General features: G+C 69.5%; 50 protein-coding genes and 1 pseudogene (1 of these 51 cut by a window edge). 11 read left to right on the top strand and 40 right to left on the bottom strand.

All coding sequences use genetic code 11. The features are described 5' to 3' along the window. Positions 1-81: 81 nt before the first annotated feature. The 7 genes and pseudogenes from I8N67_RS01985 to I8N67_RS01950 form a co-directional block, all read right to left on the bottom strand. Complete coding sequence (locus I8N67_RS01985; RefSeq protein WP_200300786.1) at positions 82-438, bottom strand: YciI family protein; 357 nt, start codon at positions 436-438, stop codon at positions 82-84. 159 nt (positions 439-597) lie between these two features. Further along, positions 598-1,176 (bottom strand): annotated as a pseudogene (locus tag I8N67_RS01980) (Uma2 family endonuclease). A 59-nt stretch (positions 1,177-1,235) separates the two neighbouring features. Continuing rightward, a complete protein-coding gene (locus tag I8N67_RS01975) occupies positions 1,236-2,150 on the bottom strand; it encodes a hypothetical protein (protein ID WP_200300771.1) in 915 nt (304 codons plus the stop codon). A gap of 376 nt (positions 2,151-2,526) precedes the next feature. Next, complete coding sequence (locus I8N67_RS43700) at positions 2,527-3,420, bottom strand: WD40 repeat domain-containing protein (protein ID WP_200300770.1); 894 nt, start codon at positions 3,418-3,420, stop codon at positions 2,527-2,529. A gap of 183 nt (positions 3,421-3,603) precedes the next feature. Beyond that, positions 3,604-4,659, bottom strand: a complete 1,056-nt coding sequence (locus I8N67_RS01960) for an LCP family protein (protein WP_372443606.1) — start codon at positions 4,657-4,659, stop codon at positions 3,604-3,606. A gap of 73 nt (positions 4,660-4,732) precedes the next feature. Next, complete coding sequence (locus I8N67_RS01955; RefSeq protein WP_200300769.1) at positions 4,733-6,091, bottom strand: glycoside hydrolase family 10 protein; 1,359 nt, start codon at positions 6,089-6,091, stop codon at positions 4,733-4,735. Positions 6,092-6,188: 97 nt separating this feature from the next. Further along, on the bottom strand, positions 6,189-7,250 hold the full coding sequence (locus I8N67_RS01950; protein ID WP_200300768.1) for a LacI family DNA-binding transcriptional regulator: 1,062 nt from the start codon (positions 7,248-7,250) through the stop codon (positions 6,189-6,191). A 121-nt stretch (positions 7,251-7,371) separates the two neighbouring features. Here I8N67_RS01950 and I8N67_RS01945 point away from each other — a divergent pair, with 121 nt between their 5' ends. The 4 genes from I8N67_RS01945 to I8N67_RS01930 all read left to right on the top strand — a co-directional run bounded on the left by I8N67_RS01945 (position 7,372) and on the right by I8N67_RS01930 (position 12,997). Next, positions 7,372-8,781: an ABC transporter substrate-binding protein gene (locus I8N67_RS01945; protein WP_200300767.1), complete on the top strand. Its 1,410-nt coding sequence runs from the start codon at positions 7,372-7,374 to the stop codon at positions 8,779-8,781. Next, positions 8,778-9,683 carry a carbohydrate ABC transporter permease gene (locus I8N67_RS01940; RefSeq protein ID WP_200300766.1) on the top strand — a complete coding sequence of 302 codons (906 nt, stop codon included), beginning with the start codon at positions 8,778-8,780 and terminating at the stop codon, positions 9,681-9,683. Before I8N67_RS01945 ends, I8N67_RS01940 begins: the two co-directional genes overlap by 4 nt. Before the next feature lie 4 nt (positions 9,684-9,687). Continuing rightward, positions 9,688-10,593, top strand: a complete 906-nt coding sequence (locus I8N67_RS01935) for a carbohydrate ABC transporter permease (RefSeq protein ID WP_200300765.1) — start codon at positions 9,688-9,690, stop codon at positions 10,591-10,593. A gap of 82 nt (positions 10,594-10,675) precedes the next feature. Beyond that, complete coding sequence (locus tag I8N67_RS01930; RefSeq protein WP_200300764.1) at positions 10,676-12,997, top strand: beta-xylosidase/alpha-l-arabinosidase; 2,322 nt, start codon at positions 10,676-10,678, stop codon at positions 12,995-12,997. A gap of 3 nt (positions 12,998-13,000) precedes the next feature. Here the strand turns inward: I8N67_RS01930 and I8N67_RS01925 are convergent, their stop codons facing one another. The 7 genes from I8N67_RS01925 to tsaB form a co-directional block, all read right to left on the bottom strand. After that, the gene (locus I8N67_RS01925; protein ID WP_200300763.1) at positions 13,001-13,252 is read right to left on the bottom strand and encodes a DUF397 domain-containing protein; all 252 of its coding nucleotides are present in this window, start codon (positions 13,250-13,252) and stop codon (positions 13,001-13,003) included. After that, positions 13,249-14,097: a helix-turn-helix domain-containing protein gene (locus tag I8N67_RS01920; RefSeq protein WP_200300762.1), complete on the bottom strand. Its 849-nt coding sequence runs from the start codon at positions 14,095-14,097 to the stop codon at positions 13,249-13,251. Before I8N67_RS01920 ends, I8N67_RS01925 begins: the two co-directional genes overlap by 4 nt. An 87-nt stretch (positions 14,098-14,184) precedes the next feature. Beyond that, the gene (locus I8N67_RS01915) at positions 14,185-14,571 is read right to left on the bottom strand and encodes a hypothetical protein (protein WP_234044763.1); all 387 of its coding nucleotides are present in this window, start codon (positions 14,569-14,571) and stop codon (positions 14,185-14,187) included. A gap of 11 nt (positions 14,572-14,582) precedes the next feature. Then, a complete protein-coding gene (locus I8N67_RS01910; protein ID WP_200300761.1) occupies positions 14,583-14,846 on the bottom strand; it encodes a hypothetical protein in 264 nt (87 codons plus the stop codon). Further along, entirely contained in the window at positions 14,843-15,940 is a 1,098-nt protein-coding gene (gene tsaD, locus I8N67_RS01905) for a tRNA (adenosine(37)-N6)-threonylcarbamoyltransferase complex transferase subunit TsaD (protein WP_200300760.1), read from the bottom strand. The genes I8N67_RS01910 and tsaD overlap by 4 nt, the downstream gene beginning before the upstream one ends. Next, positions 15,933-16,412, bottom strand: coding sequence for a ribosomal protein S18-alanine N-acetyltransferase (rimI, locus tag I8N67_RS01900; RefSeq protein WP_200300784.1), 480 nt, complete (start codon positions 16,410-16,412; stop codon positions 15,933-15,935). The genes tsaD and rimI overlap by 8 nt, the downstream gene beginning before the upstream one ends. Before the next feature lie 20 nt (positions 16,413-16,432). Next, the gene (tsaB, locus tag I8N67_RS01895) at positions 16,433-17,086 is read right to left on the bottom strand and encodes a tRNA (adenosine(37)-N6)-threonylcarbamoyltransferase complex dimerization subunit type 1 TsaB (protein WP_200300759.1); all 654 of its coding nucleotides are present in this window, start codon (positions 17,084-17,086) and stop codon (positions 16,433-16,435) included. Positions 17,087-17,210: 124 nt separating this feature from the next. Here tsaB and I8N67_RS01890 point away from each other — a divergent pair, with 124 nt between their 5' ends. Further along, complete coding sequence (locus I8N67_RS01890) at positions 17,211-17,771, top strand: L,D-transpeptidase (RefSeq protein ID WP_200300758.1); 561 nt, start codon at positions 17,211-17,213, stop codon at positions 17,769-17,771. A gap of 442 nt (positions 17,772-18,213) precedes the next feature. On the opposite strand, the gene tsaE is transcribed toward I8N67_RS01890, so the two are convergent. From tsaE to I8N67_RS01870, 4 genes are all read right to left on the bottom strand, one after another. Continuing rightward, positions 18,214-18,750: a tRNA (adenosine(37)-N6)-threonylcarbamoyltransferase complex ATPase subunit type 1 TsaE gene (gene tsaE, locus I8N67_RS01885; protein WP_200300757.1), complete on the bottom strand. Its 537-nt coding sequence runs from the start codon at positions 18,748-18,750 to the stop codon at positions 18,214-18,216. Further along, positions 18,716-19,960 (bottom strand): alpha/beta fold hydrolase, encoded by a 1,245-nt coding sequence (locus I8N67_RS01880; protein WP_200300756.1) that lies wholly within the window; start codon positions 19,958-19,960, stop codon positions 18,716-18,718. The genes tsaE and I8N67_RS01880 overlap by 35 nt, the downstream gene beginning before the upstream one ends. Positions 19,961-20,215: 255 nt before the next feature. Then, positions 20,216-21,376 carry an alanine racemase gene (gene alr, locus I8N67_RS01875; protein ID WP_200300755.1) on the bottom strand — a complete coding sequence of 387 codons (1,161 nt, stop codon included), beginning with the start codon at positions 21,374-21,376 and terminating at the stop codon, positions 20,216-20,218. Between the two features lie 164 nt (positions 21,377-21,540). Further along, positions 21,541-22,437 carry a L,D-transpeptidase family protein gene (locus I8N67_RS01870; protein WP_200300754.1) on the bottom strand — a complete coding sequence of 299 codons (897 nt, stop codon included), beginning with the start codon at positions 22,435-22,437 and terminating at the stop codon, positions 21,541-21,543. A 286-nt stretch (positions 22,438-22,723) separates the two neighbouring features. Between I8N67_RS01870 and glmS the strand changes: the two genes are divergently transcribed. From glmS to I8N67_RS01855, 3 genes are all read left to right on the top strand, one after another. Beyond that, positions 22,724-24,571 carry a glutamine--fructose-6-phosphate transaminase (isomerizing) gene (glmS, locus tag I8N67_RS01865; protein WP_200300753.1) on the top strand — a complete coding sequence of 616 codons (1,848 nt, stop codon included), beginning with the start codon at positions 22,724-22,726 and terminating at the stop codon, positions 24,569-24,571. 31 nt (positions 24,572-24,602) lie between these two features. After that, positions 24,603-24,974 carry a holo-ACP synthase gene (locus I8N67_RS01860; RefSeq protein WP_200300752.1) on the top strand — a complete coding sequence of 124 codons (372 nt, stop codon included), beginning with the start codon at positions 24,603-24,605 and terminating at the stop codon, positions 24,972-24,974. 221 nt (positions 24,975-25,195) lie between these two features. Beyond that, positions 25,196-26,638: an NAD(P)H-hydrate dehydratase gene (locus tag I8N67_RS01855; RefSeq protein ID WP_200300751.1), complete on the top strand. Its 1,443-nt coding sequence runs from the start codon at positions 25,196-25,198 to the stop codon at positions 26,636-26,638. A gap of 127 nt (positions 26,639-26,765) precedes the next feature. Here the strand turns inward: I8N67_RS01855 and I8N67_RS01850 are convergent, their stop codons facing one another. Further along, positions 26,766-27,014: a hypothetical protein gene (locus I8N67_RS01850; RefSeq protein ID WP_200300787.1), complete on the bottom strand. Its 249-nt coding sequence runs from the start codon at positions 27,012-27,014 to the stop codon at positions 26,766-26,768. A gap of 241 nt (positions 27,015-27,255) precedes the next feature. Here I8N67_RS01850 and coaA point away from each other — a divergent pair, with 241 nt between their 5' ends. Continuing rightward, the gene (coaA, locus tag I8N67_RS01845) at positions 27,256-28,245 is read left to right on the top strand and encodes a type I pantothenate kinase (protein WP_200300750.1); all 990 of its coding nucleotides are present in this window, start codon (positions 27,256-27,258) and stop codon (positions 28,243-28,245) included. A 45-nt stretch (positions 28,246-28,290) separates the two neighbouring features. After that, on the top strand, positions 28,291-29,211 hold the full coding sequence (locus I8N67_RS01840; RefSeq protein ID WP_200300749.1) for a DUF389 domain-containing protein: 921 nt from the start codon (positions 28,291-28,293) through the stop codon (positions 29,209-29,211). A gap of 86 nt (positions 29,212-29,297) precedes the next feature. Here I8N67_RS01840 and glmM read toward each other — a convergent pair whose 3' ends face one another. The 3 genes from glmM to rplM form a co-directional block, all read right to left on the bottom strand. Then, the gene (gene glmM, locus I8N67_RS01835; protein ID WP_200300748.1) at positions 29,298-30,656 is read right to left on the bottom strand and encodes a phosphoglucosamine mutase; all 1,359 of its coding nucleotides are present in this window, start codon (positions 30,654-30,656) and stop codon (positions 29,298-29,300) included. Positions 30,657-30,921: 265 nt separating this feature from the next. Beyond that, positions 30,922-31,434: a 30S ribosomal protein S9 gene (gene rpsI, locus I8N67_RS01830; protein WP_200300747.1), complete on the bottom strand. Its 513-nt coding sequence runs from the start codon at positions 31,432-31,434 to the stop codon at positions 30,922-30,924. A gap of 43 nt (positions 31,435-31,477) precedes the next feature. Next, the gene (gene rplM, locus I8N67_RS01825; protein WP_200300746.1) at positions 31,478-31,921 is read right to left on the bottom strand and encodes a 50S ribosomal protein L13; all 444 of its coding nucleotides are present in this window, start codon (positions 31,919-31,921) and stop codon (positions 31,478-31,480) included. A 369-nt stretch (positions 31,922-32,290) separates the two neighbouring features. Here rplM and I8N67_RS01820 point away from each other — a divergent pair, with 369 nt between their 5' ends. Continuing rightward, a complete protein-coding gene (locus I8N67_RS01820; RefSeq protein WP_200300745.1) occupies positions 32,291-33,172 on the top strand; it encodes a hypothetical protein in 882 nt (293 codons plus the stop codon). 22 nt (positions 33,173-33,194) lie between these two features. Here I8N67_RS01820 and truA read toward each other — a convergent pair whose 3' ends face one another. From truA to rplE, 18 genes are all read right to left on the bottom strand, one after another. Continuing rightward, a complete protein-coding gene (gene truA / locus I8N67_RS01815) occupies positions 33,195-34,058 on the bottom strand; it encodes a tRNA pseudouridine(38-40) synthase TruA (RefSeq protein ID WP_200300744.1) in 864 nt (287 codons plus the stop codon). 147 nt (positions 34,059-34,205) lie between these two features. Beyond that, positions 34,206-34,709 (bottom strand): 50S ribosomal protein L17, encoded by a 504-nt coding sequence (gene rplQ, locus I8N67_RS01810; protein WP_200300743.1) that lies wholly within the window; start codon positions 34,707-34,709, stop codon positions 34,206-34,208. 208 nt (positions 34,710-34,917) lie between these two features. Further along, the gene (locus tag I8N67_RS01805) at positions 34,918-35,940 is read right to left on the bottom strand and encodes a DNA-directed RNA polymerase subunit alpha (RefSeq protein ID WP_003966937.1); all 1,023 of its coding nucleotides are present in this window, start codon (positions 35,938-35,940) and stop codon (positions 34,918-34,920) included. Positions 35,941-36,073: 133 nt separating this feature from the next. Beyond that, positions 36,074-36,478, bottom strand: a complete 405-nt coding sequence (rpsK, locus tag I8N67_RS01800; RefSeq protein ID WP_003956432.1) for a 30S ribosomal protein S11 — start codon at positions 36,476-36,478, stop codon at positions 36,074-36,076. A gap of 70 nt (positions 36,479-36,548) precedes the next feature. Next, positions 36,549-36,929 (bottom strand): 30S ribosomal protein S13, encoded by a 381-nt coding sequence (gene rpsM / locus I8N67_RS01795; protein WP_200300742.1) that lies wholly within the window; start codon positions 36,927-36,929, stop codon positions 36,549-36,551. A 193-nt stretch (positions 36,930-37,122) separates the two neighbouring features. Continuing rightward, positions 37,123-37,236, bottom strand: a complete 114-nt coding sequence (rpmJ, locus tag I8N67_RS01790) for a 50S ribosomal protein L36 (RefSeq protein ID WP_003998809.1) — start codon at positions 37,234-37,236, stop codon at positions 37,123-37,125. A 72-nt stretch (positions 37,237-37,308) separates the two neighbouring features. Next, positions 37,309-37,530, bottom strand: coding sequence for a translation initiation factor IF-1 (gene infA / locus I8N67_RS01785; RefSeq protein ID WP_003948620.1), 222 nt, complete (start codon positions 37,528-37,530; stop codon positions 37,309-37,311). 180 nt (positions 37,531-37,710) lie between these two features. Then, positions 37,711-38,547, bottom strand: a complete 837-nt coding sequence (gene map / locus I8N67_RS01780; protein ID WP_200300741.1) for a type I methionyl aminopeptidase — start codon at positions 38,545-38,547, stop codon at positions 37,711-37,713. Between the two features lie 117 nt (positions 38,548-38,664). Then, positions 38,665-39,327 carry an adenylate kinase gene (locus I8N67_RS01775; protein ID WP_200300740.1) on the bottom strand — a complete coding sequence of 221 codons (663 nt, stop codon included), beginning with the start codon at positions 39,325-39,327 and terminating at the stop codon, positions 38,665-38,667. Continuing rightward, the gene (secY, locus tag I8N67_RS01770) at positions 39,327-40,640 is read right to left on the bottom strand and encodes a preprotein translocase subunit SecY (RefSeq protein WP_200300739.1); all 1,314 of its coding nucleotides are present in this window, start codon (positions 40,638-40,640) and stop codon (positions 39,327-39,329) included. Before secY ends, I8N67_RS01775 begins: the two co-directional genes overlap by 1 nt. A 243-nt stretch (positions 40,641-40,883) precedes the next feature. Then, positions 40,884-41,339: a 50S ribosomal protein L15 gene (rplO, locus tag I8N67_RS01765; protein ID WP_200300738.1), complete on the bottom strand. Its 456-nt coding sequence runs from the start codon at positions 41,337-41,339 to the stop codon at positions 40,884-40,886. 2 nt (positions 41,340-41,341) lie between these two features. Then, entirely contained in the window at positions 41,342-41,524 is a 183-nt protein-coding gene (rpmD, locus tag I8N67_RS01760; RefSeq protein ID WP_055553514.1) for a 50S ribosomal protein L30, read from the bottom strand. Next, on the bottom strand, positions 41,524-42,129 hold the full coding sequence (gene rpsE, locus I8N67_RS01755) for a 30S ribosomal protein S5 (protein WP_037694140.1): 606 nt from the start codon (positions 42,127-42,129) through the stop codon (positions 41,524-41,526). Before rpsE ends, rpmD begins: the two co-directional genes overlap by 1 nt. 39 nt (positions 42,130-42,168) lie before the next feature. Continuing rightward, entirely contained in the window at positions 42,169-42,552 is a 384-nt protein-coding gene (rplR, locus tag I8N67_RS01750) for a 50S ribosomal protein L18 (protein WP_200300737.1), read from the bottom strand. Positions 42,553-42,555: 3 nt separating this feature from the next. Next, a complete protein-coding gene (rplF, locus tag I8N67_RS01745) occupies positions 42,556-43,095 on the bottom strand; it encodes a 50S ribosomal protein L6 (RefSeq protein ID WP_200300736.1) in 540 nt (179 codons plus the stop codon). Positions 43,096-43,119: 24 nt separating this feature from the next. Then, the gene (rpsH, locus tag I8N67_RS01740) at positions 43,120-43,518 is read right to left on the bottom strand and encodes a 30S ribosomal protein S8 (protein WP_057607912.1); all 399 of its coding nucleotides are present in this window, start codon (positions 43,516-43,518) and stop codon (positions 43,120-43,122) included. Between the two features lie 212 nt (positions 43,519-43,730). After that, positions 43,731-43,916, bottom strand: coding sequence for a type Z 30S ribosomal protein S14 (locus tag I8N67_RS01735; RefSeq protein WP_003948630.1), 186 nt, complete (start codon positions 43,914-43,916; stop codon positions 43,731-43,733). Positions 43,917-43,921: 5 nt separating this feature from the next. Next, positions 43,922-44,304, bottom strand: the 3' portion of a protein-coding gene (gene rplE, locus I8N67_RS01730; protein ID WP_005481216.1) for a 50S ribosomal protein L5. It continues 175 nt past the right edge of the window; the window shows 383 of its 558 coding nt (coding positions 176-558); the start codon falls outside the window, past its right edge; its stop codon occupies positions 43,922-43,924.

Genomic DNA, 44,304 nt, shown 5'->3' with positions numbered 1-44,304 from the left:
CCGTGTCGGGGTCGGTGGTGGGCTGTGGCTTCACAGCCCACCATTCGACACCCCTACGGCCTCGCGGCCAAGAACCGAGCCTCAGCCCTCGGCGATCTCCCGCACCTCGCACGTGACCGTCCAGTGCTCCTCGTGCACCTTCAGGAACCGCTTGGACCACTCGATCGCCTCGGCCATGTCCTTGCACTGCATCAGCGCGTAGCCGCCGACGACCTCCTTGGACTCGGTGAACGGCCCGTCGGTGACCGACAGTTCGCCGCCCTCCCAGCGCACCCTCTTCCCCTGCGCGCTCGGCGTCAGCCCGGCCGTGTCGAGCATGACCCCCGCCTTGGTGATCTCCTCCAGCAGATCGCCCATCCGCTGCATCAGCTCGGGGCTCGGGCCTTCGGCGGGGGCGGTCTTCTCGTCGATCTGGATCATCGACAGATAGCGCGGCATGGTGACTCCAAGTGCGTCGGCGGCCGGGGTCTCTCCCCGACTCTCACCCATGCGTCGAACGGGTGCACCTCGGATCGACGACCTCGCCAGATTTTTCGAGAAGTCTTCGACGGCTACCGGTTTCCGCGGGTCGCAGCCGCACTGGGCGGTCGGGCGCGGTCAGTCGGCGAAGTGCTTGAGCTTCTCGGTCTCCAGCGTGATGGCGACGGGGTCCGGCAGCTCGACAAGCGCTCCGAAGGCCCGCGTGGTCGCGGAGCGGTAGACGCCCCCTTCGGGGTCGGCGTAGACGGTGACCGAGTCCTGGTCCCGGTCGACGAGTACGTAGACGGCAATGCCCGCAGCGGCGTAGCCGTCCGGCTTCTCGGCACGGTCGCGCCGGTCGGCATCACGGTCATGGGACGTGACCTCGACGACCATGAGGACGCCGTCGGCTTCGGCCCACTCGCCCTTGCCCACGAAGTACTCCTCGGGCGCGAGAGCACCGTCCGGCCTGGCCCGCCCGTTGCGATACTTCTCGACCTTGAGCCTCTGTTACGGGAAGAGGAACAACTCGGGCCGATGCTGCATGCACCGCTTGAGAAGCCAGGCGACAATCTGGCCGTGGTTGCCGTCCGGCATGGGCTTGACCCCGATCTTTCCGTTCAGGAACTCCAGCCGCGCCGACTCCGGCGCATGGCGGGCGAGTTCCTCGAACTCCTCGACGAGCATCTGCGGCCGGTCGGATGTCATGGGGGTCATGGCGTCGCCTCCTCCCCTCCATCCTGCCCCGCTCACGGGCGGTCCGTGTTGCAAGGTCGTCATACGCCTGCCCCTTTCTCCTTACGGCTCCCTGTGCGTCCCGCCGTGCGCAGGGCGGCGCGCAACCGCCCGGCATGGGCCTGCACGTGCTCCGCCGCGAGGCCGGGACGCGCACCCCAGCACCCCTCGCACAAGCCGCCGCGCAGTCCGGTTCCTCCCTCCGGCTCACCGCACGCGGTGCACAGCACCTGATGGCCGACGGACGGCCGAGACCGCGGCCACGCCGGCTCCTGCTGCTCGGGCGGGATCTTGTCGATGAGCCGAGCCCGTACGAAGCCGTACGCGTGCGCCACCCGCTCGGGGAGCCCGGCGGTCAGCGCCTGCACGATCTGCACCTCGCTCGCGCCCCGCGCGAACCACCGCGCCGCGCTCTCCTCCAGTGCCCCGCACTCCGACGCGGAGAGCGTCAGCCGGGGCTCGATACGGCCGAGGCGGGCCAGCACGTCGTACGCCACCGAGCGCGCGATCCGGGAGGGCTCAGCGGCAGCTACGGATGCGGATGCCGATGCGGACGCGTCCACGGGTGGCGCCTCCCCGGCGAGGAAGGCGTCCCACCACGCGTCGTCCCGCCGAGGACGGGAGAAGAAGGTGTGCCACACCCAGCGGGGGCCGCCGTCCACGGTGACGGGACGGCGTACGCGGCGCAGATGGCCGGCGACGGAGAGGTTGTTGAGGGCGGTGCCGATGGCGCACTGGCCGTACGGGAGGTGCTTGGCCAGCGTCTTGATGGAGATGTCCGCCTCGTCGTCCAGCCGGTCGAGGTACACGGCGATGGACGCCTCGCGGACGGGCAGATGGTCGAAGGCGCGTCCGCTACGGGGTTCCTGGTCCGGTGCGGACTTCTTGCCGTACCCCGGATTGGCCTTGGGGTGAGCGGACGGGCGCGGGGCAGCACTAAGCTGGGCGGTAGCCACGGATCGGCCTCTCTTCGATCTCCTGGTCAGACCCCCGCGTGGTGCTCCAACACCCACGGGGGTCGATGCTTTCCCGGCGCACGCTACACGCTCGACACGCACCGCCGCGACTCGATCACAAAAGGTCATCTCGCCTGGCCAGCAGGCGACTTCGGGAGGGTGGGTGGGTGGAATCCCCCCCCACCCAATCCTCACAAAAAGAGGCTCGAATCCCGATGCCCGAAGCTCAAGCGCCGACGTACGCGACGAACTCCGCCCAAACGCGGGCCGGGACGGTCGACTCGGGGGTGTCGCACCAGCTGCTCCGAAGGTCGAGCTTCGAGTCTCGTACGCGGACGGCGCCCGTGCATAACCTGCGGCATTCGGCAACCCGGGGTCAGGGGGAGCCGACATCCCACAGGCGAACGGTGCCATCGTGACTGGCGCTGGCGAGTTTGGTGCCGTTCGCGTTGAAGCTCATAGAGCTGACCGCGCCCATATGTCCGCGCAGCGTCTTCCAGCAACTCGGAACCCCATCGATGCGCCAGAGCTCGATGATTCCGTCCGGCCGCTCGCCGCCGATCGCCTGGTTGATGCCCCGGATCGCCGCGCGCCGGGCCGACTCCGGGATCTCGTCCAGGCCGTCGAGGACGGGCAGGAGCAGGCCGTGAGTCAGGAGCGTGCGGGGGATCTCCTCACGTCCGCTGCAGTAGGGGACCGCCAGGGTCCTGACAAGCCAGTCGTCGAGGGGCTCGCGTACGGGGTCCCAGGTCGAGACGGGAAGAAGGACCGGTACACGTCCGCCCGGCTGCCGTGCCTCCAGCAGGCCCAGCGTCAGGAGCATCGCCAGAACCGTCTTACCTGATCCGGGCTCGCCGATGACGACCAGTCGGCTCTGCGGCAACTGGTCAGAGCCTTGGGCGAGTTGGGCGACCACCCTGTCGAAACGGCCTTCCGGTCTGCCGTCGAGGTGGACCCGCAGTACGCGGCCTCCCGTGGCCGGGTCGCGGAGTTCGCCCGCGACCGGCCTCGTTGTCGTCGCCCACGCGAGCGGCAGGACCTGCGGGTCGCGCAGCCGTCGCGCCGCCGCTTCCTCCAGCCACTGCGCCCTGAGGGTGCGGGCGAGGTCGTCGGCGTACCCGACGGGATCGGGCGGGACCGGTTCCTGGCGGAAGAAGTCGACGAGCGCCAGGCCCAGCGAGGCGACGCCCACGGCGAGGCTCGCGACCGCCGCCGAATCGGCGACCTTGTACTCGCTGATCCGCATCCAGACAGCGAGACCGATGGACACCAGCCCCAGTCCGACAAGGGTCAGGTCACGGACGAGACGCCGCCGTGCGCGTCGCTGAGGTCCCAGAAGCACCGCGCATGATGCGGAGCGGCCCCCGGCCCTGTCTCCCCTGCCTACCCCCGCCCGGGTGACCAGCGGAAGTATTGCTCCGGCCGACCCATCTCACGTGCTACCGCCGAAGCCTCACTTCAGCGACTCCCACAGCTCGCTCGCCTCCGGCTCGTTCGCCACCACCCGGTTGCTGTCGTACGGGGCCGGCGCCACCGGCATCATGACGGTCTTCGTGGCGTCGGCGGACAGGCTCCGCAGGCTTTCGCCGAGGTTCATCAGCTCGTTCAGTGAGTCCAGGCCGGTGTCCGTGGTGAGGCTGCCGGTGATCGCGTCGGCCACCTCGTAGAGCTGGGTCGGGTCGGTCAGCAGGTCGGTCGAGGCGATCTGGGCCAGCAGGGCCTTCACCAGCTTCTGCTGGAGGCCTATGCGGCCGAGGTCGCTGCCGTCGCCTATGCCGTGACGGGTGCGGGCGAGGGCGAGGGCCTGTTCGCCGTCGAGGTGGTGCGTGCCGGCCTTGAGCTTCAGGTGGCTGTCATCGTCGTCGATGTCCTCGTCCGTCGTGACCGTGACGCCGCCCAGCGCGTCGACCAGCTTCGCGAAGCCGGAGAAGTCGATCTCGATGTAGTGGTCCATGCGGACGTCCGTCATCGACTCGACGGTCTTCACGGCGCAGACGGCGCCGCCCACCGAGTACGCGCTGTTGAACATCACGTTGTGGGCCACGGCCGTCGAACCGCCCGACTCCAGCGGGCAGGACGGCCGGGTGACCAGGGTGTCGCGGGGGATGCTGACGACCGTCGCCTCGGTGCGGCCCGCGTCGATGTGGACGACCATCGCGGTGTCGGAGCGGGCGCCGGAGGTCTCGTCCCCGCCGCCGAGTTCGGCGTTCTCCTCGCCGCTGCGGGAGTCGGAGCCGAGGACGAGGATGTTCAGCGCGCCACTCGGCAGCGGCGAGGCGGAGGCCGAAGGCGACTGGGTCGACTGGAGCTTCGCGGGGCGGTCGTCGCCCAGCGCGCTGTTGATGTCGACGCTCTTGATGTTGTCGTTGAGCTGCCAGAACGCCCAGCCCGCGCCGCCCGCGCCGAGTACGAGGACGCCGGCGAGGGCGAACCCGGCGAATTTCAGCCGGCGCCGCCGTCTGCCCGCGCCCCCGTTGTCGTCCTCGCACGCGCTTTCTTCACCAGTCACGCACAGGAACTTACGTCCGAATTATTACGGGCAGAACCTCCGGCCGACATTCCTTCGGCAATTCTCAGACTTCTCAGCCCAGTGTCACCGTCGGCACCGGATTGCTCCCGCTCCAGGTCGCGTTGAAGCCGAAGGTGACCGAACCGCCGTTCGACACTCCGCCGTTCCAGGAGGCGTTCGCACAGCTGACCGTCGTGCCGGTCTGGGTGCAGGACGCGTTCCAGGCCTGACCGAGCTGCTGGCCCGCCGCGAAGGTCCAGCCGACCCGCCAGGAGGAGAGCGAGGCGCCGGAGCAGCTGATCGTGACGTTGCCGGTGAAGCCGGTGTTCCACTGGTTCGCGACGCTGTAGGCCGCCGTGCAGCCGTCCGGGACCGGCGGTTCGGTCACGGTGCCGCCGAGCGCCGTCGCGATGCCGTGGTACGCGGGTTTCGGCGCGTAGTTCTCGTCGTACGGGGTCGCCGCGCCCTCGCCGGGGAAGGTGTCCGGGATCCAGGAGTCGGAGTCGGTGAAGCCCCAGACCGTGACGCCGGTGCACCGGGTCACGGCGACGCAGGCCTTCACCACGGTCTCGTACTCGGTCCGCTGTTGTGCCAACTTGGCTTCCGTGGCGGGCAGTTGCATCCGGATGTCGAGTTCCGTGAGGGCCACGTCCACGCCCAGGTCGGCGAAGCGCTGGATGTTCTGCTGGAGGGTGGCGGGGACCTGGCCCAGGATGAGGTGGGCCTGGAGACCGACGCCGTCGATCGGGACGCCGCGCGCCTTCAGGTCTCTGACCAGGTTGTACAGGGCCGTGCTCTTGGCGTTGACGCCCTCGACGTTGTAGTCGTTGATGTAGAGCTTGGCGGCCGGGTCGGCGGCGCGGGCGGCGGTCAGGGCCTGGGCGATGTAGTCGGCGCCGAGGCCGTTGTACCAGAGGGTCTGGCGGTAGGTGCCGTCCTCGTTGAAGGGTTCGTTCACCACGTCCCAGGCGGCGAGGCGGCCCTTGTAGCGGCCGACTTCGAGCGCGATGTGGTCGTTCATCAGCTGGCCGAGCTGCGCGGACGTCCAGGTGCCGTTGTCGAGCCAGCCGGGGTTCTGGCTGTGCCAGACGAGGGTGTGGCCGCGCAGGTCCTGGTCGTGGGCCTCGGCGAAGTCGACGATTGTGTCGGCCTCGGTCCAGTCGAAGTTGCCGCGGGTGGGTTCGACGGAGCCCCACTTCATGGCGTTGCCGGGGGTGAGCCAGTTGAACTCACGCCCCGCGATGTCGCCGTACGCGCCGGTGAGCTTGGAGCCGGTGACCGCGGTGCCGATCGCCTTGCCCTTGGCCGCCGCGAGGTCGCGCAGCGGTGGGTCGGCAGCGTGGGCAGCCGGGGCCGCGACGAGCAGGGCGCCGACGGCGGCGATGCCGGTCAGCAGGGACGTGAGCGACAAGCCTGTTCTCAGAGATCTCATTGCGGGTGCCTCCGAAAGTTTCGGCCGTGCAACCGATTGGCTTCGGAGGAGTCTGGAGGGCCGCGCCACCCTCGTCAATACATCAGCACCACCCTCCTCAGACCGCCGGCGGCGCTCCCGTGCTGCTGCGCACCACCAGACTCGTCGCCAGCTCCACCCGGGTCGCCGCCGAGGAGCCCTCCTGCCGTCCGAGGTCGAGCACCAGCCGGGCCGCCGCCTCGGCCATCTCCATCAGCGGCTGCCGTACGGTCGTCAGCGGCGGCCCCACCCAGCGGGCCACCGGCAGGTCGTCGAACCCGACCACGCTCAGGTCCTCGGGGATGCGCAGCCCCAGTTCGCGGGCGGCCTCGTAGAGGCCGAGCGCCTGGAGGTCGTTGCCCGCGAAGACGGCCGTCGGGCGGTCGGGGCGGCGCAGCAGCTCCAGGCCCAGCCGGTAGCCGGTCTCGTGGTGGAAGTCGCCGGCCTTGAGCAGGCCCGCGTCGACCGGCAGCCCGGCGGTCTCCAGGGCGGCCCGGAAGCCGTCCACCCGGGCGCGGCTGCACATCATCCGCGAGGGTCCGCTGATGGCGCCGATACGGGTGTGGCCGAGTTCGATGAGGTGACGGGTGGCGGCGAGGCCGCCCTGCCAGTTGGTGGCGCCGATCGAGGGCACGTCGTCGCCCGGGTCGCCCGCCGGGTCCATCACCACGAACGGGATGGACCTGCTGGTCAGCAGCGCGCGCTGGGACTCGTCGAGCCCGGACAGGACGAGCACGACGCCGTGCGGGCGGCGGGCGGCGACCTGGTCGGCCCAGGTGCGGCCGGGGGTGAGCCGGCCCGCGCTCTCGGAGAGCACGACGCTCAGGCCCTCCTCCCGCGCGATGTTCTCGACGCCCCGGATGACCTCCATCGCCCAGGCGCTCTCCAGCTCGTGGAAGACCAGGTCGATCAGCGGTGACCTGCTCGCCTCCGCGCGCCGGCGCCGGTAGCCGTACTCGCGGAGCAGGTCTTCGACCCGGGTGCGGGTGGCGGGCGCCACGTCCGCACGGCCGTTGAGCACCTTCGAAACAGTCGGAGCCGAAACACCGGCCTGACGGGCGATCTCGGCGAGCGTCGCAGTCCGCGTGGACTGCGACGCACGCGCTCTTGTCTGGGTTTCCTCGGGCTTCGCGGGCTTCATGAGCCGGATCGTATCCCTGCGCGACCTCTTGACGAACCCTTTCGACGGCCATACGTTCCCGGAACGTTCGGAGTGTCAACCGAAACATTCGTACGGTCGAACATTCGCGAAGGGTGCTGTCATGGAGTCGAGTAGAGGCCTGTCCACCGGAAACGCCGGGGAGGCCGGGGACGCCGGGAGTTCCGGAAACCCCGGGAACAGCACGGGGGACGGCCGTTCGTTCAGCAGGCGGTGGTTCCTCGGCGCCGGTTCCGCCTCGCTGCTCACCGCGGGACTGGGCACCGGCCTCACCGCCTGCGGCTCAGGCGGCGGCGCGGGCGGCGACGGTAAGACGATCACCGCGTTCGTGTACGGCGACGACGCGGTGAAGGTCCAGCAGGCGGGCGTCGACCGGTTCAACAAGTCGGCCGCGGCGAAGAAGGCCGGCGGCACGGTCAAGCTCACCGAGGTCCCCGGCTCCGACTACTCCCCCAAGCTCCGCACGGCCATGGGCTCGCCCAGCGCCCCGGACGTCTTCTTCAACTGGGGCGGCGGCTCCATCAAGCCGTACGAGGAGGCGGGCAAGCTCGTCGACCTCACCGAGATCATCGAGGGCGACCCGGTCCTCAAGGACGGCTTCCTTCCCTCGGTCCTGGCCGCCGGCGATCTGGGGGGCCGCCACTACGGCATACCGATGCGCGGCATGCAGCCGGTGATCCTCTTCTACAACAAGGCCGTCTTCGCCGAGCACAAGCTCCAACCCCCCACCACCTGGGACCAGTTGCTCGACAACAACACCAAGCTCAAGAAGGCGAAGATCACCCCCTTCGCCCTCGGCGGCACCGACGTCTGGCCCGACCTGATGTGGCTGGAGTACCTCGTCGACCGCGTCGGCGGCCCCGAGGTCTTCAAACGCATCCAGGACGGCGACGCCGAGGGCTGGGGCGACCCGGCGATCCTCAGGGCCGCCGAACTGGTCAAGGAACTCATCGACGACGGCGCCTTCGGCTCCAAGTTCACCTCGGTGTCGTACGTCAACGGCGGCGCCCCCGCGGTCTTCGCGCGCGGCAAGGCCGCCATGCATCTGATGGGCTCCTGGGAGTACTCCACGCAGCTCGGCAAGTTCCCCGACTTCGCCAAGAAGAACCTGGGCTGGGCCGCCTTCCCGACCGTCGAGGGCGGCACGGGCGACGTCCGCAACGTCGTCGGCAACCCCACCAACTACTGGTCCATCAACGCCCGTACGAAGAACAAGGACCTGGCGGTCGGCTTCCTCAAGGACTGCGCGTCCAAGGCGTACGCCCAGGCCCTCATCGACAACGGCGACGTCCCGACCACCTCGAACGCGGCCGCGCTGCTCTCCTCCTCGCCCAACCCCGAGTACGCGAAGTTCCAGTACGACATGGTGCAGCAGGCACCCGCCTTCACGCTCTCCTGGGACCAGGCGCTCGGCGACGGCCTCGGCACCAAGATGCACACGGAGATAGGCAAGCTGTTCGCGGGGCAGTCCTCTCCGAGCGAGTTCGTGACGGCCTGCAAGGGGCTGAAGTGACCGTCACGGTCGAGAAGGCCCGCACGGCCGAAAAGCCACCGACGCGCCACGCGAACCGCGCCGGCCGCCCGCACGCCGCCTGGGCCCTCCCGGGCGTCCTCTTCTTCACCTTCTTCGCCGTCGTCCCGATGGCCCTGGCCCTCTATCTCTCCTTCACCACCTGGGACGGGCTCGGCGACCCGCGCCCGGTCGGCCTGGACAACTGGAAGAAGCTCCTCGACGACCCCCGGATGACACAGTCCCTCGGGCTGACCGTCGTCCTGACGGTCGCCAGCTGGGCGTTCCAGACGGTCATCGCCCTGCTGCTCGGCGTGTGGGCGGCGGGCCGGCAGCGCAACCGCGCGATCCTCTCCGCGATCTTCTTCGTCCCGTTCCTGCTCTCCTCCACCGCCATCTCGATCCTCTTCTACGCCCTCCTGGACCCGAACTTCGGCATCATCCAGCGGGACACCCTCGGCTCGCAGAGCGGCGCGTTCCTCGCGATCGTCTTCGTCGGCGGCTGGCAGTTCATCCCCTTCCACACCCTGATCTACCAGGGCGGGGCCCGCCAGATCCCCGAGGTCCTCTACCAGGCGGCCGCCATCGACGGCGCGGGCCGCTACCGCCAGTTCTTCTCGATCACGCTCCCGCAGCTGCGCCACACCATCACCACGTCCACAGTCCTGATGGTCGTCGGCTCCCTGACGTACTTCGAGACGGTCCTGATCCTGACCAAGGGCGGCCCCGGCACGGACACCGCGATCCTGCCGTACCTGATGTACGAGGCGGGCTTCAAGACGTACGACTTCGGCTACGCGAGCGCCATCGCGTCGTTCCTGGTCCTCGCCGCGACGGGCCTGTCGATCGTCCTGGTCCGGCTGACCGGCTTCGGTGCCATGCGCAGCACCCGCGAAGGGATGTGACGGAGTGTCACACGACACGTTGCCGCGCCCCACGAGGACCCTGCAGCCCGACGGGGGCCCGGCCAAGGCCTCCCCCGGCCGCCGGCGCCACTGGACGAGGCGCGCCAACCCGGTCGCCGGCCTCGGCGCCTTCGTCTGGCTGGTCATCGTCCTGGTCCCCATCTACGCGATGCTGTCGGCCTCGCTCACGGGCGCGGACAAGGCCCTCACGGGCAACCCCCTGAAGCCCCCCACCGACCCGACCCTCGACAACTACAACACCGTCCTCGGCAACGGCTTCGGCCATCTGCTGAGCAACACGGCCATCGTCGCGGTCGCGGTCGTCGGCATCGTCCTGACCCTGTCCGTCCCCCTCGCCTACGTGGCCGTCCGCACCCGCGACCGCTGGTCGAACGCGGCCTTCCGCCTGTTCCTGGTGGGCGTGGCGATCCCCGCCCAGGCGGTCGTCGTCCCGCTCTATCTCCTGATCGCGAAACTCGACCTGTACGACACCCTCCTGGCCGTCATCCTCCCGACGGCCGCCTTCGCGATGCCGGTCTCGGTCCTGGTCCTGGTCGGCACCCTGCGGGACGTCTCGGAGGACCTGTACGAGGCGATGGCACTGGACGGCGCGTCACCCCTGCGGGTGCTCTTCCAGCTGACGATCCCGCTGGCCAAGGGCGGCATCAGTACGGTCGTCATCTACTCGGCGCTCCAGGCCTGGAACGGCTTCCTCTTCCCGCTGATCTTCACCCAGTCCGACGAGCCGCGGGTCCTCACCCTCGGACTCTTCAACTACGTCAGCCAGTTCGGCGTCAACATCCCCGCCCTGCTCGCCTCGGTCGTCCTCTCCGGCATCCCCATCTTCGCCGTGTACCTGGTGGCGCGACGGGCGCTGGTGGGCGGATTGATGGGCGTGGGCGGCAAGTGACCCGGCAAGTGCCCGACCCGCTCCGGCGCCCGCTTCGGCACCCGCGAACCTCTGAAACTCACCGACCCCTGACAGGAGTTTCATGACCACCGCCCCCTGGCGCGACCCCGCCCTCCCCGCCGACGTCCGCGTCGCGGACCTCCTCTCCCGGATGACCCTGGAGGAGAAGACCGCCCAGCTGTACGGCGTGTGGGTGAAGGCCGACTCGACCGGTGAGGACATCGCCCCCGACGAGGAAGGGATGACGGAGTCGTTCGACTTCGACGAGCTGATCACCCGGGGCCTCGGCCAGCTCACCCGCGCCTTCGGCACGGCCCCCCTGGACCCGGCGCTGGGCGCGGCGGCACTGGCCCGCGCCCAGCGCCGCATCATGGCCGCGAACCGTTTCGGCATCCCGGCCGTCGCCCACGAGGAGTGCCTGGCCGGCTTCACCGCCTGGCGCGCGACGGCGTACCCGGTCCCCCTCGCCTGGGGCGCGTCCTTCGACCCGCCCCTCGTTCAGGAGATGGCCCGCCGGATCGGCCACGACATGGCCGCCGTCGGTGTCCACCAGGGCCTGGCCCCCGTCCTGGACGTCGTCCGCGACCCGCGCTGGGGACGGGTCGAGGAGACGATGGGCGAGGACCCGTACTTGGTGGGCACGATCGGCTCGGCGTACGTGCGGGGCCTGGAGTCGGCCGGGATCGTGGCCACGCTGAAGCACTTCGCCGGGTACGCCGCGTCCGTCGGCGCCCGCAACCACGCGCCCGTACGGGCCGGGGTACGGGAGTTCGCGGACGTGACCCTCCCCCCGTTCGAGATGGCGCTCCGCGACGGCGGCGCCCGCTCGGTGATGGCGGCCTACACGGAGACGGACGGCGTCCCGGTCTCGGCGGACCCGGGGCTGCTGACCGAACTCCTCCGCGACGACTGGGGCTTCACCGGCACGGTCGTCTCCGACTACTTCGGTGTCGGCTTCCTGGAGACCAGCCACCGCGTGGCGGGAAACCGCGCGGAAGCCGCCCACGCGGCCCTGGCCGCCGGCATCGACGTCGAACTGCCGACCCTGCGCTGCTACGGCGAGGCCCTGGTCACGGCCGTACGCGCGGGCGAGATCCCCGAGTCCCTGGTGGATCTGGCCGCCCGCCGGGTCCTGCTCCAGAAGTGCGAGCTGGGCCTGCTGGACGAGGACTGGACCCCCGAGCCGTCCGCCACCGCGGCCCCTGTGGACCTGGACGCGGCGGAGAACCGCGCCCTGGCCCGGCGCCTCGCCGAGGAGTCGGTGGTGCTGCTGGACAACCCCGACGACGTACTGCCCCTCGCCCCCGACATCCGGATCGCCGTCGTGGGCCCCCGCGCCGACGACCCCCTGGCCATGCTCGGCTGCTACTCCTTCCCCTCCCACGTCCTCCCGGCCCACCCCGGTACCCCCCTGGGCATCGAGATCCCCACCGTCCTGGAGTCCCTGCGCACCGAACTCCCCGACGCGAAGATCACGTACGCCGCCGGCAGCGACGTCGACGGCGACGACACCGGCGGCTTCCCCGAGGCGGTCGCCCGCGCGGCGGAGGCGGACGTCTGCGTGGCGGTCCTCGGCGACCGCGCCGGTCTCTTCGGGCGGGGCACGTCGGGCGAGGGCTGCGACGCGGAGGACCTCCGGCTCCCCGGGGTCCAGTCGGACCTGCTCGACGCGTTGATCGCCACGGGCACGCCGGTGGTGGCGCTCCTCCTCACCGGCCGCCCGTACGCGCTGGGCCGCTGGCACGGCCAACTGGCGGCGTCAGTCCAGGCGTTCTTCCCCGGCGAGGAGGGCGGCCCGGCGGTGTCAGCGGTGCTGTCGGGCCGGGTCTCCCCCTCGGGCCGCCTCCCGGTGAGCCTCCCGAACCGGCCCGGCGGCCAGCCCTGGACCTACCTCCAGCCACCACTGGGCCTGGCGGGCGCGGCCAGCAACCTGGACCCGACGCCGCTGTACCCCTTCGGGCACGGCCTGTCGTACACGTCGTTCGAGTGGGAGGACTTCGAGAGCGCGTCCGAGCGGGAAATCGCCACGGACGGCACGTACGACGTCTCCGTCACCGTCCGCAACACGGGTGACCGGGCGGGCGCGGAGGTCGTCCAGCTGTACCTGCACGACCCGGTGGCCTCGGTGACACGCCCTGACGTCCGCCTGATCGCCTACCAGCGCCTGGAGTTGCCCCCCGGCGAGGCCTCCCGCGTGACCTTCCGCTTCCACGCCGACGTCTCGTCCTTCACGGGCCGCTCCGGGCGCCGGATGGTCGAACCGGGCGCCCTGGACCTGCGGTTGGGCACGTCCAGCACGGACGTACGCCACGGGGTCCGGCTGACGCTGACGGGCCCCGCACGAGACGTGGGCCCGGACCGCCGCCTGCACTGCGAGACGGACGTACGGGCCGTGGAGAGCTGACGCTCAGTCCGCCTGGGCCGCCGCGTGCGTGACGAACGCGGCCCAGGCGGAGGGGCCGAGGCCGAGGTGGGGGCGGGTGGTGTCTTTGGAGTCGCGGATGTGGATGGTGGCGGGGGTGGAGGCAACTTCGACGCAGTCGTCGCCCTGAGGGCTGCTGTACGTGGACTTGCGCCAGTCCAAGGCGACCTCTATGCAGTTATCACCCGCAGTACCGCTGTAACTGGACCTGTACCAGGCCAGTTCGTTGGTGCTCATAGCGCTCCTCTGATCCGCTCCAGCAGGCCCACGGAGTCCAGCGGATTGAGGGCCTGTGCGCGGAGTGTCGCATATCGACGGTGCAGAACGGCTGCCTCTTTTGCGTCGGCCACCAGACGCCCGGTTTCCTGCCCCTCCGCGTAGGCAAGATGCCTCCCGTCCGGAGTTTCCAGGAGAGCCAGCGGACCGTCCAGCCCCGCGTGCGCCTCGCACTCCAGCGGCACGATCTGGATCTCCACGTTGCGGAGTTGAGCACACGCCAGCATGTGATCGAGGAGCCCCCGCAAGACGTCGATGCCACCCAAGCGGCGCCGGACGACATGCTCGTCCATGACGAAGCTGAACGAGGTGTTGGGGCGCTCACGGAACATCCGCTGCCGCTCCATGCGCGCGGCGACCTGCGCTTCCAACTGCTCGTCCGACAAGGGCGGAAGCCGATTGTTGAACACCGCCCGCGCGTACTCCTCGGGCTGCAACAGCCCCGGAGCGAGACGGCACTCGTACGTCGCGAGGTACACCGCCTCCCGCTCCAACCCCGCCCACATCCGGAACCACGCCGCCAACCCCGGCTGCCGGGCCATGTGCCTGAACGCACCCCGCAGCGCCCCCGTGTTGCCCGTGGCCTCCTCCGCCAGCTCCACGAACCGCTGGTCCGCGAGCCGTCGCCCCAGCTCGATCGACGCGACCGTGTGCTTGGACAGATGAACGAGCGCGCCGAACTCCTCCCGGCTCAACCCCGCATGCTCCCGCAGTGCCTGCACGACGGCCCCGAAGGCCTTCATGCTGTCCGACGACCCGGGCTCACCACCGGGCCCCTGCGACGCCCACTCCACACCGTGCACCATTCACCCAGAGTGACCGACCGATCACCGTACTGTCCACCGAACAGCCGCGTACTCCACCTCCCGTACGCAAGACGGCGAGCCCCGAGGTCAGGCGGGAACGCCGGCCCGGTTCAGGACGGCGGCCATCTCGTCCTCGGGGAGCGCGGGATTGGCCCCCGCGCTGGAGGCCAGTTCAGGGATGTGAAGGGCCTCTCGGAGCCGGTGGAGCGGCAGGCGCGGGTCGGAGGCCGCCGCCTGACGCGTCCAGACCGCGGGGTCATGGCTGAGCCGTTCGACCAGCGCGGGCGTGGCAGCCGGGTCCCGGACCGCCAGCCGACGGTAGTTCCCGTCCGGGTGGTCCGCGTAGCGCGTGGCGAGGCCCTCGCGGGGAAAGCGGGGGTGGGTCTCCGCCATCCAGGCGGAGAACGTCCCGCCGAGCCGCGCGTACACGCGCATCAGGACCTCCTCCGGGGGGTCGGGGTCGTGCAGTTCCACGGCACCCCGGGTCAGCCCTCGTCCACCGACTCGAACCGCCACCGGTGCACCGCCCGGCCGGCCAACTCCCCGTCCGGCTCCGGCAGTTCGGGCAGCTCGGCGTCGTACGGGGCGTCCCACCACGTGATGACCAGCACTCGGTCCTGAGGTGCCCGGAAGGTCTCCCGCCGCAGAAGCCGCCCGCTGTCCGGCAGCTCCTGGGCCCGTGCCCAGGCCAGCAACTCCTCGCCCCGCCCGTCGACCGCCCGCGCCTCCCACATCAACGCGACCGTCACGAGTACAGGTTCTCCTTGCTCACCTCGTGAACGTGGTCGTGGGCATGAGACGTACCCGGCACATGCGGATCCGTCACCGGCAGCGAAGAGTCCGCCGACAGATCCCAGTCCGACGCGGCCCGCCCCCGGGACACCATCTCGGCGCCCAGCGCGGCGACCATCGCCCCGTTGTCCGTGCACAACCTGGGCCGGGGCACCCGGAGTCGGATCCCGGCCGCCTCGCAGCGCTCCTGGGCCAGCACGCGCAGCCGGGAGTTGGCGGCGACGCCACCCCCGATCATCAGGTGGTCGACACCCTGGTCCTTGCAGGCCCGTACGGCCTTACGCGTCAGCACATCCACCACTGCCTCCTGGAAGGAAGCCGCCACATCCCGCACCGGCACCTCCTCCCCCGCCGCCCGCTTGGCCTCGATCCAGCGGGCCACGGCGGTCTTGAGGCCGGAGAAGGAGAAGTCGTACGCGGCGTCGCGGGGCCCGGTGAGACCACGGGGGAAGGCGATGGCGGCCGGGTCGCCCTCCTTCGCGTAGCGGTCGATGACCGGACCGCCCGGGAAGCCGAGGTTGAGGACACGGGCGATCTTGTCGAAGGCCTCGCCGGCCGCGTCGTCGATGGTCGCGCCCATCGGCCGTACGTCGGACGTGATGTCCGTGGACAGCAGCAACGACGAGTGCCCCCCGCTGACCAGCAACGCCATCGTCGGCTCGGGCAGCGCCCCGTGCTCCAGCTGGTCGACGCAGATGTGCGAGGCGAGGTGGTTGACGCCGTAGAGGGGCTTGCCGAGCGCGTAGGCGTAGGCCTTGGCCGCCGAGACGCCGACCAGCAGGGCACCGGCGAGTCCCGGCCCGGCGGTGACCGCGATGCCGTCGAGGTCCCTCGCGCTCACCCCCGCCTCCTTCAGCGCGCGGTCGATGGTCGGGACCATCGCCTCCAGGTGCGCGCGGGAGGCGACCTCGGGCACGACGCCGCCGAAGCGGGCGTGCTCGTCGACGCTGGACGCGATCGCGTCGGCCAACAGTGTCGTACCGCGCACGACACCGACGCCGGTCTCGTCGCAGGAGGTCTCAATCCCCAGGACCAGGGGTTCGTCAGCCATTGATCTCGGTTCCTCGTACGGAAGTTGAAGGGTCGTTCAGGCGCATGACGATCGCGTCCACGTTCCCCGGCTGGTAGTAGCCGCGGCGGAAGCCGATCGCCTCGAAGCCGAAGCGCTCGTACAGCTTCTGCGCGCGGACGTTGTCGACCCGGCATTCGAGCAGCACCTGCGCGCACTCGAACGCGGTGGCGGCCCGCAGCAGCTCGGTGAGGATCACCGCGCCGAGGCCGGTGCCCCAGTGTTCACGGGCGACGGCGATGGTCTGTACGTCGGCGACGTCCCCGGCGGAGGCCAGTCCCCCGTAGCCGACGATCCGCCCGCCCTCCGGGCACTCGGCCACGACGTAGCGCCGGGTCGCCTCAGGACCGCGCGCGTGGGCGAGGTCCGACCAGAACATGCCCCGCGACCAGGCGTCCTCGGGGAAGAGGTCCTTCTCCAGCTCCAGTACGGGCTCGATGTCCCACCAGCGCATCTCGCGCAGCACCGCGGTCGTCACTTGGGGGTGACCACCTTGTAGTTCTTGGGCACCTGGGCGTCGGGCCGGCGCAGATACAGCGGCCGGGGCGCCTCCAGCTCCTCGCCCGCCGCGAGCCGCTCGGCGGCCAGGGAGGCGAGGGCGCCCGCGGATACGTGCTCGGGCGCGCGGGCGTCCGGGAAGGTGTCGGGGTAGAGCAGCGCCCCCGCGCCCACGGCCGGCAACCCGGCTACGAGGTCCGCGATCTCGGCGGGGCGGTCGACGGCCGGTTCCGTGACCCGCGTACGCGGATCCTCGTACCTCGCCCAGTAGACCTCCTTGCGCCGGGCGTCGGTGGCCACCACGAAGGGACCCTCGACATCGGCCGCGTACGCGAGCCCGTCGAGCGTGCACAGTCCGTGGACGGGGACCCCGAGGGCGAGACCGAAGGTGTCGGCGGTCATGAGGCCGACGCGCAGCCCGGTGTACGGGCCGGGACCGACGCCCACGACGATGCCGGTGACGGCGTCGAGGTGGGTGCCCGCCTCGGCGAGGAGCCGGTCGACGGCGGGCAGCAGCAGTTCCCCGTGGCGACGCGCGTCGACCTGGCTCGACGCGGCGACGACAGCCGTCCCGTCGTGCAGCGCGACGGTGACGGCGGGGGTGGCGGTATCCAGAGCGAGCAAGAGCACACAAACAGCCTACGGCGCTTCGGGCCGGGCCACGGCCGCCCCGGCGCACCGCTCCGCTGCTGCTACCGTCACAGCACAGGCGTACTTCAAAGGCGTACGTGGGTGCGAGAGGTGGACTCAGAAGGTGGCCAGTAGCAGCTCGGGAATCGTCGCCGGGCTCACCGCGGCGGCCATCGCCGCAGTCGGTTTCCTCGCCTACCAGGCGTCGGCGCACGCGCCCGACGATCTCGGGAAGCCGTCCGCCTCCGAGACCCCGGCGGCCAAGCAGTCCAAGGCACCCGCCGAGCAGGAGAAGGACGAGGCCGAGACCCTCCCCGAGGAGTCGGGCACCGGCGAACGCGTCGTCTACTCCCTCGACGACGACCGCGTCTGGCTGGTCGGCGCCAACGGGAAGACCACCCGCACCTTCGAGGTCACCCCCAGCACGGTCGACCCCACCCCCGCCGCCTACACGGTCACCTCCCGCTCCGCCGCCGTCACCGGCTCCGACGGCACCCCCATCGAGCACGTCGTCCGCTTCGCCACGGTGGACGGCGTCGCCATCGGCTTCAGCGCGGCCGTCGACGGCTCCACCCCCGACCCCGACCCCACCACCAGGACGGGCGGCATCCGCGAGTCCCGACAGGACGGCAAGGCCATGTGGGAATTCGCGGGCATCGGCACGAAGGTCGTAGTCGTCGAGTAACGTCGAGTAACGGCGCCTTAAAAGCACGGGTCACCCGGCTTTTCAGGGGCGCGGGGAACTGCGCGATCAACCCCCACGGGCCGCAGCCGCGAAACGACCGACTCACCCCTCCCGGAGCGTCAACCCGCTACGCAGCCCTGGGGCGCCGCCGCTCAACAGGCCTCGGCTCCTCAACCCGCACAACCGGCGGAGCCGGCGGAGCCGGCGGTGTGGACACCACCTTCGCCGCCGCACACGCCGCCAAAAGATCCCGCATCGACACCCCAGCCACCCCGGACGGCTGCCGCTCACGTCGTTCTGATGTCGGCATGGACGCCTCCTGGTGCCACCGGGCGAACCAAGTTAGGTAGACCTAACCAAGGACTGGTTACCATGTGACCACGCCGAAGACGCCCGACGCAACATCTTGCCGACACCTTGTCGGAACACACACAAGACGGGATCAGGCCGAAAGAACGCCCAGGTCCACCGCGGCCCACCGCGCCCCGAGGCCGGTCACCGTCACCTGCCGTACCTCATCGGTCGTGTCCCCGACCGCCCGGTGGATGACGACGTTCAGCCGGTCGTCGGTCAGCTCCTCGACCTTCCCCTCGCCCCACTCCACGACGATCACCGATTCGGGCAGCGAGACGTCGAGATCGAGGTCCTCCATCTCGTCCAGCCCGCCGCCCAGGCGATACGCGTCGACGTGCACGAGCGGCGGCCCGGCCACCAGGGACGGATGCACCCGGGCGATGACGAAGGTCGGCGAGGTGACGGCCCCGCGCACCCCGAGCCCCTCCCCGAGCCCCCGGGTCAGGGTCGTCTTCCCGGCCCCCAGTTCCCCGTTGAGCATCACGAGATCGCCGGCCCGCAGCAGCCTGGCCAGGCGACGGCCCAGCTCCAGCATCTGGCCGGGAGAATTGACGGTGATCCCGACGGACGGCACGGACGACGACATCGGCTCACCCAGGACGTGCGGTGCTGCTGGCGCTTCCATAGCCGCTTACGGTAGCCCCTGCCGGCACGGCACCCGCGCGAGTGAGCAGGTCGGCGAGCCGGTCGGTCACGACCTCGGGATGCTCCAGCATCACCAGGTGCCCCGCGTCCGGTACGAGCACCAGCTCCGCGTCCGGCAGCAGATCGGCGATCGCCTCGCTGTGCTCACTCGGCGTGACGAGGTCCTTGACCCCGGCCAGTACGAGCACCGGCAGCTCGACGAAGGCGGCGAGCGCCTCGGTCTTGTCGTGTTCGGTGAACGCCGGATAGAACTCGGCGACGACATCGATCGGCGTCCCCTCGATCATCCGTTCGGCGAACCGCGCGATCGCGGGGTCGACGTCCCGGGACGCGAACGAGTACCGCTTGATGATCCCGGCGAACAGGTCGGCGGTCGCCCGCCGCCCCCGCTCCACCAGCGCGGCCTGTTGCCCCAGCGCCCTCAGCACACCGGGCAGCACCCGCCGTACGGCGTTGACGCCGGCGACGGGCAGCCCGAAGTTGACCTCGCCGAGCCGCCCCGACGACGTACCGATCAGGGCGACCGCGACGACCCGCTCACGGATCAGGTCGGGGTAGTGCGCGGCGAGCGCCATGACGGTCATGCCGCCCATGGAGTGCCCGACGAGCACGATCGGCCCCTCGGGCACGGCCGCGTCGACCACCGCTTTGAGGTCGCGCCCGAGCTGGTCGATGGAGACCGGCTGCTCGTCCCGCACCTGGGCGGCTCCGCGCCCGGAGCGGCCGTGGCTGCGCTGGTCCCAGTGCACGGTCCGCACGACACCGCGCAGCGCGGCCCGCTGGAAGTGCCAGGAGTCCTGGTTGAGGCAGTAGCCGTGGCTGAAGACGACGGTGACCGGGGCGGGGGCCTTGCGGCCGAAGAGCCGGCGCCTGCGGTTCGCCGGTCCGCCCTGCGGCTCGACGTCGTCGACCTCGTAGTACAGCTCGGTGCCGTCGTCGGCGTACGCCTTGCCGGGGGTGCCGCGCAGTGCCCCGTACGGCCCGGTGGAGTCGAGCGCGAGGCGGGCCTTCCTGCGCATGCCGCGTCCCACGGTGAGCCGCTCTATGGCGACGCCGGCGGCCGCGCCCGCGGCGACCACGCCTATCGCCGTCCCGGCGACCGAGGCCCTGCGCCAGGTCCCGCCGCCGGAGGCGGCCGCGGCGGCCGCGCTCGCGACGGCCGCCGCGGCCTCCGCGCTGCTCTCGCTCACGTCTCGCTCCTCATCGCCGACATTCCTGGTCCCGCTGCCGATTCCGCCACCACTGCCGCTCCGCACACCAGTACGCAGTCACCAGTACGGAGCCACCACCACGGAGTCACCAGTCTCGTTCGTCTTTCACTTACTCGTGTTCAGTCGCGCACCGTTCATGTACTCGTGCTCACGTATCCCGGATCACACACCCGTGTTCACCCGTGATCGCCCGCCCGCGATCACATACTCACGGGCCGCACGCACACTCGCTCACTACTCACCCGTGTTGACGTAGACGCGCGGCACGCGGGTTCCGATGCGCGTCACGATCTCGTACGCGATGGTCCCGGCCGCCTGCGCCCAGTCCTCGGCGGTCGGCTCGCCCGCGTCGCCCGCTCCGAACAGCACGGCCTCGTCCCCGGCGGCGGGTTCGTCCCCGCCGAGGTCGACGACGAACTGGTCCATGGCGATCCGGCCCGCGACCGTCCGCCATTTGCCGCCGACCAGTACGGGCCCGGTGCCGGAGGCGTGCCGGGGGATGCCGTCCGCGTAGCCGACGGGCACCAGGCCGAGGGTGGTGTCGCCGGGCGTCACATAGTGGTGCCCGTAGCTGACGCCGTGCCCCCCGGAGACGTGCTTGACCAGTGCGAGCGAGGCACTGAGCCGCATCACGGGGCGCAGTCCGAGGTCGGCCGAGCTGCCGAGCTCCGGGCTGGGCGAGATGCCGTAGACCGCGATCCCCGTCCGGACCAGGTCGAAGTGCGCGTCCGGGCGGGTAAGGGTGGCGGGCGAGTTGGCGATGTGCCGTACCTCGGGGCGGACGCCCTGCCCCTCGGCGTACGCCACCATGTCGCGGAAACGGGTGAGTTGGGCCTCGATGGAGGAGTGCCCCGGCTCGTCGGCACACGCGAAGTGCGACCAGAGCCCGGTGACGGCGACAAGGCCCTCGGCCTCCGCGCGCAGCGCCTCGGCGATCAGCTCGGGCCAGTCGCCCGGCTGGCAGCCGTTCCGCCCGAGCCCGGTGTCGGCCTTGAGCTGCACGCGCGCGCGCATGCCCGCCTGCCGCGCCGCCTCCGTGACCTCCCGCAGCGCCCACATTCCGCTGACCGCGACGTCGAGATCGGCCTCGACCGCCTCGCGCCAGGGCCCGCCCGGGGCCCACAGCCAGCACATGACCCGCCCCGACAGCCCGGCCGCCCGCAGCGCCAGCGCCTCCTCCGGCGTGGCCGTCCCCAGCCAGGTCGCCCCCGCCTCGACCGCCGCCCGCGCACACCGCACCGCCCCATGGCCGTACGCGTCCGACTTGACCACGGCCATCAGCGCGGCCCCCGGCGCCAGCGCGCGCAACGTCCGCACATTGGCCCGCAGGGCATCCAGATCGATCTCGGCACGGGCCCGCAGGGGCGCGCTCCGCAGAGGTGCTGTCTCACTCATGTCGGCCCCAGTGTCTCAGAGCCCACAGACACCCCTTCGAACGGGCGCGGCCCGCTGCGAAGGGGCGCGGGGCTGTGCCCATATGCGGCTCCGCCGCGTGGGCGCGACAAGCCACGACGAACCCGCGGCCCGCAACGCACAGAACCCCCCACCCCGAACCCGCCTCACTTGCCCGCCCGCTTCCCCCACACGAAAACCCGGTCCTTCTCCTTCAACACCCCCCACAACGCCCGCGCGTCCGCCACCCGCAGATTCACACACCCCATGGACCCGATCTCCGTGTGGATCGACCCGTACACCCCGTGGAACGCCTGCCCCCCACTGAAGAACTGGCTGTACGGCATCGCCGTGTCGTACAGCGTCGACCAGTGGTTCTTGTGCTTCCAATACACCTCGTGCCACCCGGCGCGCGTCGGGTACTGCTGACGACCGCTCCGCATCGGCACCGGCCCGAAGAGCACCTTCTTCCCCTTCTGCACCCAGGTCAGCTGCCGCGTCAGATCCACACACGCCACCTTGTACGCCCGCTCCGGGCACTTCCGGGCCGCGTTGGGGTTCTTCCGGGCGGACAGCAACCGCATACGCGCCCAGGTCACCGGCCCCGCGAAGCCGATGGCCGGCTTGATGCGCTGCTCGACCTGGAACGCCCGGATGGCCAGGCAGTCCGCCGGCGACTGCTTCCCGTCCGCCTTCCGCAACTTCAGCCACCGCTCGACCTGCCGCTGATACGGCCCGGTCAGCTTCGTGCAGGACACCTTGCCCTCGGCGACCGCCTCGGCCTCGCCGAGCGGCACGTACTCGATGAGGTCGTACGTCCCGGCCGCCGCGTCCCTCGGCTCTCTCGCCTCCTCCTCCACCCCCGGCGTGTACACCCGCGGCGGCAGCACCTGGTCGGGCGTGTCGATCTGCCAGGGCTGCTGCGGGCCGGGCGGCACGCCGGGGACGAGCTGCTCGCCACCGGGGGCAAGGGCGGGCGCGGGCGGCGCGGGATCGGCCACGGCACCGTCCACGGGAAGGACGGCCACCAGGGCGAGGACCACGGCGACGGCACGGAACGTCATACGGCTTGCCCTCCGGCCTGTCCGGCTTGTCCGGCTTGTCATGCGACTTGTCATGCGACTTGTCATGCGACCAGCGATACGTGCCGCCCACGCGCGCGGGAGAACGCCGCGCGTGCGATCACCCGATATACACGGCGGAAGTCACCCGAAATGAGGGCTCACCCGAAACCGCACTGTCACGTACAGTCACAGAAGGCACACGACAGGTCGCGAACACAACGACGCAACGGAACGACGCAAGAGAACGCGCAACAGAACGACGTAACAGGACGACACAGGGGTTGATATGTGCGGAATCGTCGGATACATCGGCTCGCAGTCCGCGCTCGACGTGGTCCTGGCCGGGCTGAAGCGGCTGGAGTACCGGGGTTACGACTCCGCGGGCGTGGCGGTGCTGGCCGACGGGGGCCTGGCCGCCGCCAGGAAGGCCGGGAAGCTGGTCAACCTGGAGAAGGAGCTGGTCGGCCGCCCGTTGCCGACGGGCTCGACCGGTATCGGTCACACCCGCTGGGCCACCCACGGCGGCCCCACGGACATCAACGCCCATCCGCACCTGGACAACGCGGGCCGGGTGGCCGTCGTCCACAACGGCATCATCGAGAACTTCGCCGCTCTGCGCACCGAACTGGCCGGGCGCGGCCACTTCCTGACCTCCGAGACGGACACCGAGGTGGTGGCCCATCTGCTCGCCGAGGAGTTCTCGTCGTGCGACGACCTCGCGGAGGCGATGCGGCTGGTGTGCCGTCGGCTGGAAGGCGCGTTCACGCTGGTCGCGGTGCACGCGGACGCGCCGGACGTGGTCGTGGGCGCCCGCCGGAACTCGCCTCTGGTGGTCGGCGTCGGCGAGGGCGAGGCCTTCCTCGCCTCGGACGTGGCCGCGTTCATCTCCCACACACGGTCGGCGATCGAGCTGGGCCAGGACCAGGTGGTCGAACTGCGCCGGGACGGCGTGACGGTGACGACCTTCGACGGCCGCCCCGCCGACGTCCGCTCGTACCACGTCGACTGGGACGCGTCGGCCGCGGAGAAGGGCGGCTACGACTACTTCATGCTCAAGGAGATCGCCGAGCAGCCCAAGGCGGTCGCGGACACCCTCCTCGGCCGTATCGACGCGTCGGGCTCGCTGACGCTGGACGAGCTCCGCATCGGCGCGGCCGAACTCCGCGAGCTGAACAAGGTGGTCATCGTCGCGTGCGGTACGGCGTTCCACGCGGGCCTCATCGCCAAGTACGCCATCGAGCACTGGACCCGCATCCCCTGCGAGGTGGAGCTGGCGAGCGAATTCCGCTACCGGGACCCGATCCTCGGCCCGCACACCCTGGTCATCGCCATCTCCCAGTCCGGCGAGACCATGGACACCCTGATGGCCCTGCGCCACGCCCGCGAACAGGGCGCCCGTGTCCTCGCCATCTGCAACACCAACGGCTCGACGATCCCCCGCGAGTCCGACGCGGTCCTCTACACCCACGCCGGCCCCGAGGTGGCGGTCGCCTCGACGAAGGCGTTCCTGACCCAGCTGGTGGCCTGCTATCTCGTCGCCCTCTACCTCGGCCAGGTGCGCGGCACCAAGTGGGGCGACGAGATCCGTGCGGTGATCCGCGACCTCTCCCGCATCTCGTGCGAGGTGGAACGGGTCCTGGAAACGATGGAGCCGGTACGGGAGTTGGCCCGCACCCTCGCCGCCAAGAACACGGTGCTGTTCCTGGGCCGCCATGTGGGCTACCCGGTGGCGCTCGAAGGCGCCCTGAAACTCAAGGAACTCGCCTATATGCACGCGGAGGGCTTCGCGGCGGGCGAGCTGAAGCACGGGCCCATCGCCCTGATCGAGGAGGACCTGCCGGTGGTCGTCGTGGTCCCGTCCCCGGCGGGCCGCTCCCTCCTCCACGACAAGATCGTCTCCAACATCCAGGAGATCCGGGCCCGTGGCGCCCGCACGATCGTCATCGCGGAGGAGGGCGACGAGGCGGTGGTCCCGTACGCCGACCACCTCATCCGAATCCCCGCCACCCCCACCCTCCTCCAGCCCCTCGTCGCCACCGTCCCTCTCCAGGTCTTCGCCTGCGAACTGGCCACGGCCCGGGGGAACGAGGTGGATCAGCCGCGCAACCTGGCGAAGTCGGTGACCGTGGAGTGAGCGGACGCGGCCTGGGGCTAGGGTGCGGATCATGCCCATTATCGGAGTCGGTATCGACGTCGCCGAGATCGACCGCTTCCGTGCCTCCCTGGAGCGCACGCCCAGCATGGCCGACCGCCTCTTCCTGGACAGCGAACTCCACCTCCCGAGCGGCGAACGCCGAGGCATCGCCTCCCTCGCCGCCCGCTTCGCGGCCAAGGAGGCCCTCGCCAAGGCCCTGGGCGCCCCCAGCGGCCTCCGCTGGACCGACGCCGAGGTCTACGTCGAACCCTCCGGCCAACCCCGCCTCCGAGTAACCGGCACGGTGGCCGCGCGCGCGGCCGAACTGGGCGTCAACTCCTGGCACATCTCCCTGAGCCATGACGCGGGGGTGGCTTCGGCGGTGGTGGTGGCGGAGGGGTGAGGGGCGGGGCCGGCGCCTGACCCAACTGCGGGCAATCGTGCCGCTGAGGGCGGCACGGGTGGGCGATGGGGGTCCCCCCGCTTGAGCGAAGCCGAGAGTGGGGGAGGCGCCCGGCGAGCACCGGTGAGCGAAACCCCGCCCCGAGTTCGGCCCCGGCAAGGGGCGCCCGCGGCCCCAAGTCCGGCTGCACCCCGCCCCCTCCACGAGGCAGACTCGTCCTCATGCGCTCAGCCCACCGCGTGACCACCGTCCGCTCAGCCGAACACACCCTCATGGCCCGCCTCCCCGACGGCGCCCTGATGCAACGCGCCGCCGCCGGCCTGGCCGCGGTCTGCGCGGACATGCTGGGCCGCGTGTACGGCAGCCGCGTCGTCCTCCTCACCGGCAGCGGCGACAACGGCGGCGACACCCTCTACGCGGGCGCCCGCCTGGCGAAACGCGGCGCGGGCGTGACGGCCGTGCTGCTCAGCCCCGACCGCACCCACCCGGAAGCCCTGAAGGCCCTCCGCCGCGCGGGCGGCACCACGACCACGCCCGGCGCCGCGGCCGAGGCCATCTCCAGGGCCGACCTCGTCCTGGACGGCATCGTCGGCATCGGCGGCAAGGGCGGCCTCCGCCCCGAGGCGGCCCGCCTCGCCGAGCTCACCGCCGCCTCCCCGGCCACGGTCATCGCCGTGGACCTCCCGAGCGGCATCGAGCCGGACTCCGGCGAGGTGCACGGCACAGCCCTCCGCGCCGACCTCACCGTCACCTTCGGCACGCACAAGCCGGGCCTGCTCATCGACCCGGCGCGGGAGTACGCCGGCCCGGTCCGCCTGATCGACATCGGCCTGGCGAGCACCCTCCCCGCCACCCCCGACCTGGAGTCCCTCCAGCACGCCGACGTGGCCGCCCTGCTCCCCCACCCGGCCCAGGAGAGCGACAAGTACCGCCGGGGAGTCGTGGGCATCGCCGCCGGCTCGGCCCGCTACCCGGGCGCGGCGGTCCTCGCGGTCGCGGGCGCCCTGCGCGGCGGAGCGGGCGCCGTCCGCTACGTGGGCCCGGCCGCCGACGCGGTCCTCGCCCGCTTCCCGGAGACCCTGGTCTCGGCCGACGGCCCGAAGAAGGCGGGCCGGGTCCAGGCCTGGGTCACGGGCCCCGGCGCGGGCGACGACGCAGCCCCCGTCGCCGAGGCCCTCGCCACCGACGTGCCCGTCCTCCTCGACGCCGACGGCCTCCGCCTCGCCGACCGCGAGACGGTCCGCACCCGCACGGCCCCCACCCTCATGACCCCCCACGCCGGAGAGGCCGCGGCCCTCCTGGGCGTCACCCGCGAGGAGGTCGAGTCCGCCCGCCTCACCGCCGTACGCGACCTGGCCCGTGCCTACCGCGCCACGGTCCTCCTCAAGGGCTCCACCACCCTCATCGCCACCTCCGACGGCGCCACCCCGGTCCGCGTCAACCCCACCGGCACCCCCTGGCTCGCCACCGCCGGCAGCGGCGACGTCCTCTCCGGCCTCACCGGCTCCCTCCTCGCCGCCGGCCTGCGAACACTGGACGCGGCGAGCGTCGCGGCGTACCTCCACGGCCTGGCGGGCCGGTACGCGGCGAAGGGCGCCCCGACGGGCGCCCAGGACGTGGCGGAGGCGATCCCGGCGGCGTGGCGGGACATCAGGACCGACTGACCCGCACCCCGACTGGCCCTCACCTCGGCTGACATCGGGACCGACTGACCCGCACCCCCGACCGACATCGCCGCCGGCTGCCCCTCACCCGCTCATCGCCCGTGCGGGGCGGCACGGACCATCGCCCTCAACTCCCCTCCTCCAACCGGTCGATCGCCTCCCGCACCATCCCCAGATACTCGACCTCCTCACACCGCGGCTTGCTCCCCATCCGATACATGTCAAGGCAGTCGTCCGGGTGCTCCCCCAGATCCTCGTCCGGCAGATCCGCCGCCAGCTCGCTGCACACCCGCCCCGCGAGCTCCGCGTCACCGCGCGTAGACCCGGCTTTGCGCCGAACGACGTCCCGTAACCGCACACCCTTGGTGAAAGCCATCTGAAGCCCCCCAATTCCCCCTGGTCGACCGGGAGGCGGCTCCCTCCCGACCGCCCGGACGCTAGCCCGCCCACCACCCCGGGTCCATACCTTGGACACACTTCACGCACAGTCATGACACAGGCGCACGGCACCCGCCGTTCGCCCCTCTTCGTCACTCCCCGGCGCGCCACCACCGCCCCGCCCCGAGCGTGACGGACCCCACCCCGCCATCCCGTTCGAACTCCGTTAACAATGGACTGTGATCTCACCGGTCTCCTCGTTGCCGCGGAGCGCCCACCGGCCCAGGCCGGAGGCGACTCCCTACGTCGACCTCACCCGTGCCGAGTGGAGCGCGCTGCGCGAAAAGACGCCGCTGCCGCTGAACGCCGAGGAGGTGGAGAAGCTGCGTGGCCTGGGCGATGTCATCGACCTCGACGAGGTACGGGACATCTACCTGCCACTGTCCCGGCTCCTCAACCTCTACATCGGCGCCACCGACGGCCTGCGCGGCGCCCTGAACACCTTCCTGGGCGAGCAGGGCTCCCAGTCCGGCACCCCGTTCGTCATAGGCGTCGCCGGCTCCGTGGCCGTCGGCAAGTCGACCGTCGCCCGTCTCCTCCAGGCGCTCCTGGCCCGCTGGCCCGAACACCCGCGTGTGGAACTGGTCACCACGGACGGCTTCCTGCTCCCCATGAAGGCTCTCCAGGAGCGCGGCCTGGTCTCCCGCAAGGGCTTCCCCGAGTCGTACGACCGCCGGGCCCTGACCCGTTTCGTCGCCGACATCAAGGCCGGCAAGGACGAGGTGACGGCCCCCGTCTACTCCCACCTCATCTACGACATCGTCCCCGACCGGCGGCTCACGGTCCGCCGCCCCGACATCCTCATCGTCGAGGGCCTGAACGTCCTCCAGCCCGCCCTCCCCGGCCAGGACGGCCGCACCCGCGTGGGCCTCGCCGACTACTTCGACTTCAGCGTGTACGTCGACGCCGGCGCCGACGACATCGAACGCTGGTACCTCAACCGCTTCAAGAAGCTCCGTCAGACGGCCTTCCAGAAGCCGGACTCGTACTTCCGCAAGTACACCCAGGTCTCCGAGGAGGAGGCCCTCGACTACGCCCGCACCCTCTGGCGCACCATCAACAAGCCCAACCTGGTCGAGAACATCGCCCCCACCCGTGGCCGCGCCACCCTCATCATCCGCAAGGGCCAGGACCACAAGGTGCGCCGCCTCAGCCTGCGCAAGCTGTGAGGCCATGACGAGGAACCCGTAACGGCGGCCTGTTAGAAAGGCCTCATGCTGCATCTGCGCCTGATCACCCCGGCCGAGAAGACCGACGAGGTGGTGCGCGTGGTCGAGACCACGGTCGGCACCACTCATCTCGTCGTCGTGCCGGGCGCCGCCCGCAACCCCGCCGGGGACGTGGTGATGTGCGACGTCGCACGCGAGGCCGGCGACGAACTCATCGGCGCGCTACGGGCGTTGGACCTCGACAAGACCGGCTCGATCGCCGTCGAGAACATCGACCTGTCCCTCTCCGAGCGCGCCGACAAGGCCGAGGACGAGGCGCCCGGCGAGGGCGCGGACGCGGTCCTGTGGGAGCACCTGACGGACGCGACCCACGAGGAGTCGACGCTCTCCATCACCTACGTCGCCTTCATCACCCTCGCCACGATGATCGCGGCCTGCGGTGTGGTCCTCGACAACGCCATCCTCATCGTCGGCGCGATGGCGGTCGGCCCGGAGTTCGGCCCCTTGGCCGGCTTCAGCACGGCCATCGTCCAGCGCCGCTCCCGCCTGGCCCTGCGCTCCCTGATCGCGCTCCTCGTGGGCTTCGCGGCGGCCATGGCCGCGACGGTCGTCTTCAGCCTCTTCATGGACGCGCTCAACCTGTTCAGCAGGGAACAACTGGACGCCGACCGCCCCAACACGGCCTTCGTCTACGCCCCCGACGCGTTCTCCTTCGTCGTGGCCGTCCTCGCCGGTATCGCCGGTACCCTCTCCCTGACCTCGGCCAAGTCGGGCGCTCTGGTCGGCGTCGCCATCTCCGTCACCACGGTCCCCGCGGCCGCCAACGCGGCGGTCGCCCTGAGCTACGGCGACACGAAACAGACAGTGGGCTCGACGGAGCAACTGCTCCTGAACCTCCTGGGCATCGTCCTGGCCGGCACCCTCACCCTGCTGACCCAGAAATGGCTGTGGTCCAAGCCCTGCTAAGGGGCGCGGGGAACTGCGCGACAAGCCACGACGCTCCCGCGGCCCGCAAAGCACAGCTCCCCCACCCCGAACCCGGAACCGCCCGACTAACCCAGCGCCGACTTCACCGCATCGGCCAACCGCCCGGCCACCGACCGAGCCTGCTCGATATCCGCGGCCTCAACCATCACCCGCACCAACGGCTCGGTCCCGGAAGGCCGCAACAACACCCGCCCGGTAGACCCGAGTTCCCGCTCGGCCTCACCCACCGCCGCAGCCAACTCCGCGGACGTCCCCACCCGGGACCGATCCACGTCCGGCACATTGACGAGCACCTGCGGCAGCCGCTCCATCACTCCCGCGAGGTCCTTGAGCGTACGACCGGTCCGCACTACCCGAGCCGCCAGCAGCAGCCCGGTCAGCGTCCCGTCACCCGTCGTCGCGTGGTCGGAGATGATCACGTGCCCGGACTGCTCGCCCCCGAGGGCGTACCCGTGCTCCCGCATCTCCTCCAGCACATACCGGTCCCCGACCCCGGTCTGCACCAGCCGCAGCCCCTCCCGCTCCAGCGCCAGCTTGAACCCGAGGTTCGACATGACGGTGGCGACCACGGTGTCGCCCCGCAACACGGACCGCTCCCGCATGTCCAGCGCGAGCACCGCGAGGATCTGGTCCCCGTCGACCTCGTTGCCCTCGTGGTCCACGGCGAGGCACCGGTCGGCGTCACCGTCGTGCGCGATACCGAGGTGCGCCCCGTGCTCGACGACGGCGGCCCGCAACTTGCCCAGGTGCGTGGACCCGCACCCGTCGTTGATGTTGAGCCCGTCCGGCTCCGTCCCGATGGTGACGATCTCGGCGCCCGCGCGGGTGAAGACCTCCGGCGAGACCCCGGCGGCGGCACCGTGCGCCTCGTCGAGGACGACCTTCAGCCCGTCGAGCCGGTTGGGCAGAACGGACAGCAGATGCTCGACGTAGCGGCCGTAGCCCTCCTCGTAGGAGCTGATCCGCCCGACGCCCGCGCCCGTGGGCCGGTCCCAGGGAGCCCCGGTCCGATGCTCCTCGTAGACACGCTCGATCCTGTCCTCAAGATCGTCGGCGAGCTTGTGGCCGCCGCGGGCGAAGAACTTGACTCCGTTGTCGGGCATGGCGTTATGGCTGGCGGAGAGCATCACACCGAGGTCGGCGCCCAGCTCGCCGGTGAGGAACGCCACCGCGGGGGTGGGCAGCACACCGACGCGCAGCACGTCGACACCCGCGCTGGCGAGGCCCGCCACGACGGCGGCCTCCAGGAACTCCCCGGACGCTCGCGGGTCCCGCCCGACCACCGCCACCGGCTTGTGGCCTTCGAACGTGCCCACCTCGGCGAGTACGTGTGCCGCCGCGACGGAGAGTCCGAGCGCGAGCTCGGCCGTCAGATCCGCGTTGGCGACACCGCGCACGCCGTCCGTGCCGAAGAGTCGTCCCACAGTGGTGTCCTCCGAATTGCTGAGAATGTGCGGCTCGTACCAGGTATCCACCGAGTGTCCCGGCACTCCCTGGACCAAGTACATCCCCTGAGACTGTCCTCCCCCTTTCGGGGTTGTACCGACAGTCTGTGTATAAGCCTGCGGAAAATAATCGCCCCTGCTAAACCCGTCGCCAACGCCCATCGACACCCTGTTACGCAAACCGCCCCGGCGGCACAGGAACGTGCCACCGGGGCGTTGCGAGCGGTACGGCGGAGCGGCGGATTTAGCGCTTGCTGTACTGCGGGGCCTTACGGGCCTTCTTGAGACCGGCCTTCTTGCGCTCGACCGCACGGTCGTCGCGCTTGAGGAAGCCGGCCTTCTTGAGGGCGCCGCGGTTGTTGTCGACGTCGGCCTCGTTCAGCGCACGGGCGACACCGAGACGGAGCGCACCGGCCTGACCGGAGACACCGCCACCGCCGATGCGGGCGATGACGTCGTAGCGGCCCTCGAGCTCGAGCACCTTGAAGGGCTCGTTGACTTCCTGCTGGTGCACCTTGTTGGGGAAGTAGTCCTCAAGGGTGCGACCGTTGATCTTCCACTTGCCGGTGCCCGGGACGATCCGGACGCGGGCGATGGCGTTCTTGCGACGGCCCAGGCCCGCGGCCGGCTGCGGGTCGCCGAAGCGGCCGGCGAGGGACTCCGAGGTGTACTCGCCCTCGACGGGGACCTCGGACTCCGTGGTGTAGCTGTCGATCTCGATCTCTTCGAGCGGCTGCTCGGCAGTGGTCTCGGCCACGATTCTCCTCAGATTCTCTTCAGGCTTAGGGGTGTGGCCGGACTTACTGCGCGACCTGGGTGATCTCGAACGGCACCGGCTGCTGGGCAGCGTGCGGGTGCTGGTCGCCCGAGTAGACCTTCAGCTTGGAGAGCATCTGACGGCCGAGGGTGTTCTTGGGAAGCATTCCCTTGACGGCCTTCTCGACGGCCTTCTCGGGGTTCTTCGCCAGCAGCTCGTCGTAACGGACGGAGCGCAGACCACCCGGGTAACCGGAGTGGCGGTAGGCCATCTTCTGGGTCCGCTTGTTGCCGGACAGGTGGACCTTGTCCGCGTTGATGATGATGACGAAGTCACCGGCATCGACGTGGGGGGCGTAGATCGGCTTGTGCTTGCCGCGCAGAAGGGTGGCAGTGGTGGTCGCCAGACGACCCAGGACGACGTCCTGGGCGTCAATGACGTGCCACTGGCGAGTGATGTCGCCGGGCTTGGGGCTGTACGTACGCACGGTTCGTAGCCTTCGCTTCTTCAGTGAGGTTCCTGACAGGTCACCGAAGACGATCACGACAGCCCCTGCCGCACAGCGGTGACGCATACCGCGTGCTGGCTCGCTGGTCATCGGCCCGGTGGACCGGTGTAAGGGCCGCCTCACGTGAGAATGAGCAAGCCAATACACATAACGAACACGCAGCTTAGCCGGGCGCACCCGGACGGGTCAAAACGAGTCCGCTCCGCCGGCCCCGGCGGGCGAGCGCCTCGATCGCCGCGGCCGATGTCGCACTGACGCTGGGCGCCGCCGGGACGGCGTCCGTGTCGACTTACTACTCGCAACCCATAACTGAGTAAGGCCTCCCCTCGCCCGTCTAAACTGCGGCCCATGAGCTTTGGGCAGGGGGGGTCTCAGTGGAGCCCCGGGGGTTCCCACGATCCGTGGGACAATCAGCGGAATTCCACCAGTAACCAGACCCCGGACTGGGCGTCACTCGCCGAGCAGTCCGAAACACGCAACAGACGCCGCAGACTCCTGGTGATCGTCGGCGGCGCTCTCGCCACGGTCGGCATAGGCGTCGCCGTGGCCGTCGCCGTCGTCAACGCCGACAGCGACAACACCACGGCGAACGGCCCGAACGCCCTGCCGACCACCGCGGACATCCCGAGCGCCAGCGCCAAGACGGACCCGTCGTTCGCGCCGACCTCGGCCCCGCCCCCGCTGGACCCGAAGGATTTCATCTCCGACTCGGGCAAGGACAAGGCGCCGATCAGCCCGGACATCCTCTTCCCGGGCTCCCAGCTGACGCAGGAGGACAACGTCTACCTCAAGGGCCCCACGGCCTCGACGACCACCTGCGCCTCGGCCGTCCAGGGCACCCTCGACAAGCTCCTGACCAGCAACGACTGCACCCGCTTCATGCGCGTGACGTACCACCTGGACAAGGTCGCGGTCACGGTCGGCGTCGCCCTGTTCGACACCGAGGCCAAGGCGACCAAGGTCAAGGCGGGCTGGGACAAGAAGAGCACCATCGTCTCGCTCTCCGGCGACGGCGTCCCCACCTTCTGCCGTACGACGATCTGCCGTACGACCGTCAACTCCTACGGCCGCTACGCCTACCTCACCGTCGCCGGCTTCACCAACGGCAAGGACGTCACGGAGAAGGACAGCGCCGTCTTCGCCGCCGGCGACGACCTCGCCAAGTCCACCTTCGACCAGATCCGCCGCAGGGGCCAGGCCCAGGCGGCGGCCGCGGCCAACGAGCAGTAACCCGCATCCGGCCCGCCCGGGGTCAGCAGCAGCCGCCCCCGGGCACCCCCGGCAGGCTCCGCCGGTTCCGCGCTTCCTTGTTCCGCGCGGCCAGCAGTTCGTCCGCCGGGTACCCGACCTCCTCCAGGGTCAGCCCGTGCGGCCGTACGACATGCACGGCGGAATCCCGCACCCCGGCGGCCAGCACCTTTCCGGGCCAGTCGGCGTCCCGGTGCCCGTCCCCCACGAACAACAGCGCCCCGATCAACGACCGCACCATGTTGTGGCAGAAGGCGTCGGCCCGCACGGTGGCCGTGATGATCCCGTCGTCCCCCCGCACCAGGCTCAGCTTCTGGAGCGTACGAATGGTCGTCGCCCCTTCCCGCCGCTTGCAGTAGGCCGCGAAGTCGTGCTCCCCCAGCAGCCGCCGCGCCGCCTCGTTCATGGCGTCCACGTCCAGCGGCCAGTCGTGCCACAGCACGTGACCGCGCAGCAACGGGTCGACGCCACCGGGATTGTCGGTGACGCGGTAGGCGTACCGCCGCCAGACGGCCGAGAACCGGGCGTTGAAGCCACTGGGCGCCTCCCGCAGCGCCCACACCCGTACGTCCCTGGAAAGCCGCCCGGCGAGCCGCTTGAGCAGCTTCCCGTGGTGCTCGTCCCAGACCTCCCGCGGCAGGTCGACATGAGCCACCTGCCCCCGCGCGTGCACCCCGGCGTCCGTCCGCCCGGCCACGGTCAGCTCATACGTCTCCCCGGACCGCGTCACGGTCCGCAGCGCACCCTCGATCTCCCCCTGAACGGTCCGCCGCCCCCCGGCCTGCTTGGCCCACCCGGAAAACTCACTCCCGTCGTACGACAGGTCCAGCCGCACCCGTACGAACCCGGGCCGCACTTCGTCACTCACTCCTGGATCCTCTCAGGTACAGAAAAGCGGGCCCGCTCCTGGAAAGGAACGGGCCCGCTCAAGCGCGCCCCTTAAAGGGGCGCGGGGAACTGCGCGAACAACCACGACGCCGCCGCAGCCGCCGACAAACCGTCCCCGGCAGAACGCTTACGCGTCCTTGGACTCCTCGGCGGCGGCCTCTTCGCCGGCCTCGTCGGCCTTGGTCGTGTCGACCTTCGGCTCAGCGACCTCGGCGTCCTTGGCGGAACGCTTCGTCGCGGCCTCGGCCTCACCCGTCGCCTGCTGCGCGACCGTCAGCGCCTCGACCAGCTCGATGACAGCCATGGGCGCGTTGTCGCCACGACGGTTACCGATCTTGGTGATACGGGTGTAGCCACCCGGACGGTTCTCGTACCGCGGGCCGATCTCGGTGAAGAGCGTGTGCACGACGCTCTTGTCCGTGATGACCTGGAGCACCTGACGGCGGTTGTGAAGGTCGCCCTTCTTGCCCTTGGTGATCAGACGCTCGGCGTACGGACGCAGCTTGCGCGCCTTCGCCTCGGTGGTGGTGATACGGCCGTGCTCGAACAGCGCCTTCGCGAGGTTCGCGAGCAGCAGCTTCTCGTGCGCGGCACTGCCGCCCAGACGGGCACCCTTGGTGGGCTTCGGCATGCTGTTTCTCCTAGGTGTCTGCCCCGGCCGTATCAGGTACCGGGGTCAGTGTCCGAGCAGGCGGCTGCCTGTCGAAGATCCGGGAGCAGCCCCGAAGGGGCGCGCTCCCGGAAGGGGCGCGGGGCGGTGTCGATATGCGACTCCGTCGCGTGGGCGCGACCAGCCACAGTGCACCCGCACCCGAAAACGGACCGTCCGGCCCGAGCTCTTAGTACTGCTCGGTCTCGACGAAGCCCGCGTCCGCGTCATCGTCGGCGCCGAACGCGTCGGCCGCGGCGGTCGGGTCGAACCCGGGAGGCGAGTCCTTGAGCGCGAGGCCCATACCCGCCAGCTTCGCCTTGACCTCGTCGATCGACTTCGCACCGAAGTTACGGATGTCGAGCAGATCGGCCTCGGAACGAGCCACGAGCTCACCCACGGAGTGGATGCCCTCGCGCTTGAGGCAGTTGTACGACCGAACGGTGAGCTCGAGCTCCTCGATCGGCAGGGCGAGATCAGCGGCGAGGGCGGCGTCCGTCGGGGACGGACCCATGTCGATGCCCTCGGCGTCGATGTTGAGCTCACGGGCCAGACCGAACAGCTCGACCAGGGTCTTACCGGCCGACGCCATGGCGTCACGCGGACGCATGGCCTGCTTGGTCTCGACGTCGACGATCAGCTTGTCGAAGTCGGTGCGCTGCTCGACACGAGTCGCCTCGACCTTGTACGTGACCTTGAGAACCGGCGAGTAGATCGAGTCGACCGGGATACGGCCGATCTCCTGGCCCACCTGCTTGTTCTGCACGGCGGAGACATAACCGCGGCCGCGCTCGACCGTCAGCTCCATCTCCAGCTTGCCCTTGCCGTTGAGCGTGGCGAGGACGAGGTCGGGGTTGTGCACCTCGACACCGGCCGGGGGCGCGATGTCGGCGGCGGTGACCAGACCCGGGCCCTGCTTGCGCAGGTACATCACGACCGGCTCGTCGTGCTCCGAGGAGACGACCAGCTGCTTGATGTTGAGGATCAGGTCGGTGACGTCCTCCTTGACGCCCGGCACGGTGGTGAACTCGTGCAGGACACCGTCGATCCGGATGCTGGTGACAGCGGCACCGGGGATCGACGACAGGAGCGTACGACGCAGGGAGTTGCCGAGGGTGTAGCCGAAGCCCGGCTCCAGCGGCTCGATCACGAACCGGGAGCGGAACTCGTCTACGACCTCTTCGGTCAACGAGGGACGCTGAGCGATCAGCATGTTGCGATCCTTCAGTCAGGGGCACCCACTATTTGATGCCCTGAGGTATGACAAGGGTACGGGCGATACGACCCCGAAGAGCCATACCGCCCGAAAACCTCAGACCAAGCAGCCGTACATCGGCCCCGAAGGGTCAGACGCGGCGACGCTTGGGCGGACGGCAGCCGTTGTGCGGGGTGGGCGTGACGTCCTGGATGGAGCCGACCTCGAGACCGGTCGCCTGCAGCGAACGGATGGCCGTCTCACGACCCGAACCCGGGCCCTTGACGAACACGTCGACCTTGCGCATGCCGTGCTCCTGCGCGCGACGGGCGGCCGACTCGGCGGCCATCTGCGCGGCGAACGGCGTGGACTTGCGGGAGCCCTTGAAGCCGACGTGGCCGGCGGAGGCCCAGGAGATCACGTTGCCCGAGGGGTCCGTGATCGAGACGATCGTGTTGTTGAACGTGCTCTTGATGTGCGCGTGACCGTGAGCGACGTTCTTCTTTTCCTTGCGGCGCACCTTCTTGGCAGCGCCCTGACGACCCTTGGGGGGCATCTACAAACTCCTACGGGGAGGTGGTCGGTCCTACAGCGAAGACCGCTGATGAAGCGTTGTCCGCTGAGGACTACTTCTTGCCCGGCTTCTTCTTACCGGCGATGGCGCGACGCGGGCCCTTGCGGGTGCGGGCGTTGGTGCTGGTGCGCTGACCGCGGACGGGCAGACCACGACGGTGACGCAGACCCTGGTAGCAGCCGATCTCGACCTTGCGGCGGATGTCGGCCTGGATCTCGCGACGGAGGTCACCCTCGGTCTTGATGTTGCTGTCCACGTACTCGCGGATCGCGACGAGCTGCTCCTCGGAGAGGTCGCGGACGCGGGTGTCCGCGTCGACGCCGGTCGCTGCCAGCGTCTCCTGAGAGAGAGTCCGGCCGATGCCGAACACGTAGGTGAGGGCGACCTCCACGCGCTTGTCGCGCGGGATGTCAACACCGGAAACGCGTGCCATTCAATGGCTCCTGGTGATCTTCGGAGGTCTTCCACAGAACCGTTTCCCAGCCGCCGTACCAGGTACGAACTGGGTCCCCGGCCTCCGAACCGGGGGTATCAGGCACTTTCACCGTGCCTGGGTCCTGCGTATGAACATGTTCAGCTTGCGTCGCGCGAAACTCTGCGAATAGGGCAGAGGGATCGGTCGTGCGTCAGCCCTGGCGCTGCTTGTGGCGCGGGTTCTCGCAGATGACCATGACCCGACCGTGACGGCGGATCACCCTGCACTTGTCGCAGATCTTCTTGACGCTCGGCTTGACCTTCATGGGGTGAGGTTCTCCGGGTCAGTGCCACCACCCGCGTCCCGGAGAACCGGGGCACGGAGAGAGGGGCAAGATCTACTTGTAGCGGTAGACGATGCGGCCACGCGTCAGGTCGTACGGAGACAACTCCACCACGACCCGGTCGTCAGGGAGGATACGGATGTAGTGCATACGCATCTTGCCGCTGATGTGTGCCAGGACCTGGTGGCCGTTCTGGAGCTCGACCTTGAACATGGCGTTCGGAAGAGACTCGACGACAGTGCCCTCGATCTCGATGGCACCTTGCTTCTTGGCCACGCTTCGCCCTTCGAATCGACTACCTTGATCGACTCTGAGCGACCGAATGAGGACACACGGACACACGAGAGCCGACGAGTCAGTCTACGCCAGGGCTCCCGGAAACACGAATTCGGGTAAGGCTGCCCCACGCAGAAGATCGTTACTCCGGCTGACGGACACCGACAGCCGGCGCGGAGCTCAGCCCAGCGGATCGGGAGCCGCGACGACCCCGTGCTCGGCCAGCTTCGCCTTGCCCCCGTCGGGGGCGGTGAGTACGAGCGGCCCGGCCTCCGTGAGCGCGACCGAGTGCTCCCAGTGCGACGACGACGTACCGTCCGTCGTCACCACGGTCCAGTCGTCGGCCAGGACCTTCGTCTTCGGCGTCCCCAGGGACACCATGGGCTCGATGGCGAGGCAGAACCCGGGCACCAGCTTCGGCCCCTTGCCCCGCCGCTTCTCGACGTAGTTCAGCAGGTGCGGGTCCATGTGCATCTCGGTGCCGATGCCGTGGCCGCCGTAGTCCTCGACGATCCCGTACTTGCCGCCGCCCGGCTTCGGCTGCCGGCGGATGTACGTCTCGATGGCCCGGGAGACGTCCACGAGCCGGTTCCCCTGCTTCATCGCGGCGATGCCGGCCCACATGGACTCCTCGGTCACCCGGGAGAGCTCCAGCAGCTCCGGAGCGTGTCCGGAGCCCACGAAGGCGGTGTAGGCCGCGTCGCCGTGCCAGCCCTCGACGATCGCGCCGCAGTCGATGGAGATGATGTCGCCGTCCTTCAGGACGGCCTCGTCGCTCGGGATGCCATGCACCACGACCTCGTTCGCCGACGTACAGATCGTCGCGGGGAAGCCGCCGTACCCGAGGAAGTTCGACTTGGCCCCGTGCTCCGCGAGCACCTTGCGCGCCACCTCGTCGAGGTCCTTCGTGGAGGCGCCCGGCACGGCGGCCTCCCGAGTGGCCGCGTGGATGGCGGCGACGACCAGCCCCGCCTCGCGCATCTTGGCGATCTGCTCGGGGCTCTTGATCTGCACCATGGGGGCCTGCGCTCTCCGTCTTCTCTGCCTGCGTAACTGATCGGGCTTGGAATTGCCTACACAACAGTACGGCCGCGATGCCCGTCTCGGGCACCGCGGCCGTCGTACCGCTGACGACTACTGGTCGTCGTCCTCGCGCTTGAGCGCGTCCATGGCGCGCTGGGTGACCTCTTCCACCGGACCGAGGGACGAGATCGTCACCACGAGGCCCTGGGCCTTGTAGTAGTCGATGATCGGCTCGGTCTGCGTGTGGTAGACCTCCAGGCGCTTGCGGACGGTCTCCTCGGAGTCGTCGTCACGCTGGTACAGCTCGCCGCCGCAGACGTCACAGACGCCATCCCGCTTCGGCTGCTTGTACGTGACGTGGAAGACGTGTGAGGAGTCGTTCCGGCAGATGCGGCGGCCGGCGATGCGCTTGACGACCTCTTCCTCGGGGACCTCCAGGTCCAGGACGGCGTCCAGGTTCATGGACTCGTCCTGGAGCGTCACGTCCAGCGCCTCGGCCTGCGAGACATTGCGCGGGAAGCCGTCGAGCAGAAAGCCCTGTTCGGCGTCCGGCTGCTCCATGCGGTCCTTGGCCATGGCGATGGTGACCTCGTCCGGCACCAGATCGCCCTTGTCCATGTAGGACTTCGCGAGTTTGCCGAGCTCCGTCTGCTTGCTGATGTTGGCCCGGAACAGGTCGCCCGTGGAAATGTGCGGGATCGACAGGTTCTGTGCCAGGAACGCGGCCTGCGTTCCCTTACCGGCACCCGGCGGCCCGACGAGGACGATACGCATCAGCGGAGGAACCCTTCGTAATTGCGCTGCTGAAGCTGGCTCTCGATCTGCTTCACGGTCTCCAGCCCCACACCCACGATGATCAGGATGCTGGTACCACCGAACGGGAAGTTCTGGTTTGCCCCGAAACCAGCCAACGCCATCGTCGGGACGAGAGCAATCAGACCCAAGTACAGCGAACCCGGCCAGGTGATCCGGTTGAGTACGTAACTCAGGTACTCAGCGGTCGGTCGGCCAGCCCGGATGCCCGGGATGAAGCCACCATACTTCTTCATGTTGTCCGCGACTTCCTCGGGGTTGAACGAGATGGCCACGTAGAAGAAGGCGAAGAAGACAATCAGGAAGAAGTAGATCGTGATATGCGCCGGCGCGGCCGTGTCGGCCAAGTTGGCTGTGACCCATTTCGCCCAACCCGCAGTGGAGTTGGAGAACTGCACGACCAGTGCCGGGATATAGAGCAGCGACGAGGCAAAGATCACAGGGATGATGCCCGCCTGGTTGACCTTCAGCGGGATGTACGTCGACGTGCCGCCGTAGGATCGGCGGCCGATCATGCGCTTCGCGTACTGGACCGGGATACGGCGCTGGGCCTGCTCGACGAAGACGACGAGCGCGACCATGACCAGGCCGACCGCCATGACGGTGCCGAACTCGATCCAGCCGTCCGCGAGAGTGCCCTGCTCCTTGATGGCCCACAGCGCGGACGGGAAGGTGGCGGCGATCGAGATGAACATCAGGATCGACATGCCGTTGCCGATGCCTCGGTCGGTGATGAGCTCACCGAGCCACATGACGACGGCCGTACCGGCGGTCATGGTGATGACCATGACCATGGTGGAGTAGATCGAGCGGTCGGGCACGATCTGGCCGGCCAACTGGCAGCCGCTGAACAGCGAGCCACTGCGGGCGGTGGCGACGAGGCCGGTGCCCTGGAGGATGGCGAGAGCGACCGTCAGATAACGCGTGTACTGCGTGATCTTCGCCGTACCGGCCTGCCCCTCCTTCTTCAGGGCTTCCAGACGCGGGATCACCACGGTCAGCAGCTGCAGAATGATGCTCGCCGTGATGTACGGCATGATGCCGAGCGCGAAGATCGTGATCTGCAGAAGCGCGCCACCACTGAACATGTTCACGAGACCGAAGAGACCCTTGTTGGTCTGGGCCTGGTCGATACAGAACTGCACGGCGGTGTAGTCGACGCCCGGGATCGGGACATGCGTACCGATCCGGTAGATCACGATGATGGCGAGCGTGAAGAGCAGCTTCTTGCGCAGGTCGGGCGTCTTGAACGCCCGGGCGAACGCGGTGAGCACGGTGCCTCCTGCGACCCCCGCGCTACTGCGTCAAGGGTGACGGTTTTGGGATTCTGATGAGGACGACTTACGTAACGCTTAACTGTCGTGTCGAGTGCCCGGTGTAGGAGCACCCTGTGAAAACGGGCAGCGCTGGTCACCTTACCGGCGAGACCGCTCCCCTAGGAACGACCAACCGGGGATACCCCATTTGTGGGGTATCCCCGGTCGGGATCGCTCAAGTCATCGAGACACCTGGTGTGTTCAGACGAGCTCGGTGACGGTACCGCCGGCGGCGGTGATCTTCTCCTTGGCGGAGCCGGAGACGGCGTCGACCGTCACCTGCAGCGCCACGGAGATCTCGCCCTGGCCGAGGACCTTGACGAGGCTGTTCTTGCGGACGGCACCCTTGGCGACCAGGTCGGCAACGGTGACCTCCCCACCCTCGGGGTAGAGGGCGGAGAGCTTGTCCAGGTTCACGACCTGGAACTCCGTCTTGAAGGGGTTCTTGAAGCCCTTCAGCTTCGGGAGACGCATGTGGAGGGGCATCTGGCCACCCTCGAAGCGCTCCGGAACCTGGTAACGGGCCTTCGTACCCTTGGTACCACGACCAGCCGTCTTACCCTTCGACGCCTCACCACGACCCACACGGGTCCTGGCGGTCTTGGCGCCCGGGGCGGGACGGAGGTTGTGGATCTTGAGCGGGTTGTTCTCCGCCATGATCAGTCGACCTCCTCGACCGTCACGAGGTGGCGGACGGTGTGCACCATTCCGCGGAACTCGGGGCGGTCCTCCTTGACGACCTGCGTGTTGATGCCCTTGAGACCAAGGGAGCGCAGGGTGTCACGGTGGTTCTGCTTGCTGCCGATGTACGACTTCGTCTGCGTGACCTTGAGGCGAGCCATTACGCACCCGCCCCGGCACGCGCACGGAGCAGAGCCGCGGGGGCGACGTCCTCGAGGGGCAGACCACGGCGAGCCGCGATCTCCTCGGGACGCTGCAGACCCTTGAGGGCCGCCACGGTCGCGTGCACGATGTTGATCGCGTTGGACGAGCCGAGCGACTTCGACAGGATGTCGTGAACGCCCGCGCACTCGAGCACCGCACGCACCGGGCCACCGGCGATAACGCCGGTACCGGGGGAAGCAGGCTTGAGCAGGACGACGCCCGCGGCCTTCTCGCCCGTGATCGGGTGCGGGATGGTGCCCTGGATACGGGGGACCTTGAAGAAGTGCTTCTTGGCCTCCTCAACACCCTTGGCGATGGCGGCCGGCACCTCCTTGGCCTTGCCGTAACCGACACCCACGGTGCCGTCACCATCGCCTACCACGACCAGCGCGGTAAAGCTGAAGCGACGACCACCCTTCACTACCTTGGCGACGCGGTTGATCGCGACAACGCGCTCAACGTACGCGGTCTTCTCGGCGGCAGCTGCGCCGCCGTCACGGCCCTTCCGGTCCCGCCGCTCGCCGCCACCGGCACCGCCACCGCGGCGCTGGGGTCCAGCCATTGGATTTACCTCTCTCTTTCCGCTAGCTACGCAGCGAGCTCAGAACTTGAGCCCGGCCTCGCGGGCGGCGTCGGCCAGGGCCGCGATGCGACCCGCGTACCGGTTACCACCACGGTCGAATACGACGGCCTCGACACCGGCGGCCTTGGCACGCTCGGCGACCAGGGCGCCGACCTTGCCGGCCTGAGCCGACTTGTCGTCGTCGCCGCCACGGATGGACGTGTCCAAGGTGGACGCCGACGCAAGGGTGTGACCCTTGATGTCGTCGATCACCTGGGCCACGATGTGGCGGTTCGAGCGGGTCACGACCAGGCGGGGACGCTCAGCCGTACCGTTGACGTTCTTACGGATCCGGATGTGGCGCCGCTTGATGGCAGCACGCTTGTAAGCGTCGCCCTTAGCGATCTTCGTACCGTATGCCATGGCTTACTTACCCGCCTTTCCGACCTTGCGGCGGATGACTTCGCCCTCGTACTTGACGCCCTTGGCCTTGTACGGGTCAGGCTTGCGCAGCTTGCGGATATTGGCCGCAACCTCGCCGACCTTCTGCTTGTCGATGCCCTCGACCGAGAACCGGGTGGGGTTCTCGACCTTGAAGGAGATTCCTTCGGGGGCCTCGACGGTGATCGGGTGGCTGTAGCCGAGCGCGAACTCAAGGTTCGATCCCTTGGCGGTCACGCGGTAACCGACACCACTGATTTCGAGCTTCTTCACGTAACCCTGGGTCACGCCGGTGATCATGTTCGCCACCAGCGTGCGGGACAGGCCGTGCAGGGCCTTGCTCTGACGCTCGTCGTTGGGGCGGGTGACGTTCAGAACGCCGTCCTCACCCTTGGCGATCTCGATCGGCGCCACGACGGTGTGGGACAGGGAGCCCTTGGGGCCCTTGACCGCAACCGTCTGGCCGTCGATGGTGACATCCACGCCGGCGGGAACCGTGATGGGGAGCTTGCCAATGCGCGACATAGCTGTTTCCTCCGTTCCCTTCCGCTACCAGACGTAGGCGAGAACTTCTCCGCCTACGCCCTTCTTGCCGGCCTGCTTGTCGGTGAGGAGACCGTGCGACGTGGAGATGATCGCCACGCCGAGGCCGCCCAGCACCTTGGGCAGGGAGGTGGACTTCGCGTAAACCCGGAGACCGGGCTTGGAGATCCGCTTGATGCCCGCGATGGAGCGCTCACGGTTCGGGCCGAACTTCAGCTCGAGGACGAGGCTCTTGCCGACCTCGGCGTCCTCGACCTTCCAGCCCGTGATGAAGCCCTCCTGCTGGAGGATCTCCGCGATGTGAGACTTGATCTTCGATGCCGGCATCGTCACGGAGTCGTGGTATGCCGAGTTCGCGTTTCGCAGACGCGTAAGCATGTCTGCGATCGGATCAGTCATGGTCATAAATTGGCCTTCGGCCTCTCTCGCCGGGGTTTCCAGGTGCCCATCCCTCTCCTCGATCCGAGACGAGGCGGGTGCGGTGCGGTGGACCTACGGCGTAGTAAGTCGTACGGGCGGCAACAGGCGCCCAACCCTCCAAGCCTAAGCCATGGAAGGGTGGGCGCCTGACACGCCCAGTGCTTACCGAGAGCTCCGGAAATCCCTTATTAGGGGGATTACCAGGAGCTCTTGGTCACGCCCGGCAGCTCGCCACGGTGAGCCATCTCACGGAGGCACACGCGGCACAGGCCGAACTTGCGGTACACGGAGTGCGGACGGCCGCAGCGCTGGCAGCGCGTGTAGCCACGTACTCCGAACTTGGGCTTACGAGCAGCCTTGGCAATCAGAGCCTTCTTCGCCATCTCGCTCACGCCTCCTTGAAGGGGAAGCCGAGGTGACGAAGGAGCGCGCGGCCCTCAGCGTCGTTGGTCGCCGTGGTCACCACGGTGATGTCCATACCCCGGGTGCGGTCGATCTTGTCCTGGTCGATCTCGTGGAACATGACCTGCTCGGTGAGACCGAAGGTGTAGTTGCCACGGCCGTCGAACTGCTTGGGGGACAGACCACGGAAGTCGCGGATGCGCGGCAGCGCGAGCGACAGGGTGCGGTCCAGGAACTCCCACATGCGGTCGCCACGAAGCGTGACGTGGGCACCGATCGGCTGGCCCTCACGCAGCTTGAACTGCGCGATGGACTTACGGGCCTTGGTGACGGCCGGCTTCTGACCGGTGATCGTGGTGAGGTCGCGGA

The organism is Streptomyces adelaidensis (assembly GCF_016598475.1).
Lineage (GTDB): Bacteria > Actinomycetota > Actinomycetes > Streptomycetales > Streptomycetaceae > Streptomyces > Streptomyces adelaidensis.
The sequence above is the reverse complement of the archived record's forward strand: the minus strand, read 5'-3'. Positions and strand labels throughout refer to the sequence as shown.

What these genes read in the sequence shown, in the direction of transcription:
- alr (WP_200300755.1), bottom strand. Translation starts at nt 21,376, where the DNA reads ATGAGTGAGACAGCACCTCTGCGGAGCGCGCCCCTGCGGGCCCGTGCC.
- glmS (WP_200300753.1), top strand. Translation starts at nt 22,724, where the DNA reads ATGTGCGGAATCGTCGGATACATCGGCTCGCAGTCCGCGCTCGACGTG.
- rpsE (WP_037694140.1), bottom strand. Translation starts at nt 42,129, where the DNA reads ATGGCTGGACCCCAGCGCCGCGGTGGCGGTGCCGGTGGCGGCGAGCGG.
- I8N67_RS01860 (WP_200300752.1), top strand. Translation starts at nt 24,603, where the DNA reads ATGCCCATTATCGGAGTCGGTATCGACGTCGCCGAGATCGACCGCTTC.
- I8N67_RS01850 (WP_200300787.1), bottom strand. Translation starts at nt 27,014, where the DNA reads ATGGCTTTCACCAAGGGTGTGCGGTTACGGGACGTCGTTCGGCGCAAA.
- rpmD (WP_055553514.1), bottom strand. Translation starts at nt 41,524, where the DNA reads ATGGCTCGCCTCAAGGTCACGCAGACGAAGTCGTACATCGGCAGCAAG.
- I8N67_RS01925 (WP_200300763.1), bottom strand. Translation starts at nt 13,252, where the DNA reads ATGAGCACCAACGAACTGGCCTGGTACAGGTCCAGTTACAGCGGTACT.
- rpsH (WP_057607912.1), bottom strand. Translation starts at nt 43,518, where the DNA reads ATGACCATGACTGATCCGATCGCAGACATGCTTACGCGTCTGCGAAAC.
- I8N67_RS01855 (WP_200300751.1), top strand. Translation starts at nt 25,196, where the DNA reads ATGCGCTCAGCCCACCGCGTGACCACCGTCCGCTCAGCCGAACACACC.
- I8N67_RS01735 (WP_003948630.1), bottom strand. Translation starts at nt 43,916, where the DNA reads ATGGCGAAGAAGGCTCTGATTGCCAAGGCTGCTCGTAAGCCCAAGTTC.
- I8N67_RS01985 (WP_200300786.1), bottom strand. Translation starts at nt 438, where the DNA reads ATGCCGCGCTATCTGTCGATGATCCAGATCGACGAGAAGACCGCCCCC.
- I8N67_RS01920 (WP_200300762.1), bottom strand. Translation starts at nt 14,097, where the DNA reads ATGGTGCACGGTGTGGAGTGGGCGTCGCAGGGGCCCGGTGGTGAGCCC.
- I8N67_RS01945 (WP_200300767.1), top strand. Translation starts at nt 7,372, where the DNA reads ATGGAGTCGAGTAGAGGCCTGTCCACCGGAAACGCCGGGGAGGCCGGG.
- tsaE (WP_200300757.1), bottom strand. Translation starts at nt 18,750, where the DNA reads ATGGAAGCGCCAGCAGCACCGCACGTCCTGGGTGAGCCGATGTCGTCG.
- rpsK (WP_003956432.1), bottom strand. Translation starts at nt 36,478, where the DNA reads ATGCCCCCCAAGGGTCGTCAGGGCGCTGCCAAGAAGGTGCGCCGCAAG.
- rpmJ (WP_003998809.1), bottom strand. Translation starts at nt 37,236, where the DNA reads ATGAAGGTCAAGCCGAGCGTCAAGAAGATCTGCGACAAGTGCAGGGTG.
- rplR (WP_200300737.1), bottom strand. Translation starts at nt 42,552, where the DNA reads ATGGCATACGGTACGAAGATCGCTAAGGGCGACGCTTACAAGCGTGCT.
- I8N67_RS01820 (WP_200300745.1), top strand. Translation starts at nt 32,291, where the DNA reads ATGAGCTTTGGGCAGGGGGGGTCTCAGTGGAGCCCCGGGGGTTCCCAC.
- rpsM (WP_200300742.1), bottom strand. Translation starts at nt 36,929, where the DNA reads ATGGCACGCGTTTCCGGTGTTGACATCCCGCGCGACAAGCGCGTGGAG.
- I8N67_RS01950 (WP_200300768.1), bottom strand. Translation starts at nt 7,250, where the DNA reads ATGAAGCCCGCGAAGCCCGAGGAAACCCAGACAAGAGCGCGTGCGTCG.
- rplF (WP_200300736.1), bottom strand. Translation starts at nt 43,095, where the DNA reads ATGTCGCGCATTGGCAAGCTCCCCATCACGGTTCCCGCCGGCGTGGAT.
- map (WP_200300741.1), bottom strand. Translation starts at nt 38,547, where the DNA reads ATGGTGCAGATCAAGAGCCCCGAGCAGATCGCCAAGATGCGCGAGGCG.
- I8N67_RS01930 (WP_200300764.1), top strand. Translation starts at nt 10,676, where the DNA reads ATGACCACCGCCCCCTGGCGCGACCCCGCCCTCCCCGCCGACGTCCGC.
- rimI (WP_200300784.1), bottom strand. Translation starts at nt 16,412, where the DNA reads ATGCGCTGGTGGGACATCGAGCCCGTACTGGAGCTGGAGAAGGACCTC.
- I8N67_RS01775 (WP_200300740.1), bottom strand. Translation starts at nt 39,327, where the DNA reads ATGCGTATCGTCCTCGTCGGGCCGCCGGGTGCCGGTAAGGGAACGCAG.
- rplQ (WP_200300743.1), bottom strand. Translation starts at nt 34,709, where the DNA reads ATGCCGAAGCCCACCAAGGGTGCCCGTCTGGGCGGCAGTGCCGCGCAC.
- rplO (WP_200300738.1), bottom strand. Translation starts at nt 41,339, where the DNA reads ATGGCGGAGAACAACCCGCTCAAGATCCACAACCTCCGTCCCGCCCCG.
- I8N67_RS01870 (WP_200300754.1), bottom strand. Translation starts at nt 22,437, where the DNA reads ATGACGTTCCGTGCCGTCGCCGTGGTCCTCGCCCTGGTGGCCGTCCTT.
- tsaD (WP_200300760.1), bottom strand. Translation starts at nt 15,940, where the DNA reads ATGGCTGACGAACCCCTGGTCCTGGGGATTGAGACCTCCTGCGACGAG.
- I8N67_RS01955 (WP_200300769.1), bottom strand. Translation starts at nt 6,091, where the DNA reads ATGAGATCTCTGAGAACAGGCTTGTCGCTCACGTCCCTGCTGACCGGC.
- I8N67_RS01805 (WP_003966937.1), bottom strand. Translation starts at nt 35,940, where the DNA reads ATGCTGATCGCTCAGCGTCCCTCGTTGACCGAAGAGGTCGTAGACGAG.
- I8N67_RS01840 (WP_200300749.1), top strand. Translation starts at nt 28,291, where the DNA reads ATGCTGCATCTGCGCCTGATCACCCCGGCCGAGAAGACCGACGAGGTG.